This is a genomic window from Bradyrhizobium sp. OAE829, assembly GCF_040546575.1.
Lineage (GTDB): Bacteria > Pseudomonadota > Alphaproteobacteria > Rhizobiales > Xanthobacteraceae > Bradyrhizobium.
In genome coordinates this window covers 5,548,459-5,604,786 of the sequence record NZ_JBEPOE010000001.1, presented here as the reverse complement: position 1 = coordinate 5,604,786, position 56,328 = coordinate 5,548,459, and the positions used below count along the sequence as shown (strand labels likewise).

Here is a 56,328-nt window from a genome sequence, read left to right as displayed (position 1 = left end):
GAATGGTGGGCACGGCGCAACCGCGCCTTTGCCCACCCTACAAATCACGACCACTACGCCGCGTTGGCGCTTTCCTGGCGGCTGGCTTCGAACAGGAACCAGGTGCGGCGCTCGGTCTCGTCGACGAACAATTCGAGCAACTGCGCGGTGCCGGTATCTTCGTGGTCGTCGGCAAGCTTGTGGGCTTTGCGCATGGCGGCCGCCATATGCTTGTTGTCTTCCATCAATTCGCGCAGCATTTCGCGCGGCGGGACGTAAGCCTCGTTGTTGTCCTGAATGGTCTGCAGCTTTGCGATCTGCCCGATCGAACGCAGCGTGACGCCGCCAAGCTTGCGCACCCGCTCGGCCAGCTGGTCGGTGGTACCGAAGATCGCCTCCGCCTGCTCGTCCAGCATCAGATGGTAATCGCGGAAATGCCGGCCGGAGACGTGCCAGTGGAAATTCTTGGTCTTCATGTAGAGCGCGAAGGCGTCAGCCAGCAGCACGTTGAGCGACGCCGAAATCTTGTCCACCGCGGCCTGCGGCAGATCGGTCGGCGTATCGAGATCGGGGGACACTTTTTCGGATTTGTTGGCTTTGCTCACGTTGAACCTTCCTGTTAGGAAACCGGACAGCGGTGGCATTGGACATTGGCCGCCGAACACCCTAACGCATCACTTTCCCGGCGGTTCCTAGCCGGAAACCCCTGTTTTGCCGGACCCAGCCCCGATGGACGAATGGATCGACTATTACGATTCCACGCATACGATCTATGCGAGCAAGCTGCATCGGGACCTGCATTTCCAGATCATCGCGCGCGACATCATCGGCTACATCTCGTCGCCTGACGCTGTCGTGCTGGACTATGCCTGCGGCGAGGCGCTGTCGGCGGCCAAGGTGGCGGACGCCTGCGCAAAACTCTATCTGGCCGAACCCGCCCCCGGCGTGCGCGGCCGGCTGATCGCGCGCTTTGCGCCGAACACCAAAATACGCGTCCGTTCGCTCGATGAGCTCCGGAGCATGGAAGAGAAGTCGATCGATCTCGTCGTCATGAACTCGGTGGCGCAATACATGACGCAGCAAGAGCTGGATTCCGCATTCGCGGTTATTCGCCGGCTGTTGAAGCCGAGCGGGCGGCTGGTGCTGGGCGATATCCTGCGGCCCGAGGTCGGCATGGGGCGAGACGTGCTGGCGCTGTTGAAATTCGCAAGCACCCACGGCTTCCTGACGGACGCGCTGTACGGCCTCGCCTCTACGGCCCTGTCGGACTACCGGCAACTGCGCACCCGCGTCGGCCTGCAACGCTACAGCGAAAGCGAGATGATCGCCAAGCTGACGCGGGCCGGTTTCGCCGCTTCGCGCGCGCAGACCAATATCGGGCACAACCCCTGGAGGATGACCTTCATCGCCCACCACCCACCGGTGCGCTAGTTAGGGTTAATCAAAGGTAAACGTAGCTCACCCGCCCGTGATCGGTAATGATCGCCTTGGCCCGGTGGCGGAAGCGACAACGCAAGAACGGTGCATCGTTCTTTATCCTGGTTCAAATCCAGGCCGGGCCTCCAGCCTTCGCTTGCTGCGCAAGCTACGGCTCGGCAAGCCCCGTCGTAGCGAAGGCTGCCGCGACGTAGCCCGCAGGGCGAAGTCGGGCGTCGGCCAGCCTTTCCCACCTCACCGAACCGCAGCCCAAAATAGCCCATTTGCCGGTTGATGGCCCGTTTTTGGGGGTTTCGCGGGTGCGGAATCTGGTCTAAAGACCACCCGCGCGCGAGGGTAACCCGCGCTCTTGGCTTAGGGGACGCGCAGCATGCGCGCCCTTTTTTTGTGCCCAAAATCCAGTCCGCGAGACCTGATGCCCAAAAGAACCGACATCTCCACCATCCTGATCATCGGCGCCGGCCCCATCGTGATCGGCCAGGCCTGCGAATTCGACTATTCAGGCACCCAGGCGGTGAAGGCGCTGAAGGAAGAGGGCTACCGGGTCGTCCTGGTCAATTCCAATCCGGCGACCATCATGACCGACCCGGAACTGGCCGATGCCACCTATATCGAGCCAATCACGCCGGAAATCGTCGGCAAGATCATCGAAAAAGAACGCCACGTCATTCCCGGCGGCTTTGCGCTGCTGCCGACCATGGGCGGCCAGACCGCGCTGAACTGCGCGCTGTCGCTCCGCCGTCAGGGCACACTCGACAAGTTCGACGTTGAAATGATCGGCGCCACCGCTGATGCCATCGACAAGGCCGAGGACCGCCAGCTGTTCCGCGAGGCCATGACCAAGATCGGGCTGGAGACGCCAAAATCGCGGCTGGCCAACGCCTCGGCGCTGAAGAAGTCCTACCGCGACAAATACCTGGCCGAGCGAGAGAAACTGTCGGGCGATGCGCTGGAAGACCTCGAGCGGCAGTGGACGCTCGGCGAAAACGAACGCCGTAAGCGGTATCAGGAGCACGCGTTCGGCGAGGCGCTGATGGCGCTGTCCGAAATCGGTTTGCCTGCAATTATCCGCCCCTCCTTCACGATGGGCGGCACCGGCGGCGGCATTGCCTACAACAAGGAAGAATTCCTCGACATCATCGAGCGCGGGCTCGACGCCTCTCCGACCAACGAGGTCTTGATCGAGGAAAGCGTACTCGGCTGGAAAGAGTACGAGATGGAGGTGGTGCGCGATAAAAAGGACAATTGCATCATCATCTGCTCAATCGAGAACCTCGATCCGATGGGCGTGCATACCGGCGATTCCATCACCATCGCGCCGGCCCTGACGCTGACCGACAAGGAATACCAGATCATGCGCGACGCCTCGCTGGCGGTGCTGCGCGAGATCGGGGTCGAGACCGGCGGCTCCAACGTGCAGTTCGGCATCAACCCGGCCGACGGCCGCATGGTCGTGATCGAGATGAACCCGCGCGTGTCGCGCTCTTCCGCCCTTGCTTCGAAGGCCACCGGCTTTCCGATTGCAAAGGTCGCGGCCAAGCTCGCAGTCGGCTACACGCTGGACGAGATCGCCAACGACATCACCGGCGGCGCCACGCCGGCCTCGTTCGAGCCGACCATCGATTACGTCGTCGTCAAGATACCGCGCTTTGCGTTCGAGAAATTCCCCGGCGCCTCCCACACCTTGACCACGTCGATGAAGTCGGTCGGCGAAGTGATGGCGATCGGCCGCACCTTCCAGGAGAGCCTGCAGAAGGCGCTGCGCGGGCTCGAGACCGGGCTCACCGGCCTCGATGAAATCGAGATCGAGGACCTCGGCCGCGGCGACGACAAGAACGCGGTCCGCGCCGCATTGGGCACGCCGACGCCGAACCGCATCCTGCAGGTCGCCCAGGCGATGCGGCTCGGCTGGTCCAACGAAGAGATCTTCAATTCCTGCAAGATCGATCCCTGGTTCCTCGCCGAGATGCGCGGCATCGTCGACATGGAAGCCAAGATCAAGGCGAACGGCCTGCCCGGCAACGCATTCGGCATGCGGACGCTGAAAGCGATGGGCTTTTCCGACGCCCGGCTCGCCGTGCTCGCAGAGGCCACCGAGGCCGAGGTGACCGCCAAACGCCACGCGCTCGGGGTTCGTCCGGTGTTCAAGCGCATCGACACCTGTGCGGCGGAGTTCGCGTCCCCCACCGCCTACATGTACTCGACCTATGAATCGCCTTTTGCCGGCAATCTCGCCGACGAGAGCGCGCCGTCCGACAAGAAGAAGGTCATCATCCTCGGCGGCGGACCGAACCGGATCGGCCAGGGTATCGAGTTCGACTATTGCTGCTGCCACGCCTGCTTTGCGCTGCATGACGCCGGCTACGAGACCATCATGGTCAACTGCAATCCGGAAACCGTGTCGACCGACTACGACACCGCGGACCGGCTCTATTTCGAACCGCTCACCGCCGAGGACGTGCTGGAAATCATCGCCACCGAGCGGACCAACGGCACGCTGCACGGCGTGATCGTGCAGTTCGGCGGCCAGACCCCGCTGAAACTGGCGCGCGCGCTGGAGGCTGCCGACGTGCCGATCCTCGGTACCTCGCCCGACGCCATCGACCTTGCCGAAGACCGCGACCGCTTCAAGCGCGTGCTCGACAAGCTAAGGTTAAAGCAGCCCAAGAACGGCATCGCCTATTCGGTCGAGCAGTCGCGGCTGGTGGCGGCCGATCTCGGCCTGCCGCTGGTGGTGCGTCCGTCCTATGTGCTGGGCGGCCGCGCGATGCAGATCATCCGCGAGGAAGAGCAGCTCAACAATTACCTGCTCGGCACGCTGCCCGAGCTGGTGCCGGCCGACGTCAAGGCGCGCTACCCCAACGACAAGACCGGGCAGATCAACACCGTGCTCGGCAAGAACCCGCTATTGTTCGACCGCTATCTTTCCGACGCCACCGAGATCGACGTCGACTGCCTGTGCGACGGCAAGGACACGTTCGTCGTCGGCATCATGGAGCATATCGAGGAAGCCGGCATTCACTCCGGCGATTCCGCCTGTTCGCTGCCGCCGCATTCGCTGGATGGGGCGATGATCACTGAGCTCGAACGGCAGACCCGCGAACTCGCGCTCGGCCTCGACGTGGTCGGCCTGATGAACGTGCAGTACGCCATCAAGGACGGCGACATCTACGTGCTCGAGGTCAACCCGCGGGCGTCGCGCACCGTGCCGTTCGTCGCCAAGGTGGTCGGCACGCCGGTGGCGAAGATCGCGGCCAGAATCATGGCCGGCGAGAAGCTTGCGGACTTCAATCTGAAGAAGCGCAAGCTCGGCCATGTCGGCGTCAAGGAATCGGTATTCCCGTTCGCGCGTTTCCCCGGCGTCGATACCGTGCTCGGTCCGGAGATGCGCTCGACCGGCGAAGTGATGGGCATCGACCGTTCGTTCGAAGTCGCCTTCGCCAAGAGCCAGCTCGGCGGCGGCACCCGCGTGCCACGCAAGGGCACCGTGTTCGTCTCGGTGCGCGAGAGCGACAAGACCCGCATCGCGGACGCCGTGCGGCTGCTGCATTCGCTCGGCTTCAGGGTGATGGCCACATCGGGCACCCAGCGCTTCCTCACCGATTCGGGCGTGCCGACCGAAAAAGTGAACAAGGTGCTGGAGGGCCGGCCGCACATCGTCGACGCCATCACCAATGGCGACATCCAGCTCGTCTTCAACACCACTGAGGGGCCGCAGGCGCTGGCCGACAGCCGTTCGTTGCGACGGGCTGCCCTCTTGCATAAAGTGCCATATTACACCACTCTTTCCGGTGCTGTGGCGGCCGCACAGGGCATCCGCGCCTATCTGGGCGGAGACCTTGAGGTCCGCACGCTGCAGAGTTACTTTTCCGAAAACTGATCGTTCGCCGGGCCAAATTGCCCGCTAAACGATTGGCAACAAAGCCGTATGGCTGGAACCCACCGCTCGTTTGGAAGTTGTATCGGCCCTTGACGGGGCCGAAAATTAATAGGCTGGCGGGCTCGCGTTTCGGGCCCGAATGGTCCCGAATCGAAATCGAAAGACTGCTTCGTGCGCGCAACTTCTGAAGGGGCGGCTCGCACGGGCGAAGGACGGAAGAGATGATGGAAAAGGTTCCGATGACCGCCGGTGGCTATGCCGCCCTCGAGGTCGAGTTGAAGAAGCGCCAGTCGGAAGACCGGCCGCGCATCATCGAGCACATCGCCGAGGCGCGCTCGCATGGCGACCTTTCGGAAAACGCGGAATATCACGCCGCCAAGGAAGAGCAGTCGCATAATGAAGGCCGCATCGCCGAGATCGAAGACAAGCTCGCGCGCGCCGACATCATCGACATTTCAAAGCTCTCCGGCGACACCATCATGTTCGGCGCCACCGTCACGCTGGTCGACGAGGACACCGAGAAGAAAGCGGTGTGGCAGATCGTCGGTGAGCCGGAGGCCGATGCCAAGAAGGGCCGCATCTCCATCACCTCGCCGCTGGCCCGCGCGTTGATCGGCAAGAAGAAGGGCACGACCGTCGAGGTCATGGCGCCGGGCGGCGCCAAGGCCTACGAGATCACCAAGGTCGAGTGGCGCTAGGCTGGAGCCAGGTTTGCCCCGGCGGGCACTGCCCGCCGGTCCGGGGCCGGGACATGCGTTCATCGCCTTGAGGAAGACGGCATGCGGCCAGATCACCATCTCGTTGCGTGCCTCGCTTTCGCACTGACCAGCGTGATTTGCCGGATGCAATATTGCGGCCGCGGCCGAACTCCCGATTCCGTCGCGCAACGCACCCAAAGACCGCGGCAATTTTTCGATGCAATCCGGTCCGCCGAGTTGCAGCCGCTGGACCGACGACTGCGTCAACTGCACGCGCGGCGCCAAGGATGAGCCCGCGACCTGCTCCAACATCGGCATTGCCTGTCAGCCCAAAGCCATCCGCTGCCTCGGCGCACGGTGATCCAATGCGGCTTCCTGCTTGGGTTGGACGGCCTCGTAGTTCGCGACGCACCGCCTCGCCGCTCCCCACCATGAGGGTCGCACACCTCAGGTCGCTGAACCGGACTACGCGCTAGCGGCAGAGTGCCGCAGCGAAGTCACCTGGAAGTAACCCCGCGCCAGACGCGGCAAACTCGCAGCGCCCCGCATCATTTCGTTTTTTGCTCGCCAAAACGTCATCGGAATCCGGCCGCCGCGCGCTTTTCCTCGAGGCCGCGACACGATACCAAGTGGAACTCGATCCAACCTGGGGGACCACATGGACGCAATCGATAAGCTTCTTTCCAAATTTCAGGCGCCAGCACTGAGCCTGTTCCGCTTCATCACAGGCCTGCTGCTTCTGCAGTACGGCATCGCCAAGATTTTCAAGTTTCCAGTCGTGCCGATGTTCGCCAACATCCCGCCGCTAATCACCGTCGCTGGCACGATTGAGTTGATCGGCGGTGCGCTTCTGATGATTGGCCTGTTCACTCGTCCGGTCGCGTTCATCCTTTCAGGGCAAATGGCGTGTGCTTATTTCATCGGTCATATGTTCAAGGACCCATCGAAACCGGTGTTCCTGCCGCTGCTCAATGGCGGTACGGCCTCGATCCTGTTCTGCTTCGCCTGTCTCTATCTCGCGACCGCAGGCGGCGGCCCGATCAGCGCCGACGCGATGCGCGGGAAGCGTTAAGCCTCACCACGTGCCTGCGACAAGCGCACATTGTTTGCGCAAGTGCGATTGCGACTAAGCAATTCATTCTGTCTACGGATCAATGGATTGCCTCCGCCCACGCTCGTCGAGCTACGGCGGACAAGTCGCTTCGCTCGTCATGACGGGATAACGCGCAGCGTTATCCCGTCACCTTCAAATCGAGCGGCACCGCCGCTTCGTATTTGGAATTGTGCAGCACCAGCGACGTCCTGACATTGCGCACATGGGGCGCCGACGTCAGATGGGTGACGAAATCCTGGAACGTCGCCATGTCGGGCGCCACGCATTTCAGGATGAAATCCACCTCTCCCGACAGCATCCAGCATTCGCGCACCAGGGGCTCGGCGCGGACAAATTCCTCGAAGGCGCGCAAGTCCGCTTCGGCCTGGCTCGACAGGTGCACGGAGGCAAACACGGTGACGTCGAAGCCGAGCCGGCGCGGATCCAGCATGCCGCGGTAGCCCTGGATGTAGCCTTCTTCCTCCAGCGTCCTGACCCGGCGCAGGCAAGGCGGCGGCGAGATGCCGACCCGTTTGGCCAGTTCGACGTTGGTGATTCGGCCATCGGCCTGGATTTCGGAAAGAATTCTAAGGTCGATCTCGTCGAGATTCTTCGACACGCGGTCCGGTTCCTTTGGGTTCCCTAGGTTCTTTGGGGCTGGTTTGGCTTGGGAAGGTGTTTGCCGGCAACACTCTTAGCGCAGCTGCCATAGATTGCGCAATTTTATTGCGCGTGCACTGCGCCATTTTGCGAGAATCGGGAGAAAATACCGCAGTTCCGGGGAAAATTCGCTTATTTGAATTGCAAATCTTGCATGGCTACCCAGATATCATAGACTTGGATTTGACACTTTTAGCGCCGCGCGACGCATTTCCCGGCGCTTCCCGCACAAGTCCTCATCAAAATCCTCCAAAGAGAGGGAATCGCCGATGCCCGCGCCTATCCATGCCAAGGTCGTCATTATCGGTTCCGGCCCCGCCGGGTACACCGCAGCGATCTACGCCGCGCGGGCGATGCTTGAGCCGGTGCTGATCCAGGGCATCCAGCCCGGCGGCCAGCTCACCATCACCACCGACGTGGAGAACTATCCGGGCTTTGCGGATGTCATCCAGGGTCCGTGGCTGATGGAGCAGATGGAAAAACAGGCGGCCCATGTCGGCACCAAGCTCGTCACCGATCTGGTCACCAAACTCGACACCACGCAGCGGCCGTTCCGCCTGACCTGCGACAGCGGCGAGGTCTATCTCGCCGAAACCGTGATCCTTGCCACCGGCGCGCAGGCGCGCTGGCTCGGCATGCCGTCGGAAGAGAAGTTCAAGGGCTTTGGCGTTTCGGCCTGCGCGACCTGCGACGGCTTCTTCTATCGCGGCAAGGAGGTCATGGTGGTCGGCGGCGGCAACACCGCGGTCGAGGAAGCGCTGTTCCTCACCAACTTCGCCTCGCAAGTCACCATCGTGCATCGCCGTGACCATTTCCGCGCCGAGCGCATCCTGCAGGACCGCCTGTTCAAGAACCCGAAGATCAAGGTGATCTGGGACAGTGCGATCGACGAAATCTGCGGCACCGAAAATCCGGGCAAGGTCACCCATGTGCGCCTGAAGAACGTCAAGAGCGGCGCGCTGACGGAGGTGCCCGCTGACGGCGTCTTCATCGCCATCGGCCACGCGCCGGCAACCGAACTCGTCGCCGGCCAGGTCAAACTGAAACCCTCCGGCTATGTCGAGGTGGCGCCGAACTCGACGGCGACCTCGGTGCCCGGCCTGTTCGCCGCCGGCGACGTCGCGGACGAAATCTGGCGGCAGGCGGTCACGGCCGCGGGCCTTGGCTGTATGGCGGCCCTCGAGGCCGAGCGCTTTCTCGCCCTGCGTGCGAGTGATCGGGCGGCAGCAGAATGATTACGCGTCGAACACGGGACGGATTCACGGACATGGATTGGGACAAGCTGAAGGTGTTTCACGCGGCGGCGGAAGCGGGCAGCTTCACCCATGCCGGCGAGCAACTCGGGCTTTCGCAATCGGCGGTATCGCGGCAAGTCTCGGCGCTGGAGCAGGAGCTTGCGGTATCGCTGTTCCATCGCCATGCGCGAGGCCTGATCCTCACCGAGCAGGGCGACCTGTTGTTCCGCACCGCGCATGACGTGTTCATGCAGCTGCAGGCGGCGCGCGCCAAGCTCACCGACAGCCGCGAGCGGCCGTCAGGCGATCTCAAGATCACCACGCCGCCGGCGCTCGGCATCAACTGGCTGATTCCGCGGCTCGACGAGTTCACCAGCCTCTATCCGGATATCCGCATCTCGCTGATCGTGACCGACGAGGATCTCGATCTGTCGATGCGCGAGGCCGACGTCGCGATCCGGACCCGCAAGCCGACCCAGCCGGACCTGATCCAGCGCAAGCTGTTCTCGATCGGATTCCACGCCTATTGCTCGCCGGAATACATCAAGCGCTTCGGCACGCCGCGCACCCTCGACGACCTCGACTCGCATCGCATCATCATGCTCGGCGATGCGCAGGTGCCGCCGCATCTGCAGAACCGCAGCTGGCTGATCGACGCCGGCCGCAACGGCTCGGGTCCGCGCGAGGCTTACTTCAAGGTCAACAACATCCTTGGTCTTGTCAGGGCCTGTCAGCAGGGGCTCGGCATCGCCGCCCTGCCCGACTATCTGGTCGAGGAGAACAACCGTCTGGTGCAGCTGTTCGGCGAGACCGACTCGATCCAGATCGACACCTACTTCGTCTATCCCGAAGAGTTGAAGACGGTGGCGCGGGTGCAGGTGTTCCGCGATTTCGTGGTGAGCAAGGCGCAGCGCTGGCCCTCCTAGCATTTCGGTCTGACTGGAATTTCGGTTCTGCAAGAATCTAGAGCTATTGAATCAGAACCGAAGCTCTAGATTCTTGTTTCGACGCGTCTTCTTGACGCGAGCCGGTATCGATCCCGCATCACGCGCGGCACACACTTCGCTCGAAAACGCTTTCGCAGCCGCTGACGTTTCCCGCGTTCCGGATTAGCGGCTCTTATAAAGCCCCCGGTCTCCGCATGTCAGACATGCGGCTTAACCGGTTTACGCAAGCCGCCGATGGGGATCATAGTGTTTACACGCTGAGCGATCGTGTCGCGCATATGTCCCCCTCCTCCAGTGGCGCGGGCGCTCAGTAATCCCTCTTGGAAGGTGATTGTGTCGGCCTCACGTGGCCAATACCTTAAGCCGGGCTCTTTTGGGCCCGGCTTTTTTTCTTCTCCGGATCGCTTCGTCAGCAGATGATTTCTGCTGGACCTTCTTCGTCTCCGGATCTTTTCTTCTCCCGTAAAACAAACGTCATCGAGCGTGCGCGGATTGACAGCGCGCCGTTGCGCCATCATCATCAACACATGATCACGAATTCGTGCGCCGCTCTGTCGTCGAAAAAAGGTTCCCACCCGGGGACCCGAGATCGACGCGCGCGATAGATCAACCGCCAAGCCGATCCCGAAACCCCGCCGTCTGGACGGGGTTTTTTTATGTGTCCCGTCTCCGGCAAAAGCCTTCAAGGAGATGGAACCATGTCTACCGATCCGCAAAACCGATTACAGGGCCTCTGGCTGCCCCTCGTTACGCCGTTTCGCAATGGCGAACTCGATGAGCCGTCGCTGCGCCGCATGATCAGGCATTACGCCAACAGCCCGATCGACGGCTTGATCCTCGCCGCCACCTCGGGCGAGGGCATGACGCTCGACCAGGGCGAGCTCGAGCAGCTGGTGTCGGTGACCCGGGCCGAGATCTCGGCCAGCCGCCGCTATATCCCGATCTGTCTCGGCCTGTCCGGCGCCAGCACGCGCAAGATGCTGGATACGCTGGACGAGACCGCCGCCTGGCCGATCGACTTCTATTTGATCGCCAGCCCCTATTACACGCGGCCGTCGCAGCGCGGCCTGCTGCGGCATTTCACGGTGCTCGCCGATCACGCCTCATGGCCGATCGTGCTCTACAACATCCCCTACCGGACCGCGGTCAATCTCATCAACGAGACCCTGCTGCAGCTCGCCGCACATCGCAACATCGTCGGCATCAAGGATTGCTCTGCCGACCGCGCCCAGTCGATCGAGTTCCTCGCGCAGCGGCCGAAAGGTTTTCGCGTGCTGACCGGCGAGGACGCGCACTATCACGAGGCGCTGGTCGACGGCGCCGACGGCGCCATCCTGTTGTCAGCGCATCTGGAGACCGAAGCGTTCGCCTCGGTACGGACGCTGATGCAGCAGGGCGACCACCTGGGCGCCCAGGCGTGCTGGGACAATATTTCCGAACTGACGCGGCTGTTGTTCGCCGAACCCAGTCCGGCGCCTGCAAAATACTGGCTGGCGCAGAGCGGGCTGATCGACAGTGCCGAGGTCCGGCTGCCGATGGTGGAAGTCAGCACGGAGCTCGCGGCGCGGCTCGACGCGGAGCGGGAACGGCGCACGCCGGCCCTGCTGCGGCGGGCGTAGAGGAGCGTCGCAGCCGGATCCCTTCGGCTTGCGGGGAGCGTTGCGCACAAAAAAGCCGCCGCACGCGGAAGACCGCGGCGACGGCTTTTCTGTCGCTCCGCACCGGCTCGGATGATGCGGAGGCGGATAAGGTGCCCGGAATATCTTCCAATGGCGTGGACGCCGGCCGGCAAAATTGCCTGATCGCGTTGGCGCAATGTTAACCGCATTCGCCCGCGGTCGCCTGAGCCGATCGCCGCGTGACCTTTGCAGACGCGGCGGCGTTCCGGAACGCTGGTTAACGGTTGGTGAGAGCGGCGCTTCAAAATCGTCCAAAGCCTCGCCGTCAACTTTAAAATCCCTGATGTATTGATGTCCTCATTGAGAAAACGGGGGACATCAAATGATCGACCACACCAGCGACAATTGGAAATTTCCGACCAGCGAACGCGTCCAGCGAATGCAGGACGTTCTGCTGGTTTCGTCCTTTGCCTTGTGGGCGACGCTGATCGGCTTCGCGCCGGTCGTGACCTGGCGCCTGCTGATGGCTTGAACGAAAACGCGGGAGCTGCCGTGGTTAATCGGCGGTAGCACCTGCGGTCAAATGCGAGCGAAATTGCGACCGGGATTTTAAAAGCGGTCGCGTATCAAGCTCGTCACAACGGAAAAAACGCGGGGGCGCGTCGTGGAAATCGAAAACAATACTCTCCCTGATCAACAGGGCTTTACGACTGAGGACGTTCTTTGGGCGGTCGGCATCTGGTCGGTGATCCTGACCATGTCGCCGGTCGTCGTGTTCTACATGCTGATGGTGGCGTAAGCCGGTATTGCTTCGTCTGTCATTCCGGGGCGATGCGCAGCATCGAACCCGGAATCTCGAGATTCCCCGGTGCGCAATTGCGCACCTGAGGTCTGGTGCTAGCGCACCATCCCGGAATGACACCATCCAAATCCAATCGGACAAAGAAAAACGCGCGGAGTCCCGCGCGTCTTTTTAAGTCCGTAAGCGGCGTTGTTACGCCGCTTGCTTGTGCATGGCGCCGGAAGCCGACGCGTTGCCGCGGATGGCCTTGATCGAACGTTCGATCGCAGCCCACAGCCGGCTGATTTCCGCAGCGGCCCGGCCTTCCGCATAATACTCGCGGGCGCCTTCGCCGTTGCCAAGCGCCAGCAACAGATCCGCACGGTTGGTGATCTGACCGCTCCACACCGGCGCACGGAATTTGATCAATGCTTCACGTGCGATGGTTACGATGCGGCTTTCAACGCCGTCCCGGCTCGCCGGGGCACCGTTGATGACGACCGCGTAGGGCTTGCGCGCCGCACGGCAGGTCTGAATGGTTTCCTGCACGGCATTGACGTCAAACACGCCGGGCCGCGCCGGAATGATCACCATCGTGGCGTTCTTGATGGCGTCGTCGACGACGGCCGACAAATTCGGCGGCGTGTCGATGAACACCCATTCGATACCGTCGCGCTTGGCGGCGGCGATAATTCCGCTTACCGAATTCACCGCAGCCTTGATCGGCGGCTCGTTCGTTCCACGCAATTTGTGCCAGAGAGTAAGCGATCCCTGCGGATCAGCATCAACCATTAAACAGGGCTTCGTCGACTTATGGACGTGCGCAGCAATGTGGGCAGCCAGGGTACTTTTTCCCGAGCCCCCCTTACGCGAAGCAAAAACTATGACGTTCATACCTTGGCCTCCAGATTGACCCCAGAAGCCGAAAATGAATCAGCGCACTGATTCGTGAAAGAAAAATTTGCTGCTTATCGCGAAGAAGCCACTGATTAGCCAATAAAGCTGCTTTTTGAGTCACACTGCTTGCGACCGCGCAATCCGTGATGGAATCGCAAAAACGGAATCGCCAGAGTGGCTTGATCGATTCAGTGCATGCTTTTTGTGCGCTGACGTTCGATCCACTTGCGCTCGATCCATCCGAGCAGCTTCGCCATCGGCGGCTGCAGAAACGGGACGTCCTGCGCGAACAAAAGGAGTCCGAGCGGCAGCATCCAGAGTCCGAGCACCGGCAAGATGCTGAAAATGCCGCCGAGGATCAGCAGAATAGCGATCGGAATCCTGACGTAGCGCGACGACGGCTTGCGCAGCCAGCCGACGAATCTGGCCGGGCCGGCCGGCAGCTTGGCTTCGAACCAGGCGAAATGCCGGTCGAGCTCCATTTGCGATTCTTTGCTCAATTAATCTCTCCTCGTGCTGAAGAGATGTTGACTCGCAGCTGGAGTGACAAGGCGTCAGTCTGTCGCGCGAAAGGGGCTTGAAATGGCATGCCGCGCTCAGGTCCGGGCTGGTTTTGCCGGTTTCTTGGGCTTACGCGCCTTGGCCGCGGATTTCCGCGGGGCCGGCTTGATCGCCATTGGCCTGCCGGCGGGCGCTGCAGCGGCCCGGCTCGGTTCGGGACCGGATCTGAATTGCGCCCGGCAGGGCGGCGAAAGCTGAGACTTCTTGGCGACCATGCAGGCGGTGACGCGATCGACATTGGGAATTTCGGAGCTGCAAAGCCGGAAAGCGTCGCTGGTGCAGGCCTGTTCCTGTTCAGGCGTGTAGCTCTGACCCGAAGCCGGCAGCGATGAAAATGCGAGCGCCGTCGCCAACACCAAACCAAACCCGAAATTGCTGATCCGAAAAGTCGCCATGAATCCCCCCGAGGCAATGATTCCGCGAATTGTGGGTGAACCGCCCGGGATTGGCAAGCAGGGGTGGACAACACGCCACAGCACAAGTTCGACGACCAGCGCTGATTTCACCGGCCGGATCGCAACCGCGATCGTCGTCGTCGTCCTGGTGCGGCTGGCTATTCTGTTTCCGGCGATCGCGGTTGACGCGCCCGGTGCCTCGCTGCGCAATGTGATGGCTGATACGAAGGCTCGAAGCTGGTTGATCCTGAAAAGCTTTTTTATTGTGCTGCTGCCGGTATTGGCCGGGCTCCTGGCGATCGGCTCGATCAGCGACCTCGACGATCTGCCCAGCTGGTGGAGCGCAGACAGAATAACGTTCGACAGTCCGCTAGAGCTGCTGGCGACGGTGTTGGCGGCCGCGACCGCATCGCGGCTGTACGGCTGGATCGGCCATCAGGTGAAGGGCGTGACGCTCTGATCCGGTCAGGCATCATTGGCCGGACACGCGCTGCGGCCAGCGCAACGAATCGGGTGGTCTCGGGGAATATCCGCGTTGGGGTTGGTACAGTTGGGTGGGCTCGAACCACCGACCTCCTGTTCCACAGACAGGCGCTCTAACCAGACTGAGCTACAACTGCATCCTGCGCGAGCCCCCACGAAAAAGGGGGTGGCGAATGGGCGGGAAACTAGGTGCAACGCCACGCTTTGGCAAGGCCACCAGCCACCCGATTATCAGTCGTTTCGGGGGCGGACAAAGTTCATTTGCTTCGGGGCATCGATGGCCCACCCCTGCGAAAGGCCGGCCCAAGGACAGAAGAGGGGCAACAAAAAAGCCCGGGCTGACCTGCCCGGGCTTCTTCGAACCTTAATGCGGGCTCAGGCGGCCGGCTGCTGGTACTTCGCGGCCGACGCCTTGATCGGTTCGACGGTTTCGGTCGCAACCTTCTGGCCGAGTTCGGCGAGTTCCTTGGCCTGGGCCGAAAACGTCTCGAACTGCTTCTTGGCGTGCGAGGTCCACAGCTCCATGGCAGCTGCCGGCGTCTTCACGCTGAGCAGGTCCTGCGCGAAGTCGAGTGAGGACGTGGAGTTGGCCTTGAAGAACTCGAACAGCTTGGCCGAGTAGGCGCTGGCACCCTTGCTGGCCGAGGTGAACACGGCTTCCATGGTGCCGTTATGGCTCTCGGCCACATCCTTGAACTTGGCGTAGTTGTCGCGCGCCTGCGAAACGCCCTTTTCGGCGAACGCACGCACCTGCTCGGGGACTTCGAACGGAATGATTGAGGCGGAGAACGGATCGGTCGAACTGGTCATTCGCATGCTTCCTTCGCAACGGGGTGAATCGTGGTGACCCCTTGCGAACGCCACCGGTGAACGCCGGTAGCGCCGTACTGGATCACACGGTCTCTGCTTGTCTGAGCACGATCTTCTCGGAATACCGGTACATATTTCCGGATCGAACTCCGGTCTTGGGGAGTGCCCATCGTCGGGCATGCCCAATAAACACCCTTATCATGTCAATTTTGTGCAACGCAAAGCAAAACAATGTGCACTGCGGCATACATTGCCCGTACTGGATGTATTCTTAGCAAATAAGCCCTGACGTAGAGAAGTGGAGCGTTTGAAGCAAATGCCCATCAGGCGTCTCCTCAGCTCTTGGACTTCGCCGCATCCATCGCGGCGCGGCTGACAATCTGCCCGATCTCGCTGGCTTGCTCCGCCAGCGCACGCATCTGGCCCTGCACATACTCGCTGTGCAGCCGCATCACCTCGGTCAGATCCTTGGCCTTCAGCAGCGCTTGCGCGTAGTCCAGCGAGGTCTGCACGTTCTTTTCGGCGAAGGCGACCGCCTTGCTGCCGATTTCCCTGGCGTTGGTGCGCGCGGCGTCGCCGCGATGCTCGAGCGAGCCCGCGGCCTGGTGCGCGGAGGACAGGAATTTCTCGAAGGTCTGGCGGGCCTGCTCGAAGCTCGCCTCCGCCATGGATCGCATTTCCTTTGGAATCTCGAAACGGCCATCGTCGCTCATGGTCCCACTCCTGTGGTGTTGGGGGGCTGCTTGGCAGGCGTCCAGGTATCGCTAAAAGACCTCACCGGTATGGTGCCGTGGGCGGTTCCGAATCGTGCACCTTGGGCCGAGGGCCTCGGGTTCACATGGTCAACCTCCGGCGGTCTTTTGCAACAAGCTCAACGCCGCAGAGGCCGGTTCGGTTCACCCGGATTAAGGTTATCGCGGCTTAGAATGCCGCTTGGGTCCGCCCGGCCGTGGACCTGCCGCGCCGCGCTTGCGATACTGGCGATCCACTTGCGATCCTGCAGGGCAGTCAGCGTTTGGCCGCCGATTCGCAAAAATCATCTTCGAGCAGAAGGCTCATATCCACGGTCATGTCCCGCTGATGAATAATGCCGAACTCCAGATGCTAGCGCTCGGCGATCCGCGGCTGGCGGTGCACGCGACGAGCGCGCTGGCCGCCTGGCTGTGGTCGAGCGACGGCACGCGGGTTCTGTGGGCCAATCCGGTCGGCGCACGCTTGTTCGGCACGGCCAACAGCACGGCGCTGGCGGGGAAAATTTTCGGACCGGCCGATCCGCATCGGCGGCAGATCGCGCGGCTCGCCGGCCGCCTGCTTGCGGGCGGCGCGGTCCGGCTGGAGCGGCTGCAAGGTTTTGGCGCGACGCCCGGCATGCTCGCGACCTGCGGCTGTTCGCGGCTCGATCTGCAGGATGGCAGCCACGGTATTTTGGTTGCCGCCGGCAACATCTCAGGCCGCGCCATGCCGCTGACGGAACGGCTGCAGCGGCTGGTCGAGGGTCTCGCGATGCCGGTTGCGGCGTTTACCCGTGACGGCATCCTGATCGGCACCAGCGATGCGGCGCGTCCCCTGCTCGGCTTTCAAAATCTGGTCGAGGCCGGCCTCGACGATGCGCGCCAGGACGCGCTGAAGCAGGGCGCCGTCGCCACCGCGATCGACATCGGCCGCATCGTGCTGCAACGGGTTGGCGCTGGCGCCGACATCGGCCTCGTCGCGCTGATCGTGCCGGACGCCGTGCACGCCGCAGCGCCAGAGCCCGTCGCACCGATGCAGCCGCAAGAAGAGCAGCCGCAACAAGAATTGCCTGAACCACTCGATCCGCCGGTGGCGGGAATTGTCGCGAACGATCCTGCACCCGAACCGCCGCAGCCCGCCCCCGCCCCCATGGGCGAAGCGCCGACTGCCTTGGCGCTGTTCGACACGCTCGCAGAGGCGCCGGATGAAGACACCGAAACCGAGCCGGTCGCCGCGGCGCCGTCCATCAGCGAACCATCCGCCGCGATGCCGCCTGAACCATCGCCTGACGTCGAAGCGATCGCCGACGAAGCCACGCCCTCCTTCGCCGCCGGCGCCGCGCCTGAATCATCAGCCGAAAACCAGATAGCGCCGACCGCCGCCGCACCCGTCAAGGCGCCGTCCTGGTTCGAAGAGCCGTCACCGCATGCGCGGCGGCTTCCGTTGCGCTTCATGTGGCAGATGGATCAGGAAGGCCGCTTCACGCTCGGCGCCGATGAATTCACCCGGTTGATCGGCCCGCACACCACCGCCGGCTTCGGCCGGTTGTGGAGCGAGATCGCGCAAGCCTTCGGGCTCGATCCCGAAGGCCGCGTGATGAAGGCGTTTGCCACGCGCCAGACCTGGAGCGGCATCACGCTGAACTGGCCGGTCGATGGCGGCGCGCGGCTGCCGGTCGAATTGTCGGGCCTGCCGATCTTCGATCGCGCACGGCATTTTGCCGGCTTTCGCGGCTTCGGCGTTTGCCGCGATCTCGACGGCCTGGCACGGCTGGCCGCCTTGCGCCGCTACGAATTCTTCGGTGGAGCACCCGCGCCGGTCGCGCCGGAACCGCGCTCGGCTGATATCGTCCAGGCGGGCCCGGCGTCGGATTCGGTCGGCCCGGAGCTGCCCGCGCAGAACCCGTCCGCGGAGGACGCGCCTCAAGAAGCGTTGCCGCAAGAAAATTTTGGCGAAAGCCTCAGCGAGAACGTGACCGCGCAGCCGACCGCGGCAGATGACCCGCCCGCGGAATTTGTCATCGAGACCGGCGTCGCGTCGCCTCCCGTTACGGAATTGCCCGAGCCGATTGCTTCCGAGATTTCACACCCAACCGATCTGGATGCCGCCGTGGATACCCCAAAGGATACTCTGGCAGAAATGCAGGCGGAAACGCCGAAGAACGTTCTGCCGTTCCGCCCCCCCGGCGACGCCAAGCCGCCATCGCTGACGCCGGTCGAAAACAGCGCCTTCAACGAACTCGCGCGGCAATTGTCGGCGCGGCTCGAGAACGAGAACGGCAATGAGACGACACAGGCCGTCACCGGCCTCGATGAAACCGTGGTCGAGAATGCCGCATCGACGGACGCTTTGGCGGCAGCTTCACAGGAAGCCGCGAGCGATGCCCCGGTGCAGCCGGAATGGCTGGCCCCCTCCGAGCCGCCGGCGCGCGGCGAAAGCAGGCGCGACAAGGCGCTGCTCGACTTGCTGCCGGTCGGCATTCTGATCTACCGGCTCGACCGGCTGCTCTACGCCAATCCCGCCTTCCTCACGCAGATCGGCTATCCGAGCCTGCATGCGCTGGAAGATGCCGGCGGCCTCGACGCGCTCTATGTCGAGCCCGGCGTCTCCAACGCGCCCTCGACGTCGGACACCGGCACGCCGGTGATGATCTCCGCGAGCCAGCCGCAACCTGCGGAAGAAGACCCGGAAGGGCGCGCATCGACGCCACCGGCGGCAACCGACGCGCGCCTCTACACGATTTCATGGGACGGCGATTCCGCGCTCGCTTTGATCTTCTCGGGCGCGCGCAACGAAGGCGCCGCCGTCGCCGCTGCGATCGCGGAAGCTGTGCCGGTTGCCGAACCGGCAGTTGAACCACTGGCCCCCGAACCTTTGCCGGCGGGCCACGCCGATGCCGAAGAACTCGGCGCCATCCTCGACACCACGGCCGAAGGCATCGTGATGTTCGACGCCGAGGGCAACATCAGCTCAGTCAACCGCAGCGCCGAAGCGCTGTTCGGCTATGACGGCGAGGACCTGGCGCGGCGCAATCTGGCGGATCTGTTCGCGCCGGAAAGCCAGCACGAGGTGTTCGACTATCTCGCCAGCATCAAATCCGAAGGGGTCGCCAGCCTGCTCGAGCACGGCCGCGAGACGCTCGGGCGCGAGAGCAAGGGCGGCTTCATTCCGCTGTCGATGACGATGGGACGGACAAAGGCCGACGGTCCGAATTTCTTCGCGGTGTTCCGCGACCTGTCGCAGGCCAAGCAGAGCGAGAATGAGTTGCGGGAAGCGCGCCGGCTGGCCGAGCGCGCCGCCAGCGCCAAGGCCGACGTGCTGGCCCGCATCAGCCATGAGGTGCGCACGCCGCTCAACGCCATCATCGGTTTTTCCGAGGTGATGATCGGCGAACGTTTCGGCGCGCTCGGCAATGAGCGCTATGTCGAATACATGAAGGACATCCGCGCTTCCGGCGAGCGGGTGATCTCCATCATCAACGACCTGCTTGATCTGTCGAGGATCGAGACCGGCAAGCTCGATCTGTCGTTCACCAACCAGAATCTCAACGAACTGGTCGAGAGTTGCGTCGCCGTGATGCAGCCGCAGGCCAACCGCGAACGCATCATCATCCGCACCTCGCTGGCACACACGCTGCCGCCTGTTGTCGCCGATGCGCGCGCGCTGCGCCAGATCACGCTCAACCTGATCGGCAATTCGATTCATCTCGCCAATGCCGGCGGCCAGGTCATCGTCTCCACGGCGTTGTCTGATTTCGGCGAGGTGATGCTGCGGGTCCGCGATACCGGCCACGGCCTCAACGACAACGAAGTCGCCGCCGCCCTGGAGCCGTTCCGTACCCCGGCACCATCCGATCAGGCCTCCGACGGCTCCGGCGTCAGCCTGTCGCTGACTAAGGCGCTGGTCGAAGCCAACCGCGCCCGGTTCCAGATCAAGACCGGCACGCGCTCGGGCACGCTGATCGAGGTGGTGTTCTCGCACGCCACCGCGAAGGCTTGAACGCGGCCGCCAGATTTCTGCGAGAACGGGTTCCTGGTTTCGCGATGCGGGCTTCGTCACCCGTGTAGACTGCAAGCTGCGGGAGACTGCCATGAATGGACCTGGTGAAGCCGTAACGCCGCAAGCCATCGCAGCGTGCGAGAAGATCATCCGGCCCTATATCAGGCGCACGCCCGTGGTCGAGACCGATGGCCGCGAGTTCGGGCTGTCCGCCGGCGCAATCTGCCTCAAGCTCGAACTGCTGCAGCACTCGGGGGCGTTCAAGGCCCGTGGCGCCTTCACCAATCTTTTGACACGGGCGATCCCCAAAGCGGGCGTCGTCGCAGCATCGGGTGGCAACCACGGCGCCGCCGTCGCCTATGCTGCGAAGAGGCTCGGCATACCGGCCAAGATTTTCGTTCCCAGCGTGTCGTCTCCCGCCAAGATCGCGCGCATCCGCGAGTACGGCGCCGACCTCACCATCGAGGGCGATGGTTATGCGGATGCGCTCGCCGGAAGCGAAGCTTGGGCGCAGCAAACCGGCGCGCTGCCGGTTCACGCATTCGACCAGAACGAAACCATCATGGGTCAGGGAACGATCGGCCTGGAGCTCGACCAACAACTTCCCAACATCGACACGGTCCTCGTTGCGGTTGGCGGCGGCGGGCTGGTTGCAGGGATAGCGGCCTGGTACGCCGGCAGCATCAAGGTGATCGGTGTCGAGCCGTTTGCGTCGCCGACGCTGACCAGGGCGCTGGAGGCCGGACGTCCCGTCGATGCGGAGGCCGGCGGGCTGGCGGCGGATTCGCTGGCGCCGCGCCGCGTCGGCGAAATTGTATTCCCGATCGCGCAGAAATACGCGTCGCGAACCGTGCTGGTGACCGACGACGCGATCGTCGAGGCGCAGCAGACGCTGTGGCGCGCCTTGCGCATCGTGGCGGAGCCGGGCGGCGCCGCCGCCTTTTCGGCGATCCTGTCCGGCGCCTACCAGCCGGCCGACGGCGAACGCGTGGCCGTTGTCGTCAGCGGCGGCAACACGGCCGCGGTGAATTTCGGTATCACGCACTGAGAAGGCGAACTGCGGGTATCTGCCGCTCCCGGATCGCTGCGGCACGGCACAGTTTTTGCTCGAATCCAGCTGCCTGAATGCATCCGGACCCGGATCGCCTATTTGTCAGGCAACTGGATTGGCCGACTATGCGCTGTCTCGTTGTCGCGGACCTGCATTATTCATTGCCGCAGTTCGACTGGCTGCTCAGCGCTGCACCCCGGTTCGATCTCGTGATCTTTGCCGGCGACGCGCTCGATATCGGCTCGATGGTCGATTTCCGCGCCCAGATCGTCGTCGTGAAGAAGTACCTCTCGCTGCTTTCACGCATCACCCGCGTGATCCTTTGCTCGGGCAATCATGACCTCGACGACCATAGCGCCGAGGGCGAAAAAATCTCGCGCTGGATCGGCGAGGTCCGCGAACTCGGCATCGCCTGCGACGGCGACAGCCTGACCATCGGCGACACGCTCTTCACGGTCTGTCCGTGGTGGGACGGTCCCCTAGTCAAGCAGCGCCTCGAAACGCAGTTGCAGGAGGCCTCGGTGGAGCGGCTGGCGCACTGGATCTGGGTGCATCACGCGCCGCCTGCGAATTCGCCAACCAGCTGGGGCGGCAAGCGGTATTTCGGCGATGTCGATCTCGTGCAGTGGATCGCGCGCCACCAGCCCTCGATGGTGATCTCGGGCCATGTCCACCAGTCGCCCTTCATTTCCGAGGGCTCATGGTTCGACCGGCTCGGCGATACCTGGGTATTCAATACCGGATTGCAGCCTGGCCGGCCGCCCACCTACATCGTGCTCGATCTCGACGAGGCGACCGCGTTCTGGCTTTCGGCGGACCACGCGCAATCGATCGACCTCAAGGCGCCGTTGCAGCGGCCGGCGGCAACGATTCAAACCGCGCCGCCCTGGCTCATATCCTTGGATCAGATTGCCGATCCGAGCCTGGTGAAACCTGTGTCGGCGGAAGGTTGATCATGCTCTGCAGGAGGTCTCCGACCATCGCGAGGTGGTTGCCGTGGCCGGCATATTGCCGCTTGAGATCGGCGAGATAAGTGTTGGCGACGTTGAGCCGCTGCGCCAGCATCCTCGCGATCATCAGCGACACCGCCGGCTGCTGCCGCAGGAAGGACGCGGCATCGTCGATCTCGTAGATCGCCGAATCCTGCGCCGCACGCACGGTGGCGGTGTGCGGCGTGTCGAGCAGCACCGACATTTCGCCGAGCACCGCGCCTGGCTCGGCAATGGTGGCAACGATGGTGTCGCCCTTGATGACCTCGAGCCGTCCCTCGATCAGCACATATAGATGCCCGGTGCGGGCTCCTTCGTGAAGAACTTCGGTGCCGGCGGCGACGCTCCGCCTCGTACCGCCAATGCAATATTCGAGAATGTCGCGCATCGGCTTACCTCCGCTAAGGCCGAGATTAGGCACGGAGCGTGCCAAGGTCGAACAGATATTTTGGAATGTTTCTAAACTTCAATCTGGAATCGCTCTAAAAGAATGCAGTCGCGACATCGCGGCGCTTCGTGCGCGCTATCCGCTGGGCTAGTGAAACCGGCATCATCCTCGTGCCTGCCGGAGCAGCCATCATGATTAAATTTCGCGTCTTCGCCGCATCAGCGGCGTTGCTTGGTTTGGCCTCGTCCGCCATCACCACGGCTTCCGCCGATAACGGCGAAGTCAACGTCTATACCTATCGCGAATCCAAGCTGATCCAGCCGCTGTTCGATGCCTTTACCAAGGACACCGGCGTCAAGGTCAACGTCGTCTCGGCGAGTTCAGGGCTCGAGCAGCGCATGAAGGCCGAGGGCGCCAACAGCCCGGCCGACGTGCTGCTGACGGTCGATATCGGCCGCATGGACGATGCGGTGAAGGCCGAGGTGTCTCAGCCGATCAAGTCGGAGGCGCTCGACAAGGTCGTGCCGGCGCAATACCGCGATCCCGACGGACACTGGGCCGGCATTTCGATGCGCGCGCGCGTGATCTACGCCTCGAAGGATCGCGTCAAGCAGGACGCCATCACCTATGAAGAACTCGCCGATCCCAAGTGGAAGGGCAAGATCTGCATCCGCTCCGGCCAGCACATCTACAACAACGGACTGTTCGCGGCCTACACCGCGAAGTACGGCGAGGCCAAAGCCGAGGAATGGCTGCGCGGCGTCAAGGCCAATCTGGCGCAGAAACCGTCGGGCGGAGATCGCGAGGCCGCGCGCGACGTCGCCGCCGGCAAGTGCGACATCGGCATCGGCAACACCTATTACTGGGCGCTGATGATGAACAACGATCCCGAAAAGAAGCCGTGGGCGGAAGCCACCAAGGTGATCCTGCCGACGTTTGCGGGCGGCGGCACCCACGTCAACCTGTCCGGCGTGCTGCTGGCCAAGCACGCGCCGAACAAGGCCAATGCCGTCAAGCTGATCGAATGGCTCGCCGGTGAAAAGGCGCAGCAGATGTATGCCGACCAGAACTACGAATACCCGGTGCGCGCCGGCGTCGCCATCAACCCGACGATTGCGGGCTATGGCAAACTCAACGCCGATACCCTGCCGATCGCCAAGATCGCCGCCAACCGCAAGGCGGCCGCGACGCTGGTAGACAAGGTCGGCTTTGATAATTGATGCTTTGACGACTGATTATGCCGTGCTGCCCGGACTTGCTCCGCCCTGTTCCCTCCCCCCCTTGCGGGGGAGGGTTAGGGAGAGGGGTAAGCCACGACCACCGACCCCGCGGCTACCCCTCTCCCCTGCCCTCCCCCGACGCAAGTCGGGCCTGCCCGACTTGCGCAAATTCAAAGTACGCAACCGGGGTAAACCCCGGGTGCGTGGGGGAGGGAGCAGACCTTCGCCAGTCGAGGCACCGGCACCTCTCACCTAAGACCAACCTCACGTGAACCCTTCCGCGCACGCCGGACGGATCTCGGCGGCAATCGCTGTCATGACCGCGATCATGGTCGCCGCGCCCGTGATCGCGGTCATCGCGCTGGCGATGAACCCCGCGCCTGATCTGTGGCGGGACCTGATCGCCTACGTGCTGCCGCGGGCGATGCTCGACACCGCGCTGTTGCTGTTCGGCGTCGGCATGCTGGCGCTCGTGATCGGCGCCGGCTCCGCGTGGCTGATCTCGCTGCATGACTTTCCCGGCCGCGCGCTGTTGTTGTGGCTGATGCCGCTGCCGCTGGCGATTCCGACCTACATCGCCGCCTACGTCTATGCCGACCTGTTCGAGCCGCTCGGCCTGGTTCACCGCACGCTGGCGATCTGGTTTCCGCTGCGCGACACGGTGGCCGTCCTGCCCAATCTGCGTTCGATGCCGGGCGCGATCATCGTCATCGGCCTCGTGCTCTACCCTTACGTCTATCTCTCGGCGCGAACGATGTTTCAGTTCCAGAGCGCCGAATTCGCCGAGGCCGCGCGAACGCTCGGCGCCAGCCGCCTGCAGATATTCTTCCGCGTCTCGCTGCCGATGGCACGGCCGGCGCTGGCGGTCGGCGTGGCGCTGGTGTCGCTGGAAACCTTGAACGACATCGGCGCCAGCGAATATCTCGGCGTCCGTACGCTCACCGTGTCGATCTTCACGACCTGGCTCAACCGCGGCAGCCTCGCCGGCGCGGCGCAATTGTCCTGCTTCATGCTGGCGATCGTGGCCGGCCTGATCGCGATCGAACGTTATGGCCGCCGCAATGTCGCGACCGGGTTTTCCGCCGAGAGTCCGCGGCTGACGCCGCGCACGCGATTGCACGGCAGCCGGGGCTGGTGGACGTTTGCCGCCTGCCTCACGCCGGTGCTGCTCGGCTTCATCGTGCCGGTGCTGTTTCTGCTGCAGCAGAGCTTCAAGCGCGGGCTCTTGACCAATTTCGACATGACGCTGGGGCGCGATGCCTTCAATTCGGTGGCGTTCGCAACGCTGGCGACGCTGATCGCGCTCGGGCTGGGCTTTGCCACCATCCTGGCCTGGCGCTGGCGCCCGGATCCGGTGCGCCTCGTTGCGATGAACATCTCGCAAACCGGCTACGCCCTGCCCGGCCTGGTTCTCGCGCTGGGCCTGCTGACCCCGGTGCTCGCGATCGACAATGGCCTGAGCGCGCTCGGCGGATGGCTCGGACGCCCACTGCCGGGACTGATCCTGGTCGGCTCGGGCGCAGCCGTCGTGATCGCCTATGTGATCCGCTTCCTGGCGGTGCCGACCGGACTGATCAAGGCAGGCTTCGAGCGAATCCCGCACGACTACGACGACAGCGCGCGCGCCGCCGGCGCAAAGCAAGCAACCACGATGCGGCTGATCCATCTGCCGCTGCTCCGGCCGGCGATGCTGGGCGCCGTCATCATCGTGTTCGTGGACTGTCTGAAGGAATTGCCGGCGACGCTGCTGCTGCGTCCGCTCAACGTCGATACGCTGGCGACCTCGATCTACCAGTTCGCCAGCCGCGGCAGTTTTGAGGACGGCGCGCTCGCGGCGCTGCTGATCGTCGCCGCCAGCATCGGCCCGGTGGCGTGGCTGACGCGGTTTTCCGACGTGCCGTCAGGGCCGGCGTAGGTGCGAATCCTGCTCCACGGACTCATTGATCGGAGTCCTGGCCGTCTTAATTCCGCCCTCCGCGTCGGTATACGTCCCCATCATGATGTTCATGTCCACATTCTTCCCCCTGATCTGAGCGACCCCAAGTCGTTCCGGCGCATCGCGCCGATTAGATCAAAACGGCTGCGCTGATGCGACGGCCGACGGAGAATGTGTATGCCCAAGACCGAGTATATCGGCTTGACCTCTGATCAGGTCGAGAACTTCATCAACGATGGCTTTGTCAAAATTGAAAACGCCGTCACCGCCCAGCTTGCAAAGCAATGCAGAGACGAGCTCTGGGCGGATATTGGCCTTTCGCCAGACGAGCCCGAAAAGTGGATTCACCCGGTTATTCGGGTGGCGTCCAAGGCTTCACCGCCATTTGTTGAGGCCGCCAACACGCCACTTCTGCACAAGGCCTACGATCAACTCGTCGGTGATCGCCGCTGGCTTGCGCCGCAAGGCCTCGGGACCTTTCCGATCCGCTTTCCTTCGCCAAAATCCCCTGGTGACGATGGCTGGCACGTGGACGTGAGTTTCGGCGACGACACTCCCGACTTCATGGAGTGGCGTGTCAATGTGAAGAGCCGTGGGCGCGCATTGCTGATGCTCTTTCTGTTCTCCGATGTTGGCCACGACGATGCGCCGACAAGGATACGGAAAGGGTCGCATTCGACCATTGCGCGGGAGTTGCTGCCGTATGGCGACGCCGGAGCGACGCTTCGGCAGCTCTCGGCCAGTAGTTACGCTTCAACGGAAAATTGCGAGGTTGAGCTGGCAATCGGCGCGGCGGGTACCGTCTATCTGTGCCATCCGTTCCTCGTTCATGCCGCGCAACCTCACCGAGGGGAGCGGCCGCGCTTCATGGCACAGCCACCGCTGCTGCCGAAGGGTGGGTTTGACCCGGCGTTGCCGCCCTCGCCGGTTCAGATCGCTATCCGTCGGGCGTGCGGGCTCATGCGGTTTTCCGACGTGCCGTCAGGGCCGGCGTAGACGGCAAGCTTCCGTCGTCCCGGCCTTGAGCCGGGACCCATAACCCCGGTCGTCTATTGCTTGATGAAGGTCTCTCCTACAGCGCTCTAACGAGAGGCCGCGGCGTATGGGTCCCGGCTCAAGGCCGGGACGACCATAGAATCTTGTCGCGCCTTACGCGTTCTTCAGCGCGACGCGGAAGTCGGCTTCGGTCTTGGCCTTGACCTCGTCCAGCGTGACGCCGTCGGCGAGCTCGATCAGCGCCATGCCGTCCTTGCCGTGCTTGTCGATGGTGAAGACAGCCAGATCCGTCACCACCATGTCGACGACCTTCTCGCCGGTCAGCGGCAGGTTGCAGGTCTTCAGGAGTTTCGGGCCGTCCTTGGCGGAATGCTCCATCACGACGACGACGCGCTTGACGCCGGCGACGAGGTCCATCGCGCCGCCCATGCCCTTGACCATCTTGCCGGGGATCATCCAGTTGGCGAGGTCGCCGTTCTGCGCCACCTGCATCGCGCCAAGGATCGACAGATCGATATGCCCGCCACGCACCATGCCGAAGGATTCGGCTGACGAGAAATAGCTGGTCGACGGCAGTTCGCTAACCGTCTGCTTGCCGGCGTTGATGAGATCGGCGTCTTCCTCGCCCTCATAGGGGAACGGGCCCATGCCGAGCATGCCGTTCTCGCTCTGCAGGCTGACGTCGATACCGTCGGGGATGTAGTTCGAGACCAGCGTCGGAATGCCGATGCCGAGATTGACGTAATAACCGTCGCGCAACTCTTTGGCGGCACGAGCGGCCATCTGTTCACGGGTCCAGGCCATGGGGCTTTCCTGCTTCCTGTTGAGTTCTTATGCGGCGGGGCGCGGACGGGTGTTGCGGAACTCGATCCGCTTCTTGCCGGTGCCGACGTCGATGATGCGTTTGACGAAAATGCCGGGCGTGTGGATGTGATCGGGGTCGATCTCGCCGGCCGGCACCAGATGCTCGACCTCGGCGATGGTGACCTTGGCAGCGGTTGCCATCATCGGGTTAAAATTGCGCGCGGTCTTGCGATAGACCAGGTTCCCGGCGGTATCGCCCTTCCAGGCGTGGACGATGGCGAGGTCGGCGAACAGGCCGCGCTCCATGATGTATTTCTCGCCGTCGAATTCCTTCACTTCCTTGCCTTCGGCAATCAGGGTGCCGACGCCGGTCTTGGTGAAGAAGGCCGGGATACCGGCGCCGCCGGCGCGGATGCGCTCGGCCAGCGTGCCCTGCGGATTGAATTCGAGTTCCAGTTCGCCGGCGAGGTATTGCTGGGCGAACAGCTTGTTCTCGCCGACATAGGACGAGATCATCTTCTTGATCTGCCGGGTCTCCAGCAGCCGGCTCAGCCCGATGCCGTCGACCCCGGCATTGTTGGAGACGACGATGAGGTTCTTGACACCGGATTCGCGGATCGCGTCCGACAGGGTCTCGGCGATACCGCAAAGACCGAAGCCACCCGACATGATCATCATGCCGTCCTTGAGAACGCCATCGAGTGCCGATTTGGCGTCGGGGTAAACCTTGTTCATGGATGTCTGACCTGATGGAGGAAACGGCTCAAGGCCGGCATAATCTCAGGGATTATTAGGCGAAATCTTCGCACTGCGTCAATGCGCGCGCTTTTGGACCACAGGCGGCGGTTCACAACGCCAGGATGGCCTTGAAAGCGTCAAGAAAACCCTTCAGGTTGTGTGGGTTGGCAAGGGCTGAAAGCTAGACGCGGCCGCCCCGGACAACCAAACCCTCGACCTCAACCCGACCTGGATATGTCTTTGACGATGGCCCAAGGAATGAAGCGCCTGGGGATGCCGATTGCGGCGTTTCTCGGCTTGGCTTTGATCGGCCTGATCGGGACCTCCTGGTTCCTCAACCGGGACGCGCTGCGCCAGGCGGTCGAGGCGCAGATTCGCGCCGTCACCGGGCTCGACCTGGTGGTCTCGGGTGCGATCGACGTCTCGGTATTTCCCGGCAGCTATGTCTCGTTTCACAACGTCAGGCTGAAGGGCGGCGCAACCGTCGACCCGGCGCTGCAGGTCGACGTGCTGACGGCCAATCTGCGCTTGCTGCCGCTGTTGCTGCGGCGGTTCGAGATCGCCGACGTCATGATGCTTCGGCCGCATATCCGCGTCGTCAGGGACGGCAATGGCGAGAGCAACTGGACGCCGTTCGTCGAGACCATCGCCCGCGCCATGAAGCCGGGCGCCGAGAATCAGGTGTCGTTCTCCGAGATCCGGATCCAGGACGGTGTGCTCAACTATGAAGACGCCGCCAGCCAGGTCTCCGAGGCGCTAAGCGATATCGACCTGTCGCTGGCCTGGCCGTCGATTTCGCGTTCGTTCGCCGCCACCGGACAGTTCGACTGGCGCGGCGAGCGCGTCGACGGCTCGGTCAGCGCCAGCGATTTCGTCGCGCTGCTGTCGGGCGATCGCTCCGGCGTGAAGGCGCGGCTGGTCAGCGCGCCGCTGAAACTGGCATTCGATGGCGCGCTCGCCAACCGCACCAGCCTGATGATGGAAGGCACGGTGACGATCGACAGCCCGTCGCTGCGCAACGCGTTGCGCTGGATGGGACAGTCGCCGCCCGGCGGCGGCTTCGGCCGCTTCGCGCTGAAGGCCCGCGCCAATGTCGTCGGCGGTTCCGTTGCGCTGACCAATGTGAATGTCGAACTCGACGGCAACGTCGCCGAAGGCGTGATGACCTTCTCCAATAACGGCCGGCAGGCGCTGCAGGCGACGCTGGCCGCCGGGGCGCTGGATTTCACGCCCTACATCTCGACCTTCCGCCTGCTGGCGAGCGGCGCGCGTGACTGGAATCGGCAATTGTTCGACCTGAACTCATTGTCGACCACCGATCTCGACATGCGGCTGTCGGCCGCCAAGGTGACGGTCGGTTCGACCAAGCTCGGCCGCACCGCCTTCGGCGCCAATCTGCGCGGCGGCGCGCTCGCGCTCTCGGTCGCCGAGGCGCAGATGTATGGCGGCATCGCCAAGGGCACGTTCGGCGTCGCCCGCTCGGACGCGGTGGCCGACGTCAAGGCCCAGTTCCAGTTCACCGATGTCGACCTGCACGCCTGCGCATCCGAATTGTTCGGTATCAACAAGCTCTCCGGCCGCGGCAATCTCAATGTCTCGCTGGTGGCCTCGGGCTCCAGCCCGTTCGGGCTCGTCACCTCGCTCGACGGCACCGCTAACCTGACCGGCCGTGACGGCGCGATCGCGGGCTTCAATGTCGAGCAGCTGTTGAAGCGGCTGGAACGGCGGCCGCTGTCCGGCAGCGGCAATTTCCGCAACGGCTCGACGCCGTTCGATACGCTCAACGTGTCGGTAAAGTTCAACGACGGCATCGCGACCGCCGAAGACGTCCGCGTCGAGGGTCCCACGACGCGGCTCGCGCTGACCGGCACCGCCTCGGTGCCGGCGCGCGAATACGATCTGAAGGGCGTCGCCAGCCTGACATCAGCCCCCAACGCGCCGCCCGGCTTCGACCTGCCGTTCGTGGTGCAGGGCCCGTGGGATGATCCATTGGTGTTCCCCGATCCCGAAAGCCTGATCCGCCGCTCGCCGGGCGCAGCCCCGCTGCTGGATGCAGTAAAGGATCGCAAGACCCGCGACGCCGTGCGCTCGGTGATCGAGCGGATCACCGGCGGCGGCCCAAGGCCGGCAGCACCGGCGGCTGCCGAGGGCACAAAACCGAACTGACGACGGCACCACAAGCCTGTTCACGATGACGCTTGCGACCTTGCTCGGACGGGCACCGACGCCGGCTGGTCTTCCGGAATAACTGAACATTAACCATACGAGCCCATGATTTGAGCCGAATTCAGGTGGGCAAAAGCGCGCGCGAGCCATTGCTGGTTTGTCACCACGATGGCTCTTTTGTTTTGCCGACCGGCGATGGGCTGAGACGTAGGGAACGCAGGTGAGCGAAGCACCCGGCAGGGAAGCGCAAGAGGACAAACAGCCCGACGTGGCACCGCAGGTCGCCTCAAGACCGGTGCCGGTGTTAGCTGTCTCGCTGGCTGCCATGGCCGTCATTGGTGCCGCCACCGCCAATTCCTTGCCGAGTTTCGGCGGCTTCTCAATGCCGGTTTTCAATCAGTTCTCATTGCCGAGCGTCGATTGGTTCTCCTTGCCGGACTTCAGCCGCTTCTCCCCGCCAAATTACAATCGCGTCGCTGCACCTCCTCCGCCGACCCCGGCTCCGGTCCTCGTACCGGATCCGGTTGTCCGGGCGGGATTGCGGGACATTCAGACATCGCAGGAGCAAAACGCCGATGTGTTGATGTCGCTCATGCAGAGCGCCTCAGCCCAACAGACGGATTTGAAAAGAATAACCCGTCAACTCTCCTTGCTGACGGCGCAGGTGAGCTCCCTGCAGAATCAGGCGGCGCCGCTGACGACTTCCAGCATCCCACCGCTCACGACTTCCAGCATCCCACGTCCAAATCCTCGCGCGCGGATCATCCAGGCGTCGCGAAAAGTACTCCCACCAGTTCTTCCGCCAACTCCCCCTCCACTTCCCAAGCCCGCCGGCCCCTTTTCGGTAGGCGGCGCTCCGCTCAGTCCTGCGCCGGCACCTGGCTCGGGCGCAAGCTAGCACCCAACGGACAACGCCTCCGCCATCTCCTCGAGCCGATCCTGGAAGCAAAGCAAGCATCCAGCAAAGATCGTAATGCCTGCTTTTGGGGGCAAATCGGAAGTCGCCGACGCAGACGCTCACGTCCGCAAATGACCCAAGCGGAAGTTAGACGGACCGTGCGGCCGACTTCGCGCAAGCCGGTTTCGGTGTCTTCGTCGTGTTGGATGCGGCACTGGATCAAGATCGGGTGGACCCGCAACCTTCAGAATATGATAGGTCGTGGCAAGGAAGCCGGTGCTGGTTATCAGAAGGCCCCGCAGGCGGCAGCGGCGGAATAGTCAGAGCCAGCGGCGAACCTCGGCCTTGTAGCGGCGGTAGTCGTCGCCGAACTTCGCTTCGAGATAGCGCTCCTCGCGGGCGATCACCTGCGTCTGGATTGCGATCAGCACCAACGAGAGCAAGGCGAAGGCGATCGGCCCGTCGAAGCCGATCGCAAGGCCGGCATAGATAAGCGCCATGCCGAGATACATGGGATTGCGGGTCCACCGATAAGGACCGGTCGTTGCGATGAGGGTCGTTGGCTGCGACGGCGGAACGTTGGTGCCCAGCCGCCGGAACAGCCCCGCTGCCGCAAGCATCATCGCCGCGCCGGCAACGAACAGCAGCGCGCCCGTCGCCATCAGCAACCGCCAGTCGATGCCGAAAGAGCGCAGGGTGACGAACCGCTCCGCTGCCAGCCCCAACAGCAGCGCTCCCAGATAGACGAAGGGCGGAGGGAAGCGCACACCCGCGCTGTCCGGTTCGACGGCCATGCTCATCTCCAATCGGTGCTCTCAAACCACCATCGACTGCTGGGCGAAGATACCCGCCATCGCGCCATGCGATGATGCCAGGGTGACCGATGGCGGCGTAAGGGGGTTGGCGAGATCGCCGGCGGCGTAGATGCCGGGCATGCTGGTTTGGCGGCGCTCGTCGACCTTGAGGATGATGCCGAGGGGCGTATCGACCGTGGCGAGGCCCAGTGATTCATGCAGGCTTGCGGACGGCTTGTTGCGCGGATGCGCGAACAGGATGTCGACCGCGACATCGGGGCCGGTATCGAGCTTGACGGTGGCATTATGCGCCCCGTGATGGGCGATCCCGGTGATCCGGCCATCGACGACAGGTGTGTTGCGGCGCGCCAGATCGGCCCGGATATCGGGCGGAATGTCATGACCATTGGCGAAGAGCGTCAACCTGTCGGTCCAATCGTGAAACAGCTTGACCTGATTGTGCGACTGCGGGCCGGACCAGACGAGGCCCCAATGCTGGCCGGCGACTTCAAAGCCGTCGCAATAGGGGCAGGGCACGATAGAGGTGCCCCAGCCTTCGGCAAAGCCCGGAATATCAGGCATCTGGTCGGCGACGCCATAGCTCAGGATCAGGCGACGCGCCCGAAAGCTTTCGCCATCTGAAGTGAGGACGTTGAAATCGTCGATGGCGCCGGAGACACTTTCGGCCCGGGCATTGACCAGCTTGGTCGTAGGATAACGCGCGAGCTGCTGCCGCGCCTCGGCCAGGATGTCCAGCGGCGGCTTGTGATCGTGGCCGAGCAGGCCATGCGAGTGGCCAGCGAAGCGGTTGCGCGGCAGACCGGTATCGAGAACGGTGACCTTGCGGCGGGCACGGCCGAGCTGCAGCGCGGCGGCGAGACCGGCAAAGCTGCCGCCAATGATGATGACGTCATTCATGGTGAAGGGCTCCGTGTTGTGGATGGAGGGGGACGGGCCGGCGGCGGCCTGTGCGCGGGCGAGCCCGATGGTGGAAAGCGCGGCTAACTTCAGCAGGGCTCGTCGTTGCATGGCAGTCGCCTTGTGTTTTAGTCGGCGCAATATCGTCAGACGATGCGCGCCTGAGACGGGCAGCGAGCAGGCCTTCGGCATCGACGAGAAGGTCGCCCATCACTGTGTTGATCGGCCGGACAGTGCCGCATTCGATTTCGCCGGGCGGCCCGGGAAACTTGATTTGGAGGACAGGTTGAACCATTGGCTTGCACATTTTAGATACTATATGGTATCGTAATTTAAGAATTAGGATACTGTCAAGGACTGAAATTGTCGTGACTGAAAACAGCCAGGGCCGGCGCGGCCGGCCCGCCAACGAGGCGCTGGGCCAGACGATCATCGACGCCGCGCGCGAACTCTTTGTGGAGTTGGGTTTTCAAGCGACGACATTGGACAAGGTCGCCAAGCGAGCGAAGATATCCAAGCTCAGCATCTATCGGCACTTCGAGAACAAGGAGTCGCTGTTCAGCGCGGCCATGGCGGCCGGCTGCCATCAGTTGTTTGCACCACAAGCCGTTCTTGAGGGCATCGACGGTTCGGTCGAAGACCAGCTCATGGCGGTGGGATCATTACTGCTTCGCACGTTGTTGAGATCAGACGTCCGCAGTGTCGAAGCCATGGTCATGGCCGACAAGACGAGTCAAAACTCGTTAAGCAAGCTCCATTTCGAAGCCGGCCCCGCCCATGTCATCGCCCAAATCGAGGCCCTGTTGTGTCAGTTGCACGCGAAGGCGGTTCTGAACGTGCCCGATCCTCTCCGGTCCGCCCGCTTGTTTGCCGCGCTTTTCAAAGGATCCGATCTCCTGATGATCGCACGCTTCGATCAGGCGAAAGCAGAGGACGACAACGAAATCGAATCCTATTGCCGGTCGGCCGTCGCCATGTTCATCGCCGCGCACCGTGGCAACGACCACGCGGACGGATAGCCTAGCGGTGAGAATACCCATGGTATTCGATGCGCCAGAAAGCGCCCTGAATCGGTAAGCCCAGTCTGTTCTGGAATTGGCGACCCAAGGCGGACATCGACCACTTTCCCATGTTGCAATAGGGAAGCCCCGTAGCCCTATCAAAGCGCCTATTTGTCGTTACGATGCTGTCTCCTGTTGGAGATGGAGTATGAGACGGCGGGAATTTCTCGGTTTTATGGGTGTCGCGACAGCCACGTGGTCGGTTGAAGCGCGCGCGCAGCAGCCCGTGCGCATGCGACGGATCGGTGTGCTAATGGCTTCGGCCGCGGACGATTCACAATTTCAGACCTGGGTTGGGGCGTTTCTGCAGGGCTTGGCGCAATTGGACTGGGTCGACGGCCGAAACGTGCAGATCGACATTCGCTGGGCCACAAGCAGTGCCGACGAACTTCGCAGACACGGAGCCGACTTGGCCGCGCTCGCGCCGGACGTCCTCGTTGCTGCGACAGGCACCGCAACCGCGGCGCCGTTGCTGCAGGCGACCCGCACTGTGCCAATCGTGTTCGTGCAGGTCATCGACCCGGTCGGCGCCGGTTTCGTCGCGAGTCTGGCGCAGCCGGGTGGCAACGCCACCGGCTTCACTTCGTTCGAATACGGCCTGAGCGGCAAATGGCTGGAGTTGCTCAAGCAGATTTCGCCAGGTGTCATACGTGTGGCCGTGCTTCGGGATTCCGCCATTGCCTCCGGGATCGGACAGTTCGGCGCGATCCAATCCGCAGCGCCGTCGCTCGGTATGCAAGCGACCCCCGTCAACGTGCGTGACGCCGGCGAGATCGAACGTGACATCACCAACTTCGCGCGCTCCTCGAACGGCGGCATGATCGTGACGTCGAGCCCGGCGGCGAGCCGTCATCGCAACCTGATCATCACACAGGCGGACCGGCATCGCCTTCCCGCGGTCTACGGCTCCCGCCACTACGTCGCCGCCGGGGGCCTGATCTCCTACGGGCCTGACCTGATCGACCAGTATCGGCGCGCGGCCGGGTACGTTGATCGCATCCTCAAGGGCGAGAAGCCGGCCGACATGCCGGTGCAGGCGCCAACCAAGTATGAGCTGATTATCAATCTCAAGACCGCAAGGACACTCGGCCTTACCATACCGCAGTCGCTGCTCGCCACAGCCGCTGAGGTGATCGAGTAGCTTCGATGTCCTGCTGTTGGCACCTTTGAGACATGCCCGCCTATCCTGAGAATGTCCGTTCACTGGGGTAGACCGGAAGTCGCCGTGGTCCGGCCAAAACGACGCGAATGACCCACAGCAGACATTGCTTCCGCGACGCACGGGAATACTACCGTTCCGGTTTCGACTTCCACTCAACCGCCAGCTTCTGCGCTTCGGCGATCTGTGCCGGGGTCATCTGCTGCGCGATGCGATTTCGATTGCTGATCGCATCTTGGTCACTTCGCGCAGCCGCCAAACTAAGCCACATGTATGCTTGAATACTGTCTTGCGGCACGCCTAGTCCTGTAGCGTAACAGAGGCCAAGATATACCTGCGCTCCAATATGACCTTGGTCTGCAGCGCGGCGAAACCACTTCGCAGCCTCGATCCGGTTCTCGGACACGGCCACGCCCGCGAAATGCAGGACCCCGACGTTGAACTGCGCACCATCGTTACCGCGCTCGGCGGCAAGGTGATACCACTTCAATGCTTCAGCTTTGTTCTGAGGCACCCCATTGCCGTTGTCGTACAAGGTCCCCAGGTTGTACTGGGCGAAGGTATGGCCTTGATCGGCTGCGAGGCGCCACCACTTTGCAGCCCTAGCGTAATTTTTCGGCACACCTTGGCCGCCATCGTACATGAACCCGAGTGCGTACTGCGCCTCAGCATTGCCTTGGTCGGCCAGCGGACGCCAGAGCCGTAGCGCGGTTGCGTAGTCGCGTCTGCTATGCGCCGCCTGCGCATCCTCAAACGGCCCCGCAACAGCGCCTCCCGCCATCGACAGCGGCGAAGCGAGCGCGAGAAGGACCAGGAGGATTCGGACGATCGGCATGAGAAACCTCAATTGGCGGCGCGTGCCGCGCCGATCGCGCGACGCCGTCGCGACGATGGCGGCTTGTTTGTCGCGGGCCGCCCGCGAAAGGTTCACCGCCGACGGCCTCTTGCGGACACAAACGAACGACCATTGCGCATTAGCCCGGATCCGTGCCTTTGCAAGCATGTCGCCTATTGGCGGCACTTTTCGGACCTCGCGGCTGATGCGGACAATGTTCCGTTCGCGGAGGAAGAGCGGACCCCGTCAACGCAAGCGCTGATTTCCGAAAATGCCCCTGAGCGGACGTGGCGAAAAATCGATACAATTTTAATTCGGCACTTCATTAGAACGCAGGATTGGCTGCGTACCGTTTTCTTGTTGTTGAGAAACCCGTGAAATGCCGCGCCACCTTTGCAATCCAATAAACGCGATCTGCTTCTGGGGTCCGCAACCGGTGAAGTCTTGGAAACGCCCCGCGATGCTCGCAGTCTCCGTTCCGACTTTGGTGGGAGGCATCGCATTCGCGTGGACTATGCCTCAGATCCAAACCTTGGGTGGAGCGGCGTTTTGCTTTGTTCTACTAGCGCTGGGCATATCCGGTATCGTTACATCGTCGGCCGGCTGCGACCATTGCGTTGCGAGATTGTGGGGCTCGATATGATCTGGAATGGAAGTACTGGAATATCACATGGCTACGGAAGCTTGCTGGGCTGACTTCTGTCGAAGGGCGGCTGCGGTAATGCGAGCCGCTCTTGAAAACAAAATGCCTCTTAAGGAAGCAAGCGACTTCTTTGAGAACGACAATACGATGACCGATCCCGATTTGCGTCGTTATGTGGAAGGCATGATTTGGGAAATTGATTCAGAAAGAAACTACTATCTGAGACTTCTTGAGATGTTTGAGTTGCAAAGCACTGAAGAAGAGTTTGGGCGGTATTAAACGATTTGGGCGGTATCTAAACGAGAAGTGAAGCGGGGCCGTAGTAAATGGCCCACTACCACATCTATTGAAGCATGCGCGGCTGCGAAGGTGTCAGCTTTTGACCCCGTTGCAGACATGCTTTCAAGTTGGCAACATCTCATGATGGCGAACGATTGGCTTAGCGACATTGTCGTTGTGAATGAAAGCGGCGACGAGGCAACCGCCGGCGACGTCTCTGTGTTTCGCAGCGCCGGTGAGGCTTGCGCGTGGTTGGAGCATTGGTAGGTCGAGAACGGTGAGGGATTTGTATTCACGGCTGCGGGAGATCGTCTCGCGCTAGGGGTGGACGAGCGAAATAGTCGGGTAATCGTTACGGGCCAACAGGCTGTGCCGAACGGCGCGGAAGTCGTCACGGGCTGGCTTCGCGCCTGCGCCCGCTCTCTATTGGAAGCACGGAGAACCAAGGCGGGCAAAGAGAAAGCTGTGCTCAGCCCGTCCGAGGAGCGAGGGCAACTTCCTACGTCCGTTGAGGGCCTAATCGCCTACGTCGGCTTTAACAGTTAACTGGCCCGCTGTGGCACTCTTGAGACATGCCGACGCAGACTTCGAGGCTAAGGACGTCAGGGCTGGCGAGACACAATCCAAAGATAGACGATGGCCGCGACGATGATCAGTATTAGGCAAACCGCGACTGTCTTGAATGCTGGAAAGCCCAAGGTCGCCCAGGCGGCAAACGTCAAAACATAGAAGACGATCTCGAAGACGCTCAGGATGTTAGTGGCGGTCTTTAACGACATGCGGCACCCAAGGATGATCCCATGAGCGAAGCTCTCTGCCTACCTTAGTGAGTGGATGACTTTCCTTGGCGTCAAGATAACGCAACAGCCGACGCATGCCGAGACCGAAGATGACGAGGAGCATCGCAAAATCCGGCAGGAAAAGAATTCCGTAGTGCCACAGATTGACCTTCTCGCGCGGTCGGACGGTCAAGCCATTGACGATGAGTGGCGCTGCAGCGGCTGCACCGCCATCGGTTAATAGTTGGGGTTCCATGGTCGTCATATTGTTAATCTACCATGGGTCTCTTCGATAGCCGCTCACAAGTTCGAAATCTTCGAAGTCAGTGTTCCGAGTGGCAAGGCTGTACGGACAGACCCAAAGCAGAGATGGCCTTTCGGCTTCGGCTCATAGGCGCTTCCACTCCCGAACGACGATCTGGAAGTCGTCCTCGTAGACAATCTTTCCTGGATTACATGATCTGAGGAGGCGTACACCGACGTCGTGCTCCTTGAGGAGGGCCACGATCTCCCACATTTTTCTGATCGATGGTTCGGCGGTGTCCTTGAACCATGAAACCGCTTCCGGGCCCCAGTCACTCGTCGAGAATGGCGGACAAGGGAGATGGGCGTGCAGCCACGCGTACGCGTCCTCAAGGCAGGTCTGCTGATAGGGAGCGAGTTGTCCCCGATCGCGAAGGAGTCGAGCCTCAGTGATGATGCCCGTTAGCCAGCGGTGGTTTTCACGGTCGGTGCCGACTACAAAGCGGACAAACATGGGCGCGCCTCTCGAGCGTCTTCCCGCGAAGTGGCACCGGTTCGCGTGAAGAAAACGCGTCAAAACAAGAATCTGGAGCCCCGTTCCGATTCCATCGGAACGGAAAAGGTCTAGTCATGTGCAGAGAAACCATCCCCACCTGAGTGATGATGGTCTCCGCTGCCTATCGCCGAGCCAGGGCCATTAACGTCGGCCCCGAAGCCTGCTTTTGTTTTCTTCCGATACGACCAAGCCAACGCCATTCCGCCCGCAACGATCAGAAGCAATACGATTACCGCAATCCAATGAGAGGCCATGTCCTTAGCCCTCTTCGCCAAAGAGGTCGGGCTCCCCGATCCAGTCAATCACGATCCCGCTTGCTATACGGGTGTGACCCCACGGAGAAGCGGTACCTACGTCATCGATGTGCACATGGCTTCTCGACGTGCTGTTTTTGAGGGTGGTCAACTTCTCGATGAGCAAATCCACCCCTGCGGCATCCACCATTAGGTCAATTCCGTTAAGCACATCATTCCAAGCTACAATGATCATTCTTCCTCCACTCAAGCATCCCAGGAATATGCCTCGATCATTAAAGGCATTCTGAGAAAGTTCAGAAAACTTGACATATCGGTTCGCGATGTCCGCTCGTGACACTTTTCGGACCGCGCGCCACGCCTGAATTGCGTCCCTAGTTCAGGGTAAAGCAGACGCCGGGCGATCGCTTGAGCTTATGGGCTCACCCGCAATCTGCCTACGCCCTGAGAACTGCGTCGAGGCATGCGCAAGAAATCCGCAAGCGAGGGCGCGACACAACGACCGACGGGCAAACCAGTTCTGATTTACGGAAATCGTGTCAAGTAGGAAATTTCCGTAAATCGAAAATATTTCCGTTGTCGGCCGACCCAAATCAGTGCGCATCTATCGCCATCCCGTCCTACTCAGAAGGGCGTCGGCCGTCGTCACGGACGTTGGACGGGTTGCGGTGGACGCTGGTTCACGTCTGACGACGGCGTGGATTAAGCGTACGGCAAAACCGTGTGGTCCTGGCGCCCGTCGCAGGCGTCAAGCTGTCGGAGAAGCGCAAGCGGGAACGGCAGCGACGGAGTCAACCAAGAACTCGTCTCCGGGGAGAGCACGGCATAAGCCGTAAAGCCATTGCGCAGGGAAGGCCGGGTGTTCTCCGCTGCCCTGTATGCTCGTGTGCAGTATTTCTTGTGCTAGTCGCACACGGGACCGCGGGTGCAGCGCGCACCCGGTCTTCCCTGCGCCCTCATTTTCGAGGGCAAGGAATTTCTGGCAAAGCTCGGGCTTATCAGGCCGCGAGAATGCGAAGCTGTGTCGCCTCGGCACGAATGGGCAATTGCGCATGCAAAGCCGGTATCCCATAGCCGCCGATGCACATGTTATATCGGGCGATGCCGAGGTTGGATTTGGCTGGAACTTCAATCCCTCTCACAATCAAGATGGAGGGCGCCTGTACGCGATTGCGCGCCAGGCCGGGAGGACAAGACTGAAACGACGTCGTTGCGAAAACGGACCGCTTTGGAACACCCTCCCCTACAAAAAGTTTGCAACGCGGCATCTAGATCGCGCCGTTTGGTTGCGCTATCACTAATCCAACCGGTCAAAAACCCCGGCAAAATTCAGGGAGAACAACGTGAGATTCAAGGGATTTGGTGCAGTTTCACTCGCGGTCGCGGCTGTAGGGCTGTTTTACGCCACAGCGCCTGCGATGGCCCAGCAAAAAACCATTACCGTCTGGTTCGGCAAGGGCTTCTACAAGTCCGAGGACGACGCGCTGCTCGAGGCGATCAAGAAGTTCGAGGCCAAGACCGGCATCAAGGTCGAACTGTCGCAATACGCCATTCAGGACATGATTCCGAAGACGGTGGCGGCGCTGGATTCGGGCACCGTGCCTGACGTCGCCTATTCCGACAGCTACGACGTGCAGGCGCAGGGCAAATGGGCCTATGAGGGCAAGCTCGAGGACCTCGGCGACATTCTGCTGCCGATGAAATCGGCGTTCGCGCCGAACACGCTGGAGACCGCGCTGCTCTACAACGACGTGGCCAAGAAGAAGGCCTATTACGGCTATCCGCTGAAGCAGCAGAGCATGCACGTCCAGATCTGGAGCGACATGCTGGAGCAGGCCGGCTTCAAGCAAAGCGACATCCCGACCAAATGGGAAGATTACTGGTCGTTCTGGTGCGACAAGGTGCAGCCCGCGATCCGCAAGGCCACCGGCCAGCGCATCTATGCCGTCGGCCAGCCGATGGGCGTGGAATCCACCGACTCGTTCCAGTCGTTCTACACCTTCATGGACGCCCATAACGTCAAGCTGGTCGATGACGACGGCAAGCTTCTGGTCGACGATCCCAAGGTGCGCGAAAACCTGATCAAGGCGCTGAAGGACTACACCGACACCTACACCAGGGGCTGCTCGCCGCCTTCGTCCACCACCTGGAAGGATCCGGACAACAACGTCGCGTTCCACAACAAGACCATCGTGATGACGCACAACTTCACGATCTCGATCGCGGCAAAATGGCTCGACGACGCCAACAACCCGGCGCTGACGCCGGAACAGCGGGCGCTCGGCAAGAAGAACTACGACGAGACCATCATCACGGCCTCGTTCCCCAACAAGCCGGACGGCACGCCGATCAAGTACCGCTCCGACGTCAAGACCGGGCTGATGTTCACCGCGGCCAAGAACAAGGCCGAAGGCAAGGAGTTCATCAAGTTCCTGCTGCAGGAGGAAAACCTTCGGCCCTATATCGAGGGCGCGCTCGGCCGCTGGTTCCCGGTGACGACGGCCAGTCAGCAGAGCCCGTTCTGGCAGGCTGACCGGCATCGCAAAGCCGTCTACACTCAGTTCACCGGCGGCACCACGCCGTTCGACTTCACCAAGAACTGGAAGTTCACGATCCTGAACAACGAGAACGTCTGGGCCAAGGCGATGAACCGGGTGGTGAGCGAGAAGGTTCCGGTCGACAAGGCCGTCGACGAACTGATCGCCCGCCTCAAGCAAATCGCGGGTTAAAGAGCAAACGATGCCGGCCGCCGCTACAGCATTTTCCGCCACGTCGTCCCGGCGAACGCCGGGACCCATACGCCGTGTCGCTTGTTATGGAAGACGCTGTCCGACGACTTTCGTCCAACCACAAAAGCCTGTGGTTATGGGTCCCGGCGTTCGCCGGGACGACGGCCTGCCGGAAGGCAGCGGCCGGCATTTCTTTCAAGAGTAACTGAATATGGCGATTACGATCTCGGGCGATCAGGCGATGCCAGGCCCGCCGCTGTCGGCCCGGCTGACCACCCCGCAGGTCTGGGGCATCGTGCTGGTGGCGCCCTACCTGCTGGTGTTTCTGGCCTTCGTGGTCTACCCGGTCGGGTACGGGCTGTGGCTGGCGCGTCATCCGGCGAGCTATGTCGCGCTCTGGCACGATCCGATCTTCGCGCGCGCCGCGGTCAATACGCTGATCTTCCTCCTGGTCGGCATCAACCTCAAAATGATGATCGCGCTGCTGCTGTCCGGCTTCTTCGCCCAGCAGCGCCCCTGGATCAAATGGCTGTCGGTGCTGTTCATCCTGCCCTGGGCGGTGCCTTCGATCCCGACCATTCTCTCCGTACGCTTCATGTTCAACCCCGAATGGGGCGTGGTCAACACGCTGATCTTCAAACTCACCGGGGATGACGGCCCGAACTGGCTCAATGACCCCACCGTGGCGCTTTCCATGGCGATCGGCGTGCACATCTGGAAATCGCTGCCGTTCTGGACGCTGATTCTGATGACCGGGCGGCTTGCGATCTCGCACGATCTTTACGAGGCGGCCGAAGTCGACGGCGCGAGCCGGACGCAGAAGTTCCGCTTCATCACCTGGCCGTCGATGCAGGCGCTGTATCTCACCTGCACCCTGCTCTCGATGATCTGGACGCTGGGCGACTTCAACAGCGTCTATCTGCTGACCGGCGGCGGACCTGCCGATCTCACCCATGTGCTGGCGACCCTCGGGATTCGCTATCTGCGGCTCGATCAGCTCAGCCTGGCGATGGCGTCCATTGTCTGCGCGCTGCCGTTCGTGCTGCCGCTGATCTATTTCATGATGAAACGGTTGTCGCGATGAAACTGCCAACACTACGCGAAGTCGGCGTCGAAGCCCGCCTTCTCCTGATCGGGATTCCCGTGTTCCTCTGGACCATGATCCCGATCTACCACATGTTCCTGTTCGCGATTTCGCCGAAGGAGGATGCGTTCTCCGGCAAGCTCTGGCCGGCGCATCCGACGCTGAATAATTTCCGCATCGTGTTCCATCAGGAGCATTACTTCCTGCGCGATTTCTGGATCCAGTTCTGGAATTCGATCGTGATTGCGCTCGCGGCCGGCGCGCTGACGCTGCTGATCGCGACCGCGGCGGCGTTTGCGATTTCGCGGCTCAAGGTGCCCGGCGGGCGGTGGGTGATGAATCTGGCGCTGTTCACCTATTTCATCCCGGCGGCGTTCCTCGCCGTGCCGATGTACCGGACCATGGGTAATTACGGCCTGCTCAACAATCACTGGTCGCTGATTCTGGCGATGGTGACGATCGCCTCTCCCTACGCGATCTGGGTGCTGAAGCAGGCCTCCGACAAGCTGCCGGTCGAACTCGACGAAGCCGCCGTCATGGACGGCGCGACCATCCCGCAGCTGTTCAGGCTGGTCTATGTGCCGCTGATGATGCCCTCGCTGGTGGCGATCGGCACCTACGCGATCCTGCTCGCCTGGAACGAATATCTCTACGCGTTCCTGCTGCTCTCCAAGGACACCGAAATCACGCTGCCCGTGGCGCTCGGCAACTTCCTCGCCGCGGACGATTCGCCGTGGGAATTGCTGATGACCACCGGCTTCATCTACGCCCTGCCGCCGGCCGCGATCTACTACGCGTTCAAGCGGTATATGGTGGGCGGGCTGACGGCGGGTGCGGTGAAGTCATAACGGCGCCGCGCTCTCGCCTTGCGAGCTCGAAAGCTTCGAGGCGAACGAAGCAAGCACAATTACCACCGCGATCAGCGCGATCACCATCGTGCAGATCGCGTTGATCTGCGGCTTCACCCCGAGCCGCACTTCGGAATAGATCCGGATCGGCAACGTCGCCGAACCCGGGCCCGTCGTAAAACTCGCGATCACGACGTCGTCGAGCGACAGCGTGAACGCCAGCATCCAGCCGGCCACGATCGCCGGGACGATCAGCGGCAGCGTCACGGACAAGAATGCCTTCACCGGATCGCAACCGAGATCCATCGCGGCTTCCTCGAGGCTGCGGTCGATGGAGGCGAGGCGCGACTGCACCACCACGGTGACGAAGCACATCGTCAGCGTGGTGTGCGCGATCGTCACAGTCCAGAAGCCGCGCTCGGCGTTTAGCGCGACGAATAGCAGCAGCAGCGACAGGCCGGAGATCACTTCCGGCATCACCAGCGGCGCATAGAGCATGCCTGAGAACAGCGAGCGGCCCTTGAAGCGTTCGCCGCGCGCGAGACCAATCGCGGCCAGCGTGCCGAGCAGGGTTGCAACCGTCGCCGACACCGCGGCGACGCGCAGGCTCATCCAGGCGGCGTCCAGCATGGCGCGGTCGTTGAAGAACTCGGTGTACCAGCGCAGCGACCAGCCGCCCCACACCGTCACCAGCCGCGAGGCGTTGAACGAGTAGATGACGAGAATGACGATCGGCAGATACAAGAACGCCAGGCCCAGCGCCAGCGAGGTGATGTTGAACGACGAAATCCGGTTTACCTGGCGCGCCATCAGCCCCCTCCCCGCAGCGTGCGCCGCTGCAGCCGGTCATAGAGCAGCAGCGGCGGTATCAACAGCAGCAGCAGCGCGACGGCGGCGGCGGAAGCAACCGGCCAGTCCTTGTTGGTGAAGAATTCGAGCCACAGCGTCTGCCCGATCATCATCGAACCGGAGCCCGCCAGGAGATCGGGGATCACGAATTCGCCGACGATCGGGATGAAGCACAGCAGCGCGCCGGCGCCGACGCCCGGCAGCGAGAGCGGAAACGTCACCAGCCAGAACGCGCGTCCCGGCGAGGCGCCGAGATCGGACGCCGCCTCGATCAGCGCGCCGTCCATTTTGGCGAGCGTGGCGTACAGCGGCAGGATCATGAACGGCAGATAGGAATAGACGATGCCGATATACATCGCGGTGTCGGTCGACAGCCACACCACGGGCGTTGATACGATATGCAGCCCCAGCAGCACCTTATTGAGCAGGCCGTCATGCTGCAGGATATTGATCCAGGCATAGATCCGGATCAGGAACGAGGTCCAGAACGGCACGATGACCAGCATCATCGCGATTGGTTGCCAACGCTGCGGCAGCCGCGCCATGCCATAGGCGATCGGGTAGCCGATCAGCAGCAGGATCGCCGTCGAGGTCACCGCGACGAAGATGCTGCGCAAATACGAGGAGATGTAGAGACTGTCGGAGACCAGCAGCTTGAAATTGTCCAGCGACAGCTCCGCCAACGCGGCCTTGATCGCAGCCCAGCCCGCGGTGAGGTCGAACAGCGGCACGTAGGGCGGCTGCGCAATCGCGGTCTGCGACAGGCTTATTTTGAGCACGAAACCGAACGGCACCAGGAAGAACAGCGCCATCCACAGATAGGGCGCGATCGCAGCCAGCCGCGCCGGACGGGCGAAGATGTCGCGCGCGCTCATTGTTCCAGCACCATGCAGTCGTCAGGCGTGAACCAGGCCACCACGCGCTGGCCCGCGAGATAGGCATCGATGTCGAGCCGCGCGGTATTGGCCACCGATGCGCGGACCACCACGCCGGATTCCAGCTTGACCTTGTAGGCGGTGAGCCCGCCGAGATAGCTGACATCTGTCACAACGCCTTCGAGCCGGTTTGATCGCGTGCGTATTGGCCGCATCCGACACCGGGGCGCGGCGCGACAGCTTGACCTTCTCGGGGCGGATCGCGACACAGACCATGGCCTTGGTAACCCGCTGGCGCGGCTCGGTGACCGCTAGCGTGACACCCTCCCTGGTCGTGACCAGCAGCCGGTTATTTTCGCGCCAGCCAACCTCGCCGTCGAACAGATTGACGTCGCCGATGAACTCGGCGACCCAGCGCGAATGCGGCGCCTCGTAGAGTTCGCGCGGGGTGGCCACCTGCTCGAGGCGGCCGGCATCCATCACGCCGATCCGGCCAGCCATCGTCATCGCCTCTTCCTGGTCGTGGGTGACGATAATGAAGGTCATGCCGAGCCGGCGTTGCAGGTCCATCAATTCGAGCTGCGTGCTCTCGCGCAGCTTTTTGTCCAGCGCAGCCAGCGGCTCGTCGAGCAACAGCACCTGCGGGCGGCGGGCCAGCGAGCGCGCCAGCGCCACGCGCTGCTTCTGGCCGCCGGAGAGCTGATCGGGCTTGCGCTTCTCCATGCCTTCGAGCTTGACCAACGCAACCATCTCGGCAACGCGGGTGGCGATCTCGTCGCGCGCCATGCCGGCACGCTTGAGGCCGAACGCGATGTTGTCCCGCACCGACAGATGCGGAAACAGCGCGTAGTTCTGGAACATCATGTTGACCGGGCGCAGATGCGGCGGCACCTGCGCGATGTCCTTTGCCCCAAGCAGGATGCGGCCCTCGTCCGGCGTCTCGAAACCGGCGAGCATGCGCAGCAGCGTGGTCTTGCCGCAGCCGCTCGGACCCAGCAGCGCAAAAAATTCCCCGGCGCGGATATCAAGCGACAGCCGGTCCACCGCGCGGAAACTGCCGAACGTCTTGCCGACCCCCTCGATGCGCAGCAGCGGCATGTCGGCGGCCGGTTCGAGCTGCGCCGCAGGGCCTACAGGCGCTTGAGGTGGCGGCTCCGGCTTTGCGGGGCCCGCGACCCCATCGGCCTTCGGCGTAATTTCCGGCGCTTCCTCGGTCATGTCCCCTGCCAGCCCTCGCTGCCGCACGCTAGCGGCGGATCGGCACCGGCTCAACCGCTTCGCGGCGCACAGTCACAATATTATCGCCGTCGCCGGTCATGTCTCTGCTAGGCTTGGCACTCACCGCGCGCATCACGGAACAAGAAAATGAACCGGGACCGATATGACCTGCCGCTGACGACGACCTCCGACCGTGCCGCCGCGCATTATCGCGACGGCATGGACTGCATGTTGTCGGCCTGGCACGGCGCCGAGGACGCATTCGACCGCGCGATCCGGGAAGACCCCGGCTTCGCCTTGGCGCATATCGCGCGCGCCCGCCTGCATCAGCTCAATATGCAGGGCAATGAAGCGCGCCGCATGGCCGCCCATGCACGGCAACTCGCCGCCGGCGCCGACGCCCGTGAGCGCCATCATATCGATGTCATGGCTGCCGTGATCGAGGGCAAGCCGAAAGTGGCCGTCAGCGGCGCGGAAGCGCATCTCGAGGAATATCCCCGCGATGCGCTGGTGCTGTCGATGCTGCTCGGCGCCTTCGGGCTCTACGCGTTTTCAGGCCGTGCCGACCACGACGCCGCCAAGCTTGCGGTATGCGAGCGCGTCGCCCGGCATTACGGCGAGGATTGGTGGTTCCTGAGTTATCTCGGCTGGTCGCATACCGAGGCCGGCAATCTCGCCACCGGCCGCACTTTAAGCGAACGCGCGATGGAGTTGCGGGCTGAGAACGCCAACGCCGCGCACGGCCTGTCGCACGCGATGTTCGAGCAAGGCGACATGGCGGCAGGCCGCCAGTTTCTTTCCGCGTGGCTTCCCGCGCACGACCGCAAGAGCTTCCTGCACGGGCATCTGTGGTGGCACATCTCGCTGACCGCGCTCGACGAGGGCGATCTCGAAGGCGCGCTGGCGATCTACGAGCAGCAAATCAAGCCGGCCGACCGCCCCTATCCGCCGCTGAATATTTTCACCGACGGCGCTTCGCTGCTGTGGCGGTTGTCGCTGGCCGGCAAATCCGGGCTGGAGCCGCATTGGCGCGATGTCGCCGCCTATGGCGAAAAATATTTCCCGCAGGCCGGGGCGCATTTCGCCGACGTGCATCATGCGCTGGCTGCCGCCGCAATCGGCGGTGAGGCGCTGGACACGCGGCTGGCGCAGCTGGAGGCCCGCGCCGCCGACGGTAAACTGCCGCCGGGCCGCGCGGCCATCGACATGTGCCGCGGCATGCGGGCCTTCACCGACGGCGATCATGACGGCGCGATCCGCCTGCTTGAACCGGCGATGGCCGAACTGGCGCGGATCGGCGGCAGCCACGCCCAGCGCGAATTGTGGGAGGACACGCTGATCGCGGCCTATTTGCGCGGTGGACACCGCGAGAAGGCCGCCGGGCTGATCTCCACCCGGCTCGAACGCAGGCCGTCCGCACGTGACGCGGCCTGGTCGCGGGAAGTTCAGGCCTGGCGCTGAACGGCGAACACTTCGATCGCCGCCGCACGGCCGCGCAATTGGGCAGTACCGAGCGGTTCAACGAGCATATTTGAATTGGGCCGGACGCGGCTGAGCAGATCGGCGGAGACCAGCAGATTGCGGCCGGCCTCCTTGCAATATTCCTGCAGCCGCGCCGTCACGTTCACGGTGTCGCCGAAATAGGCCAGCTGACGCCGCGAGCTGCCGCATTCGCTGATCACCACGGGACCTGCATGCAGGCCGGCACGGAAAGTTGGCACCATGCCGAACTCTTCCCGGTAGGAATCCGCTTTTGCCGCGATCGTATCCGCGATCGCAAAGAAGCAGTCGATGCAGTTTCCATCCGATTTCTTGCGGTCGAGCGGCCAGGTGACGATGACCTCGTCGCCGACATAGGCATGGACTTCGCCGCCATGCGCGACGATGGCCGCATCGATGTCGTAGAAAAAGCGGGTGAGAAGGCTTTGCACGCGCAGTTCGCCCATCGCCTCGGCGAGCGAGGTGGAGCCCGCGAGGTCGAGGAACATCAGCACGCGTTCTTCCCGCACTGGGTTGCGATATCGCCCGAGCGCGACGTTGAACAGCACCCGGTTGCCGACGAGACGTGTCAGCTCAAAAGCCAGTCCGACAAGCAGGGCCCCGAAAAACGCGGCCACGAAGATCTTGGGGAACGTGTCAACCCGCCATGCGGCTTTCCCGTGCCAATAAAGCAGCGGCTCCAGACCCAGAAGAACGGATGCAACGACGACGGCCATAGTTGCGGAACGCAGCCCCAGATCCATCAACAGCGGCCATCTGCTGATCCAATCACTTCGCCGCGAAGCAAAATAGAGATGAGTCGCCCAACCGGCGAGTGCAACGCCGATGCCGTGGAGGCCGCTTCGCAGATAGTTCGCCACGGTCGCTTCCAGTGGATTGTCCACGAGGTAGCGAAGCGTCATCCCGAACAGCATGCCGAATACGGCGACGACCAGAGCCGGAAAAACAGAGCGTTTCATTTGCAATCCGTCCCCGACATCACCGTCGCCATGAACGCCGCCAGTGCCTCGCGGTCTGCCGCCGGCATGGTCAGGCCGAGCTTGGAACGCCGCCACAAGATATCGTCCGGGAAGCGCGCCCATTCGTGCTTCATGAGATAGCGGACTTCCGCGCCCGTCAGTTCAGGCCCAAACGCCGGGCCGAGATCGCCGCGGTCCCCGGCCTCGCCAAGGATCTCCTCGACGTTCGACCCATAGGCGCCGACCAGCCGGCGGGCGTGGTCTTCGCTGAGAAACCGCCAGCGCGCGCGCACCTCGTCGACCTCGTTCTCGAAGCGGCTCCAGGCAAAATCGCCGCCGGGCAGCGGCGCCGTCGCAGTCCAGCGCGGCAACATCGGATAAAACGGCGTCAGGCTGGAGACGGCCCTTTCGGCGCGCAGCCGCGAGGTGGTGACGTCGCCGCCGAAGATCGTGATCAGCGGCGCCTTGCGGCGACCGTGGTCGAAGCTCATCGCGCCATCCCACGCTGCCCGGCTGTTCGCGGGGTTCATCACCAGGTTAGCGCCGGAAACCGTCCGCACCACGTCGACCGGTTCGATCCGCTCGCGAAAATACCGGTTGGCGGCATCGCAAAGATAAGCCACGTCATTGGCCGCCATCGCGACAATGGCGGGATCACCCTTAAAGGCATGGCCAACGGTGCCGATCAGGGTGAAGTCGCGCTCATAGGGGCTGGCGAAAATCAGCCGGCCGTCGCTGTTCTGGAATACGTAGACGTTGTCGGTGTCGAACAGGCGGCGGACGACGATCTGGCTCATCTGAATCGTGGCGAGCCTGGGTGGCGGCTGGCGCAGCACGGTCTCGGCGACGGTCGCGATCCAGGCCCCGGTGGCGTTGACCAGCGCCCGCGCGGTCACAACCTGACGATGGCCACGATCGATCGTCACCAGCCGCCAGGTCTCGCCCCGCTCGGCACGCGTGCAGCGGGCGCCGGTGCGGATCGCGGCGCCCCGCGCCGCGGCGTCGACGGCGGTCAGCACGACCAGGCGGGAATCGTCGACGACGCAGTCGGAATATTCGAAGGCCGTTCCGAACGGCCGCTTCAGCGGATTGCCGACCGGATGGTGGGTGACGTCGACGGTGGCGGAGCGCGGCAACGGCGCGCGCGAGGCCAGCCCGTCATACAGCAAAAGCCATGACCGTAACTGCCAGGCCGGGCGTTCGTCGACGTGGGCGGGGATGGCAAAGCGCATCGGGCGCACCAGATGTGGCGCTATCCGGAGCCAAATGTCGCGCTCGGCCAATGCCGCACGGACCCGAAGGAAGCGGCGCCGCTCCAGCCCCGCCAGATCGCCATGGACGAGCCGCGGCGAGGCCGAGGAGGCGCCCGCAGCGAGATCGCCCTGCTCCAGCAGGATCACGCGCAGGCCGCGGCCGGCGGCATCGCGCGCGATGCCGACGCCGTTCAATCCCCCGCCGATGATCGCAAGATCGTAGTCCGCCATGCAACGCTTACAGTCGAGAACCGAAGTGCGCGACAACATAGCGTGTTCGCGCGAAGTGGATACCGGTTCGCATCGCAATCAAGTAGATTGCGTAGACTTATCTGCGGCAAAAACGCGTCAAACAAAAACGAAGAGCCTGCGCGGAACTCTAGCCGGTCTTGCGCGTGGACTCGATACTGTTGATGACTTTGCGCCCGACCAGCGCGGCGTACTGCCCGATCGGCAGGGGTTTGCCGATGAAATAACCCTGCACCGCGTCGCAGCCCTCTTCCGACAGGAAGCCGAGCTGTTCCTGGGTTTCGACGCCCTCGGCGACGATCGACATTTCGAGGCCGTGGCCGAGGTCGATGACGGCGCGCACGATCGCTGCCGATTGCGGATTGCGCCCGAGATGCATGACGAAGGCGCGGTCGATCTTGATCTTGTCGAACGGGAACGCCTGCAGGTAGCTCAGCGAGGAGTAGCCGCTGCCGAAATCGTCCATCGAGATGCGCACGCCGAGCGCCTTGAGCCGCCGGAGCAGCGCCAGACCGCGATCGAAATCCTCGATCAGCACGCCTTCGGTGATTTCGAGCTCGAGCCGATCCGGCGCCAGGCCGGTTTCGAGCAGGATCGAATGCACCAGACTGACCACATCGCCGTGCATGAACTGCGCCGGCGACAAATTGACCGCGATCTGCATCGGCACCGGCCAGGAGGCCGCCTCCCGGCAGGCTTCGCGCAGGATCCATTCGCCCATTTCGACGATCAGGCCGCTTTCTTCCGCCAGCGGAATGAAATCGCCCGGCGACACGAAGCCGCGTACCGGATGCATCCAGCGCGCCAGCGCCTCGAAGCCGATCACTTCGCTGCTGGCAACCGTCGGACCCGAAGCGGCCTGCGGCTGGTAGTACAGCGACAATTCGCCGTTCTTGATCGCGACCGAGAGGTCCTGGTGCAGCACGCGGCGGTCGCGGATCTGCTGGTCCATCTCGGGCTCGAAGACGCTGATGGAGCCGCGCGATTTTGCTTTCGCCCGGAACAGCGCCGCGCCGGAATTGGCGAGCAGGGCTGCCGCGTCCGACCCGTTGTGCGGAAACACCGAGATGCCCGTGGTGGCACCGGCCCGAACCGGCTTGCCGTCGATCTGGAATTCCTTCGCCAGCGCGATCGCGACCTGCTCGGCCAGCGCGATGCCCGCGGAGGGCTGTTTGCCGTCGATGATCAACCCGAATTCGTCGCCGCCGAGCCGAGCCACCACGCCGCCGCGGGCGCAGTCCTGCAGGCGCTGGGCGACCTCGGTCAGCACCTTGTCGCCCATCGCGTGACCGAACACGTCGTTCACTTCCTTCAGCCCGTCGAGGTCGATGCAGAGCACCGCGAATTCCTCTTCGGTGCCCTCGCAAGCCTCGATCATCTGGGCCAGCGCCTGCAGGAAGGCGGCGCGGTTCGGCAGATCGGTCAGGCCGTCATGATAGGCCATGTGCGCCATCCGCGACTCGGTCTGACGGCGATCGGTGACGTCCTCATGGGTCTTGATCAGATATTGCGGCTCGCCGGCATCATCGAGCACCGTCATCCGGCGGGTCAGGAACAGCCGCAGGCCATCCTTGGTCGAGATCGGGTGTTCCTCGGTCAGAAGGCCGCGCTTCTTGATGGCCGCCTCGTCGCGCGCGATGATCAGCTTGGCTTCGCGCGGATTGAAGATATCGGCAGCCGTCAGTCCGGTGGCGTCCTCGCGGCGGCGGTTGAGGATGGTTTCGGCGCTGCGGTTGGCGAGCAGGTATTTTCCGTCCGAGACGCGCTCGACGATCAGCGAGACCGGAATGTTGTCGACCACGAGTTCGAGGAACTTCTTGGTACTCTCCAGTTCGCGCGACAGCGAGCGGCGGTCGGTGACGTCGTCGAACAGTGCGATCAGGAATTCGGGCTGGTTGTTCTCATCGCGTGCGATCACGCGGTTGGAGGCGAGGACGCGCTTTTCGGAGCCGCGCTCGACCTCGAACTCAGTGCGGTGGTAGCCTTCCGGTGCCTTCAGCGCCGACTGGTCGGCGGTTTCAATCGTGCGTGCGGTTTCGGGTTGGAATATCTCGTCGGCGCGCTTGCCGACGATATGGTCGCGCGAGAAGCGCGAGAAACGCTCGAACGCGCGGTTGGCGAAAATATAGCGGCCGTCCTCGATGTTCTTGGCGGCGACGCAGACCGGAACGTTGTCGAGCACCGATTCCAGGAACTGCGTGGTCGACGCCAGCTTGCGCGAAAGCTTGCGCTGCTCCGTGCAATCCTCATGGGTCGCGACCGACCCGCCATTCGGCAGGCGGAAATACTTGACCAGGACCGATTTGCCGTTTGGCAGTTCGGTGATCAGGCCGTCTGCGGTGGCGGCCTGGGCATAGAATTCGTCGACGCTGACATCCAGTGCGCCGCGCTTGCGCCGCACTTCCAGCAGTTCCGGCCCGGTCATGTTGCGGGGAATGTCCGAGCGTGCCAGGCCGTAGATTTCGAGATAGCGGTCGTTGCTGAAGATAATGCGCTGACGGGCGTCGGTCATCACCACGCCCTGGCTGAGATTGTTCAGGGCTGAGCTGACGAAGGCACTGCGCCGGAGTTGCGAGCGCTTGACCCGGCGCAGCGCCGACAGCACCCATAGCGCGGCCGCTGCCAGAAACGATACGACCACGACGCCGCCGATCAGCATCTCCCAGATCATGTTGGGGTCGAGTTCGCTAAAATAGCCCGACGGCGCCAAGCCGCCGGAAACGGGCGGCGCGGCCCATGCCAATCCGCACGACGCAGAGGTGGCGAGCAGACACACGAGGGCCAGCGCCGGAATCGAATCCCTCCCGCCTGCCTGCCAATTCTTGCCAGCCATCATTCACCCGCGGATTTCCCGGTTGAGTGTCTGGCTTGACGGGTTTGGATCGGGTAAACGCCTACCCTTGCAACCGGAAAATGCGACTCAAATTACGGCAATTGCCCTGACATGATTAATGCTTCACTAACGGGATGGGACCTAAGGGCATATGTCGAGGCAATCCAACGGGTTGTTGGGACATACTTCTGAACGAAACGATAATAAAACAAGCGCGCCGCGGGCGGGATCCCGCGCCAAATTTCCGGGCCTGAAGCGTACATGGACAAGGTTGATTGCGTCGTCATCGGAGCGGGAGTGATCGGGCTCGCGATCGCGCGGCGGCTCGCCCAGCACGGCCGCGAAGTCATCGTGCTGGAGGCGGCCGAAGGCATCGGCACCATCACCTCATCGCGCAACAGCGAAGTGATCCACGCCGGTATTTATTACCGCGCCGGCAGCCTGATGGCGCAAATGTGCGTCAGTGGCAAACGGGCGCTCTACGAATATTGCCGCGACCACGGCATCCCGCATCGCAATTGCGGCAAGCTGATCGTCGCGACGACGCCTGCGGAAACCGAAAAGCTGCAATCGATCCGTGCCCATGCCGAAGCCAATGGCGTCGACGACATGCAGCTTCTGACCGGCGAAGCGGCGCGGGCCCTCGAGCCGGCGCTCAATTGCGACGCGGCACTGCTTTCGCCGTCGACCGGCATCATCGACAGCCACGCCTACATGCTGGCGCTGCGCGGCGACGCCGAGGAAGCCGGTGCTGCCTACGCGTTTTACACGCCGCTGCTGCGCGCCCGGGCCAACGCGGGCAGGATCGAAATCGAGACGGGCGGCGATGCGCCGATGGTTCTGGAATGCAACCTGCTGGTCAACGCAGCGGGATTGGGCGCGCCTTCGGTCGCGCGCAGCATCGAGGGCATGCCGATCGAGTTGATACCGCCGGCGTATCTCGCCAAGGGCAATTATTTCAGCTGCAGCGCGCGGGCGCCGTTTTCACGGCTGATCTATCCGGTGCCGGAGCCCGGCGGGCTCGGCGTGCACCTCACCCTCGACATGGCCGGGCAGGCGCGCTTCGGTCCGGACGTGGAGTGGGTCGAGAGCATCGATTACGCCGTCGACCCGGCCCGTGCCGAAAGGTTCTATCCCGCGATCCGGCGCTATTGGCCGACGCTGCCGGACGGGGCGCTGATGCCGAGCTATTCCGGCATCCGGCCCAAGATCGTGCCACCTGCGGTTGCCACGCAGGACTTCCTGATCCAGGGACCGCGCGCGCACGGCGTCCCTGGACTGATCAACCTGTTCGGCATCGAATCCCCGGGACTGACGTCGTCCCTGGCGATCGCTGATCATATTGGTGAACTGGCAGAGCAGTAAGCGATAAATACAAGACAATTTCGCAATACAACCTATACGGATGAGCGCAAAAGCGCCCATCCGACGGTGAATTACGTTTCGCTATTCTGCTGGAGACCGGTTTAGTGGACCGTATCGCTGGCGGTTTGCTTCAACCGCTCGATCTCGTCCTTGACCATCAACTTGCGGCGCTTCAACTCGACAATGTGCAGGTCGTCTGTGGAAAGGTGCACGAGCGCTTCGTGCAATTCGTTTTCGAGGATCTTGTGTTTACGTTCAAGTTCAACAAGATGCGCCTGTAGAGCCATACGAAATCTCCTCGGTGGGTGAAACCTCAGATTCGATCCGGACGAATGAGTGTACACCAGCCGCCGAATCTGTCGATGGCTATCCAGAATCGGGGCTCTCATTTTTTCGGATTTATCTGTAACCAATCGTGACTATGGAACCGGGTCGGCTTGCGGACCGGGCCCGCAGGGACGATATTTCGCTGGCGGCTTCGCAAGCCGTCTACAACCTCATCGTGCTTTTGCAGTTAGCGTACGCCATGACCGACGAAGATGAGCGCGAGCTCGTAAACGAGCTTGCCCGGCTGCAGCAGGAGCATCGCGATCTCGATGCGGCGATCGACGCGCTGCATCAGTCGCCGGCGCCGGATCTGCTGCGGCTGCAGCGGCTGAAGAAGCGCAAACTGCAATTGCGCGACCGCATCGCCTTCATCGAAGATCAGATCACGCCTGATATCATTGCCTGATCGCAGGGCCTGATCGCGCCGGCGCCGGATGCTGCGGAGGACAAGCCGCACCACGACGAACAGCCGCAACCTGGATGCCGCCAATCGGTTCGCCCGGCAGGTGCGAGTTTTTTTTCGGATCGGTTGGGCTATAGCCAAACGACCGCCCGCCTGCGGCAAATCCCTTTTCCCCGAAATCCACAAGGCGCCGCGGTTGCGGCGAACTTTCAGAGCCGCGATCGCCTCGCCGGCAGCCGGTTGAACGCGGGAAAACGAATTTTCGCGCACGCTCTTTGCTTGACTCCAATAGAACAAAAGAGGAACATATCTCCCTGCTGCCAGCAAAGGGAGTTCTGTCATGTCCGCACCACCGTCCCTGTCCGACAACAGCCGCTACGAGCAAGCCTGCGATCAGGCGATCGCGATGTGCGACGGCAATCTGCGCTCGACCATCAAGGCGCTGATCATGGCCAACGAATATCTGGAAGCTGAGCTGGAGGAATTGCAGGCGGCGATATCCGCCGGATGCGTGCCGACCCAAACCTTGCGCACCAGCAGCACCGCTGCCTGAGCAGCGAAACCGGAGCGACGATGATGGCCGATGTCACCTATTACGTTGCATTGCCATTCCTGCAGGACGATGACGGCTCGCCGGTCGCTGGCGCTGCCGAGGAGTGCCAGAGTCCGACCACCGCGCTGCGCCGCGCCGAGATCCTGTCGCGAGCTCCCGGCAGCATCGGCGCAGTCGCGTTCAGCCGCAGCGGCGATCCCATGATCGGCGAATTCGGCGACGCGCAATTGCTGCGCAAGTTCGGCAACGTGCCGGACGATTTGAGCGGGCTGTAGTCGCTGCGAGCGTTCGTAGTTCGTAGGGTGGGCAAAGCGGAGCGTGCCCACCATTCAGTGCGATGATCAAAGATGGTGGGCACGGCGCAAGAGCG

Annotated in this window: 51 protein-coding genes, 1 tRNA gene and 1 pseudogene; 29 read left to right on the top strand and 24 right to left on the bottom strand. The window is 62.7% G+C overall.

Annotated elements, in window-relative coordinates; translation table 11 throughout:
* Positions 1 to 53: 53 nt before the first annotated feature.
* Entirely contained in the window at positions 54 to 584 is a 531-nt protein-coding gene (locus tag ABIE49_RS26895; protein ID WP_192736741.1) for a Dps family protein, read from the bottom strand.
* 124 nt (positions 585 to 708) lie between these two features.
* On the opposite strand from ABIE49_RS26895, the gene ABIE49_RS26890 reads away from it, so the two are divergent.
* The 4 genes from ABIE49_RS26890 (at position 709) to ABIE49_RS26875 (ending at position 7,066) form a co-directional block, all read left to right on the top strand.
* Positions 709 to 1,410 carry a class I SAM-dependent methyltransferase gene (locus ABIE49_RS26890; protein WP_192736940.1) on the top strand — a complete coding sequence of 234 codons (702 nt, stop codon included), beginning with the start codon at positions 709 to 711 and terminating at the stop codon, positions 1,408 to 1,410.
* A gap of 421 nt (positions 1,411 to 1,831) precedes the next feature.
* Positions 1,832 to 5,296 carry a carbamoyl-phosphate synthase large subunit gene (carB, locus tag ABIE49_RS26885; protein ID WP_192736742.1) on the top strand — a complete coding sequence of 1,155 codons (3,465 nt, stop codon included), beginning with the start codon at positions 1,832 to 1,834 and terminating at the stop codon, positions 5,294 to 5,296.
* Positions 5,297 to 5,520: 224 nt separating this feature from the next.
* Positions 5,521 to 5,994: a transcription elongation factor GreA gene (gene greA / locus ABIE49_RS26880; protein ID WP_192736743.1), complete on the top strand. Its 474-nt coding sequence runs from the start codon at positions 5,521 to 5,523 to the stop codon at positions 5,992 to 5,994.
* 658 nt (positions 5,995 to 6,652) lie between these two features.
* Positions 6,653 to 7,066, top strand: a complete 414-nt coding sequence (locus tag ABIE49_RS26875; RefSeq protein ID WP_192736744.1) for a DoxX family protein — start codon at positions 6,653 to 6,655, stop codon at positions 7,064 to 7,066.
* 160 nt (positions 7,067 to 7,226) lie between these two features.
* Here the strand turns inward: ABIE49_RS26875 and ABIE49_RS26870 are convergent, their stop codons facing one another.
* A complete protein-coding gene (locus ABIE49_RS26870) occupies positions 7,227 to 7,706 on the bottom strand; it encodes an Lrp/AsnC family transcriptional regulator (protein ID WP_192736745.1) in 480 nt (159 codons plus the stop codon).
* A gap of 310 nt (positions 7,707 to 8,016) precedes the next feature.
* Here ABIE49_RS26870 and trxB point away from each other — a divergent pair, with 310 nt between their 5' ends.
* From trxB to ABIE49_RS26845, 5 genes are all read left to right on the top strand, one after another.
* Entirely contained in the window at positions 8,017 to 8,982 is a 966-nt protein-coding gene (gene trxB / locus ABIE49_RS26865; RefSeq protein WP_192736746.1) for a thioredoxin-disulfide reductase, read from the top strand.
* A gap of 32 nt (positions 8,983 to 9,014) precedes the next feature.
* The gene (locus ABIE49_RS26860) at positions 9,015 to 9,908 is read left to right on the top strand and encodes a LysR family transcriptional regulator (RefSeq protein ID WP_192736747.1); all 894 of its coding nucleotides are present in this window, start codon (positions 9,015 to 9,017) and stop codon (positions 9,906 to 9,908) included.
* A gap of 719 nt (positions 9,909 to 10,627) precedes the next feature.
* Positions 10,628 to 11,548: a 4-hydroxy-tetrahydrodipicolinate synthase gene (dapA, locus tag ABIE49_RS26855; protein WP_192736748.1), complete on the top strand. Its 921-nt coding sequence runs from the start codon at positions 10,628 to 10,630 to the stop codon at positions 11,546 to 11,548.
* Between the two features lie 382 nt (positions 11,549 to 11,930).
* Positions 11,931 to 12,080, top strand: coding sequence for a hypothetical protein (locus tag ABIE49_RS26850; protein ID WP_192736749.1), 150 nt, complete (start codon positions 11,931 to 11,933; stop codon positions 12,078 to 12,080).
* 132 nt (positions 12,081 to 12,212) lie between these two features.
* On the top strand, positions 12,213 to 12,347 hold the full coding sequence (locus tag ABIE49_RS26845) for a hypothetical protein (protein ID WP_283813432.1): 135 nt from the start codon (positions 12,213 to 12,215) through the stop codon (positions 12,345 to 12,347).
* A 195-nt stretch (positions 12,348 to 12,542) separates the two neighbouring features.
* Here the strand turns inward: ABIE49_RS26845 and ABIE49_RS26840 are convergent, their stop codons facing one another.
* The 3 genes from ABIE49_RS26840 to ABIE49_RS26830 all read right to left on the bottom strand — a co-directional run bounded on the left by ABIE49_RS26840 (position 12,543) and on the right by ABIE49_RS26830 (position 14,182).
* Positions 12,543 to 13,223, bottom strand: coding sequence for an AAA family ATPase (locus ABIE49_RS26840; protein WP_192736750.1), 681 nt, complete (start codon positions 13,221 to 13,223; stop codon positions 12,543 to 12,545).
* A 191-nt stretch (positions 13,224 to 13,414) separates the two neighbouring features.
* Positions 13,415 to 13,708: a hypothetical protein gene (locus ABIE49_RS26835; protein ID WP_502916004.1), complete on the bottom strand. Its 294-nt coding sequence runs from the start codon at positions 13,706 to 13,708 to the stop codon at positions 13,415 to 13,417.
* 114 nt (positions 13,709 to 13,822) lie between these two features.
* Complete coding sequence (locus ABIE49_RS26830) at positions 13,823 to 14,182, bottom strand: hypothetical protein (protein ID WP_354066987.1); 360 nt, start codon at positions 14,180 to 14,182, stop codon at positions 13,823 to 13,825.
* Here ABIE49_RS26830 and ABIE49_RS26825 point away from each other — a divergent pair.
* On the top strand, positions 14,181 to 14,642 hold the full coding sequence (locus ABIE49_RS26825) for a hypothetical protein (protein ID WP_192736752.1): 462 nt from the start codon (positions 14,181 to 14,183) through the stop codon (positions 14,640 to 14,642). The two genes, ABIE49_RS26830 and ABIE49_RS26825, sit on opposite strands and share 2 nt — an antisense overlap.
* Before the next feature lie 82 nt (positions 14,643 to 14,724).
* Here ABIE49_RS26825 and ABIE49_RS26820 read toward each other — a convergent pair.
* The 3 genes from ABIE49_RS26820 to ABIE49_RS26810 all read right to left on the bottom strand — a co-directional run bounded on the left by ABIE49_RS26820 (position 14,725) and on the right by ABIE49_RS26810 (position 16,188).
* A tRNA-His gene (locus ABIE49_RS26820) sits at positions 14,725 to 14,802 on the bottom strand.
* Between the two features lie 238 nt (positions 14,803 to 15,040).
* Positions 15,041 to 15,475, bottom strand: a complete 435-nt coding sequence (locus ABIE49_RS26815) for a phasin (protein ID WP_192736753.1) — start codon at positions 15,473 to 15,475, stop codon at positions 15,041 to 15,043.
* A gap of 335 nt (positions 15,476 to 15,810) precedes the next feature.
* Positions 15,811 to 16,188: a phasin family protein gene (locus ABIE49_RS26810; protein WP_192736754.1), complete on the bottom strand. Its 378-nt coding sequence runs from the start codon at positions 16,186 to 16,188 to the stop codon at positions 15,811 to 15,813.
* Positions 16,189 to 16,555: 367 nt separating this feature from the next.
* Here ABIE49_RS26810 and ABIE49_RS26805 point away from each other — a divergent pair, with 367 nt between their 5' ends.
* The 3 genes from ABIE49_RS26805 to ABIE49_RS26795 all read left to right on the top strand — a co-directional run bounded on the left by ABIE49_RS26805 (position 16,556) and on the right by ABIE49_RS26795 (position 22,210).
* Positions 16,556 to 20,206: a PAS domain S-box protein gene (locus tag ABIE49_RS26805; RefSeq protein WP_192736755.1), complete on the top strand. Its 3,651-nt coding sequence runs from the start codon at positions 16,556 to 16,558 to the stop codon at positions 20,204 to 20,206.
* 91 nt (positions 20,207 to 20,297) lie between these two features.
* Positions 20,298 to 21,254, top strand: a complete 957-nt coding sequence (locus ABIE49_RS26800; protein WP_192736756.1) for a threonine/serine dehydratase — start codon at positions 20,298 to 20,300, stop codon at positions 21,252 to 21,254.
* Positions 21,255 to 21,382: 128 nt separating this feature from the next.
* The gene (locus ABIE49_RS26795) at positions 21,383 to 22,210 is read left to right on the top strand and encodes a metallophosphoesterase family protein (protein ID WP_192736757.1); all 828 of its coding nucleotides are present in this window, start codon (positions 21,383 to 21,385) and stop codon (positions 22,208 to 22,210) included.
* On the opposite strand, the gene ABIE49_RS26790 is transcribed toward ABIE49_RS26795, so the two are convergent.
* Positions 22,149 to 22,634: a Crp/Fnr family transcriptional regulator gene (locus ABIE49_RS26790; protein WP_192736758.1), complete on the bottom strand. Its 486-nt coding sequence runs from the start codon at positions 22,632 to 22,634 to the stop codon at positions 22,149 to 22,151. The two genes, ABIE49_RS26795 and ABIE49_RS26790, sit on opposite strands and share 62 nt — an antisense overlap.
* Positions 22,635 to 22,825: 191 nt before the next feature.
* On the opposite strand from ABIE49_RS26790, the gene ABIE49_RS26785 reads away from it, so the two are divergent.
* From ABIE49_RS26785 to ABIE49_RS26775, 3 genes are all read left to right on the top strand, one after another.
* A complete protein-coding gene (locus ABIE49_RS26785) occupies positions 22,826 to 23,854 on the top strand; it encodes a Fe(3+) ABC transporter substrate-binding protein (RefSeq protein WP_192736759.1) in 1,029 nt (342 codons plus the stop codon).
* A gap of 316 nt (positions 23,855 to 24,170) precedes the next feature.
* Positions 24,171 to 25,769: an ABC transporter permease gene (locus tag ABIE49_RS26780; RefSeq protein WP_192736942.1), complete on the top strand. Its 1,599-nt coding sequence runs from the start codon at positions 24,171 to 24,173 to the stop codon at positions 25,767 to 25,769.
* 198 nt (positions 25,770 to 25,967) lie between these two features.
* Positions 25,968 to 26,786, top strand: a complete 819-nt coding sequence (locus tag ABIE49_RS26775; protein WP_192736760.1) for a phytanoyl-CoA dioxygenase family protein — start codon at positions 25,968 to 25,970, stop codon at positions 26,784 to 26,786.
* A 153-nt stretch (positions 26,787 to 26,939) separates the two neighbouring features.
* Here ABIE49_RS26775 and ABIE49_RS26770 read toward each other — a convergent pair whose 3' ends face one another.
* Positions 26,940 to 27,590, bottom strand: a complete 651-nt coding sequence (locus ABIE49_RS26770; protein ID WP_192736761.1) for a 3-oxoacid CoA-transferase subunit B — start codon at positions 27,588 to 27,590, stop codon at positions 26,940 to 26,942.
* A gap of 27 nt (positions 27,591 to 27,617) precedes the next feature.
* Positions 27,618 to 28,325 (bottom strand): CoA transferase subunit A, encoded by a 708-nt coding sequence (locus ABIE49_RS26765; protein ID WP_192736762.1) that lies wholly within the window; start codon positions 28,323 to 28,325, stop codon positions 27,618 to 27,620.
* Between the two features lie 249 nt (positions 28,326 to 28,574).
* Between ABIE49_RS26765 and ABIE49_RS26760 the strand changes: the two genes are divergently transcribed.
* A complete protein-coding gene (locus ABIE49_RS26760; protein WP_192736943.1) occupies positions 28,575 to 30,494 on the top strand; it encodes an AsmA family protein in 1,920 nt (639 codons plus the stop codon).
* A gap of 220 nt (positions 30,495 to 30,714) precedes the next feature.
* A complete protein-coding gene (locus tag ABIE49_RS26755) occupies positions 30,715 to 31,392 on the top strand; it encodes a hypothetical protein (protein ID WP_192736763.1) in 678 nt (225 codons plus the stop codon).
* A gap of 320 nt (positions 31,393 to 31,712) precedes the next feature.
* Here ABIE49_RS26755 and ABIE49_RS26750 read toward each other — a convergent pair whose 3' ends face one another.
* Complete coding sequence (locus tag ABIE49_RS26750; RefSeq protein WP_192736764.1) at positions 31,713 to 32,186, bottom strand: methyltransferase family protein; 474 nt, start codon at positions 32,184 to 32,186, stop codon at positions 31,713 to 31,715.
* A 21-nt stretch (positions 32,187 to 32,207) separates the two neighbouring features.
* Entirely contained in the window at positions 32,208 to 33,104 is an 897-nt protein-coding gene (locus tag ABIE49_RS26745) for an NAD(P)/FAD-dependent oxidoreductase (RefSeq protein ID WP_192736944.1), read from the bottom strand.
* A gap of 368 nt (positions 33,105 to 33,472) precedes the next feature.
* Here ABIE49_RS26745 and ABIE49_RS26740 point away from each other — a divergent pair, with 368 nt between their 5' ends.
* Positions 33,473 to 34,123: a TetR/AcrR family transcriptional regulator gene (locus ABIE49_RS26740; protein WP_192736765.1), complete on the top strand. Its 651-nt coding sequence runs from the start codon at positions 33,473 to 33,475 to the stop codon at positions 34,121 to 34,123.
* A gap of 217 nt (positions 34,124 to 34,340) precedes the next feature.
* Entirely contained in the window at positions 34,341 to 35,306 is a 966-nt protein-coding gene (locus ABIE49_RS26735; RefSeq protein WP_192736766.1) for an ABC transporter substrate-binding protein, read from the top strand.
* Positions 35,307 to 35,454: 148 nt separating this feature from the next.
* Here ABIE49_RS26735 and ABIE49_RS26730 read toward each other — a convergent pair whose 3' ends face one another.
* The gene (locus ABIE49_RS26730; RefSeq protein WP_210337315.1) at positions 35,455 to 36,327 is read right to left on the bottom strand and encodes a tetratricopeptide repeat protein; all 873 of its coding nucleotides are present in this window, start codon (positions 36,325 to 36,327) and stop codon (positions 35,455 to 35,457) included.
* 502 nt (positions 36,328 to 36,829) lie between these two features.
* Here ABIE49_RS26730 and ABIE49_RS26725 point away from each other — a divergent pair.
* On the top strand, positions 36,830 to 37,081 hold the full coding sequence (locus ABIE49_RS26725) for a hypothetical protein (RefSeq protein WP_192736767.1): 252 nt from the start codon (positions 36,830 to 36,832) through the stop codon (positions 37,079 to 37,081).
* Positions 37,082 to 37,837: 756 nt separating this feature from the next.
* Here ABIE49_RS26725 and ABIE49_RS26720 read toward each other — a convergent pair.
* From ABIE49_RS26720 to ABIE49_RS26710, 3 genes are all read right to left on the bottom strand, one after another.
* Complete coding sequence (locus ABIE49_RS26720) at positions 37,838 to 38,125, bottom strand: hypothetical protein (protein ID WP_192736768.1); 288 nt, start codon at positions 38,123 to 38,125, stop codon at positions 37,838 to 37,840.
* 123 nt (positions 38,126 to 38,248) lie between these two features.
* Positions 38,249 to 38,617, bottom strand: coding sequence for a hypothetical protein (locus tag ABIE49_RS26715; protein ID WP_192736769.1), 369 nt, complete (start codon positions 38,615 to 38,617; stop codon positions 38,249 to 38,251).
* Positions 38,618 to 38,917: 300 nt separating this feature from the next.
* The gene (locus ABIE49_RS26710; protein WP_192736770.1) at positions 38,918 to 39,148 is read right to left on the bottom strand and encodes a hypothetical protein; all 231 of its coding nucleotides are present in this window, start codon (positions 39,146 to 39,148) and stop codon (positions 38,918 to 38,920) included.
* Positions 39,149 to 40,256: 1,108 nt separating this feature from the next.
* On the opposite strand from ABIE49_RS26710, the gene ABIE49_RS26705 reads away from it, so the two are divergent.
* The 3 genes from ABIE49_RS26705 (at position 40,257) to ABIE49_RS26695 (ending at position 43,574) form a co-directional block, all read left to right on the top strand.
* Complete coding sequence (locus ABIE49_RS26705) at positions 40,257 to 41,642, top strand: ABC transporter substrate-binding protein (protein WP_192736771.1); 1,386 nt, start codon at positions 40,257 to 40,259, stop codon at positions 41,640 to 41,642.
* 211 nt (positions 41,643 to 41,853) lie between these two features.
* Complete coding sequence (locus tag ABIE49_RS26700) at positions 41,854 to 42,726, top strand: carbohydrate ABC transporter permease (RefSeq protein WP_192736772.1); 873 nt, start codon at positions 41,854 to 41,856, stop codon at positions 42,724 to 42,726.
* Positions 42,723 to 43,574 carry a carbohydrate ABC transporter permease gene (locus ABIE49_RS26695; RefSeq protein ID WP_192736773.1) on the top strand — a complete coding sequence of 284 codons (852 nt, stop codon included), beginning with the start codon at positions 42,723 to 42,725 and terminating at the stop codon, positions 43,572 to 43,574. Before ABIE49_RS26700 ends, ABIE49_RS26695 begins: the two co-directional genes overlap by 4 nt.
* Here the strand turns inward: ABIE49_RS26695 and ABIE49_RS26690 are convergent.
* From ABIE49_RS26690 to ABIE49_RS26680, 3 genes and pseudogenes are all read right to left on the bottom strand, one after another.
* Positions 43,569 to 44,384, bottom strand: coding sequence for an ABC transporter permease (locus ABIE49_RS26690; protein WP_192736774.1), 816 nt, complete (start codon positions 44,382 to 44,384; stop codon positions 43,569 to 43,571). The genes ABIE49_RS26695 and ABIE49_RS26690 overlap by 6 nt on opposite strands.
* On the bottom strand, positions 44,384 to 45,298 hold the full coding sequence (locus tag ABIE49_RS26685; protein WP_192736775.1) for an ABC transporter permease: 915 nt from the start codon (positions 45,296 to 45,298) through the stop codon (positions 44,384 to 44,386). The genes ABIE49_RS26690 and ABIE49_RS26685 overlap by 1 nt, the downstream gene beginning before the upstream one ends.
* Positions 45,295 to 46,516, bottom strand: a pseudogene (locus tag ABIE49_RS26680) (ABC transporter ATP-binding protein). Before ABIE49_RS26680 ends, ABIE49_RS26685 begins: the two are co-directional and overlap by 4 nt.
* A gap of 147 nt (positions 46,517 to 46,663) precedes the next feature.
* On the opposite strand from ABIE49_RS26680, the gene ABIE49_RS26675 reads away from it, so the two are divergent.
* On the top strand, positions 46,664 to 47,977 hold the full coding sequence (locus ABIE49_RS26675; protein WP_192736776.1) for a tetratricopeptide repeat protein: 1,314 nt from the start codon (positions 46,664 to 46,666) through the stop codon (positions 47,975 to 47,977).
* On the opposite strand, the gene ABIE49_RS26670 is transcribed toward ABIE49_RS26675, so the two are convergent.
* From ABIE49_RS26670 to ABIE49_RS26660, 3 genes are all read right to left on the bottom strand, one after another.
* On the bottom strand, positions 47,962 to 48,975 hold the full coding sequence (locus ABIE49_RS26670) for an adenylate/guanylate cyclase domain-containing protein (protein ID WP_192736777.1): 1,014 nt from the start codon (positions 48,973 to 48,975) through the stop codon (positions 47,962 to 47,964). The genes ABIE49_RS26675 and ABIE49_RS26670 overlap by 16 nt on opposite strands.
* A complete protein-coding gene (locus ABIE49_RS26665) occupies positions 48,972 to 50,459 on the bottom strand; it encodes a glycerol-3-phosphate dehydrogenase (protein ID WP_192736778.1) in 1,488 nt (495 codons plus the stop codon). The genes ABIE49_RS26670 and ABIE49_RS26665 overlap by 4 nt, the downstream gene beginning before the upstream one ends.
* A gap of 148 nt (positions 50,460 to 50,607) precedes the next feature.
* Positions 50,608 to 53,310 carry a sensor domain-containing protein gene (locus ABIE49_RS26660; RefSeq protein ID WP_192736779.1) on the bottom strand — a complete coding sequence of 901 codons (2,703 nt, stop codon included), beginning with the start codon at positions 53,308 to 53,310 and terminating at the stop codon, positions 50,608 to 50,610.
* 261 nt (positions 53,311 to 53,571) lie between these two features.
* On the opposite strand from ABIE49_RS26660, the gene ABIE49_RS26655 reads away from it, so the two are divergent.
* The gene (locus ABIE49_RS26655) at positions 53,572 to 54,675 is read left to right on the top strand and encodes an NAD(P)/FAD-dependent oxidoreductase (RefSeq protein ID WP_192736780.1); all 1,104 of its coding nucleotides are present in this window, start codon (positions 53,572 to 53,574) and stop codon (positions 54,673 to 54,675) included.
* Between the two features lie 101 nt (positions 54,676 to 54,776).
* Here the strand turns inward: ABIE49_RS26655 and ABIE49_RS26650 are convergent, their stop codons facing one another.
* Positions 54,777 to 54,962, bottom strand: a complete 186-nt coding sequence (locus ABIE49_RS26650) for a YdcH family protein (protein WP_192736781.1) — start codon at positions 54,960 to 54,962, stop codon at positions 54,777 to 54,779.
* 239 nt (positions 54,963 to 55,201) lie between these two features.
* On the opposite strand from ABIE49_RS26650, the gene ABIE49_RS26645 reads away from it, so the two are divergent.
* The 3 genes from ABIE49_RS26645 to ABIE49_RS26635 all read left to right on the top strand — a co-directional run bounded on the left by ABIE49_RS26645 (position 55,202) and on the right by ABIE49_RS26635 (position 56,233).
* On the top strand, positions 55,202 to 55,408 hold the full coding sequence (locus ABIE49_RS26645; RefSeq protein ID WP_192736782.1) for a YdcH family protein: 207 nt from the start codon (positions 55,202 to 55,204) through the stop codon (positions 55,406 to 55,408).
* A 337-nt stretch (positions 55,409 to 55,745) separates the two neighbouring features.
* Positions 55,746 to 55,958 carry a hypothetical protein gene (locus ABIE49_RS26640; RefSeq protein WP_192736783.1) on the top strand — a complete coding sequence of 71 codons (213 nt, stop codon included), beginning with the start codon at positions 55,746 to 55,748 and terminating at the stop codon, positions 55,956 to 55,958.
* Positions 55,959 to 55,981: 23 nt separating this feature from the next.
* Positions 55,982 to 56,233, top strand: coding sequence for a hypothetical protein (locus ABIE49_RS26635; protein WP_192736947.1), 252 nt, complete (start codon positions 55,982 to 55,984; stop codon positions 56,231 to 56,233).
* Positions 56,234 to 56,328: the final 95 nt, after the last annotated feature.

Coding starts and splice junctions, on each gene's coding strand:
- ABIE49_RS26635 (WP_192736947.1), top strand. CDS start 55,982: ATGGCCGATGTCACCTATTACGTTGCATTGCCATTCCTGCAGGACGAT.
- ABIE49_RS26685 (WP_192736775.1), bottom strand. CDS start 45,298: ATGAGCGCGCGCGACATCTTCGCCCGTCCGGCGCGGCTGGCTGCGATC.
- ABIE49_RS26800 (WP_192736756.1), top strand. CDS start 20,298: ATGAATGGACCTGGTGAAGCCGTAACGCCGCAAGCCATCGCAGCGTGC.
- ABIE49_RS26860 (WP_192736747.1), top strand. CDS start 9,015: ATGGATTGGGACAAGCTGAAGGTGTTTCACGCGGCGGCGGAAGCGGGC.
- ABIE49_RS26745 (WP_192736944.1), bottom strand. CDS start 33,104: ATGAATGACGTCATCATCATTGGCGGCAGCTTTGCCGGTCTCGCCGCC.
- ABIE49_RS26730 (WP_210337315.1), bottom strand. CDS start 36,327: ATGCTTGCAAAGGCACGGATCCGGGCTAATGCGCAATGGTCGTTCGTT.
- ABIE49_RS26850 (WP_192736749.1), top strand. CDS start 11,931: ATGATCGACCACACCAGCGACAATTGGAAATTTCCGACCAGCGAACGC.
- ABIE49_RS26660 (WP_192736779.1), bottom strand. CDS start 53,310: ATGGCTGGCAAGAATTGGCAGGCAGGCGGGAGGGATTCGATTCCGGCG.
- ABIE49_RS26645 (WP_192736782.1), top strand. CDS start 55,202: ATGACCGACGAAGATGAGCGCGAGCTCGTAAACGAGCTTGCCCGGCTG.
- ABIE49_RS26790 (WP_192736758.1), bottom strand. CDS start 22,634: ATGCGCGACATTCTCGAATATTGCATTGGCGGTACGAGGCGGAGCGTC.
- ABIE49_RS26735 (WP_192736766.1), top strand. CDS start 34,341: ATGGGTGTCGCGACAGCCACGTGGTCGGTTGAAGCGCGCGCGCAGCAG.
- ABIE49_RS26795 (WP_192736757.1), top strand. CDS start 21,383: ATGCGCTGTCTCGTTGTCGCGGACCTGCATTATTCATTGCCGCAGTTC.
- ABIE49_RS26655 (WP_192736780.1), top strand. CDS start 53,572: ATGGACAAGGTTGATTGCGTCGTCATCGGAGCGGGAGTGATCGGGCTC.
- ABIE49_RS26785 (WP_192736759.1), top strand. CDS start 22,826: ATGATTAAATTTCGCGTCTTCGCCGCATCAGCGGCGTTGCTTGGTTTG.
- ABIE49_RS26725 (WP_192736767.1), top strand. CDS start 36,830: ATGGCTACGGAAGCTTGCTGGGCTGACTTCTGTCGAAGGGCGGCTGCG.
- ABIE49_RS26640 (WP_192736783.1), top strand. CDS start 55,746: ATGTCCGCACCACCGTCCCTGTCCGACAACAGCCGCTACGAGCAAGCC.
- ABIE49_RS26665 (WP_192736778.1), bottom strand. CDS start 50,459: ATGGCGGACTACGATCTTGCGATCATCGGCGGGGGATTGAACGGCGTC.
- carB (WP_192736742.1), top strand. CDS start 1,832: ATGCCCAAAAGAACCGACATCTCCACCATCCTGATCATCGGCGCCGGC.
- ABIE49_RS26805 (WP_192736755.1), top strand. CDS start 16,556: ATGAATAATGCCGAACTCCAGATGCTAGCGCTCGGCGATCCGCGGCTG.
- trxB (WP_192736746.1), top strand. CDS start 8,017: ATGCCCGCGCCTATCCATGCCAAGGTCGTCATTATCGGTTCCGGCCCC.
- ABIE49_RS26840 (WP_192736750.1), bottom strand. CDS start 13,223: ATGAACGTCATAGTTTTTGCTTCGCGTAAGGGGGGCTCGGGAAAAAGT.
- ABIE49_RS26675 (WP_192736776.1), top strand. CDS start 46,664: ATGAACCGGGACCGATATGACCTGCCGCTGACGACGACCTCCGACCGT.
- ABIE49_RS26695 (WP_192736773.1), top strand. CDS start 42,723: ATGAAACTGCCAACACTACGCGAAGTCGGCGTCGAAGCCCGCCTTCTC.
- ABIE49_RS26690 (WP_192736774.1), bottom strand. CDS start 44,384: ATGGCGCGCCAGGTAAACCGGATTTCGTCGTTCAACATCACCTCGCTG.
- ABIE49_RS26650 (WP_192736781.1), bottom strand. CDS start 54,962: ATGGCTCTACAGGCGCATCTTGTTGAACTTGAACGTAAACACAAGATC.
- ABIE49_RS26720 (WP_192736768.1), bottom strand. CDS start 38,125: ATGACGACCATGGAACCCCAACTATTAACCGATGGCGGTGCAGCCGCT.
- ABIE49_RS26830 (WP_354066987.1), bottom strand. CDS start 14,182: ATGGCGACTTTTCGGATCAGCAATTTCGGGTTTGGTTTGGTGTTGGCG.
- ABIE49_RS26775 (WP_192736760.1), top strand. CDS start 25,968: ATGCCCAAGACCGAGTATATCGGCTTGACCTCTGATCAGGTCGAGAAC.
- ABIE49_RS26875 (WP_192736744.1), top strand. CDS start 6,653: ATGGACGCAATCGATAAGCTTCTTTCCAAATTTCAGGCGCCAGCACTG.
- dapA (WP_192736748.1), top strand. CDS start 10,628: ATGTCTACCGATCCGCAAAACCGATTACAGGGCCTCTGGCTGCCCCTC.
- ABIE49_RS26825 (WP_192736752.1), top strand. CDS start 14,181: ATGAATCCCCCCGAGGCAATGATTCCGCGAATTGTGGGTGAACCGCCC.
- ABIE49_RS26810 (WP_192736754.1), bottom strand. CDS start 16,188: ATGAGCGACGATGGCCGTTTCGAGATTCCAAAGGAAATGCGATCCATG.
- greA (WP_192736743.1), top strand. CDS start 5,521: ATGGAAAAGGTTCCGATGACCGCCGGTGGCTATGCCGCCCTCGAGGTC.
- ABIE49_RS26815 (WP_192736753.1), bottom strand. CDS start 15,475: ATGACCAGTTCGACCGATCCGTTCTCCGCCTCAATCATTCCGTTCGAA.
- ABIE49_RS26710 (WP_192736770.1), bottom strand. CDS start 39,148: ATGATCATTGTAGCTTGGAATGATGTGCTTAACGGAATTGACCTAATG.
- ABIE49_RS26780 (WP_192736942.1), top strand. CDS start 24,171: ATGACCGCGATCATGGTCGCCGCGCCCGTGATCGCGGTCATCGCGCTG.
- ABIE49_RS26700 (WP_192736772.1), top strand. CDS start 41,854: ATGGCGATTACGATCTCGGGCGATCAGGCGATGCCAGGCCCGCCGCTG.
- ABIE49_RS26765 (WP_192736762.1), bottom strand. CDS start 28,325: ATGAACAAGGTTTACCCCGACGCCAAATCGGCACTCGATGGCGTTCTC.
- ABIE49_RS26670 (WP_192736777.1), bottom strand. CDS start 48,975: ATGAAACGCTCTGTTTTTCCGGCTCTGGTCGTCGCCGTATTCGGCATG.
- ABIE49_RS26760 (WP_192736943.1), top strand. CDS start 28,575: ATGGCCCAAGGAATGAAGCGCCTGGGGATGCCGATTGCGGCGTTTCTC.
- ABIE49_RS26890 (WP_192736940.1), top strand. CDS start 709: ATGGACGAATGGATCGACTATTACGATTCCACGCATACGATCTATGCG.
- ABIE49_RS26715 (WP_192736769.1), bottom strand. CDS start 38,617: ATGTTTGTCCGCTTTGTAGTCGGCACCGACCGTGAAAACCACCGCTGG.
- ABIE49_RS26750 (WP_192736764.1), bottom strand. CDS start 32,186: ATGGCCGTCGAACCGGACAGCGCGGGTGTGCGCTTCCCTCCGCCCTTC.
- ABIE49_RS26835 (WP_502916004.1), bottom strand. CDS start 13,708: ATGGAGCTCGACCGGCATTTCGCCTGGTTCGAAGCCAAGCTGCCGGCC.
- ABIE49_RS26770 (WP_192736761.1), bottom strand. CDS start 27,590: ATGGCCTGGACCCGTGAACAGATGGCCGCTCGTGCCGCCAAAGAGTTG.